Below are 56,208 nucleotides of genomic sequence, written 5' to 3'. Positions count from 1 at the left end.
CGGTGTCACGGAGACCGACGTCCTCCCCGATGCCACCGCAAGCGGACATCGTCGAGTCGAAGCAAACCCAGGATTCCTGGGTGATCTCGGTCGGTGCGGGCCACGTCCACATCCTCGGAGCCTTCTGCTGGCCGGTCATTCGGTTCCCGTCGACGTGCCGCGTCGCTCAGGTGCGGGCGGCGCGCACTGGTGGATGACACCGTGAGGCCATTGCGAGTCGTCCACCAGTGCGCTCCCGGTGCATGCACCTTCTGCTGGGCGAGGACCTCCACCCTGCGATCAATCGGGAATCAGGACGCCTCGTCCGCGGATGCGGCCGTTCTCCAGATCCGCGATGGCATCACCCACCGCGTCCAGGGGATAACTGCGCGTGTGGAGGGTGACCAATCCATCGCGCTGCAACGCCATGAGTTCGACGAGTTCGTTGTAGGTGCCCACGAGGTTGCCCACCACGTTCAGGCCGCGGGAGATGAGGTCGATGTACGGGATCCGCAGCTCTGCTCCGTAGCCGACCACGAGGTAGGTCCCTCCGTTGCGGACCATGGCTGGGGCGTACTGCTCGGTGCCCCCCTCCCCCACGAAGTCGATCACCACATCGGCGCCGCGGCCGTCGGTGATCTCCAGGACCTCCTTCAGCACCGCAGTGCCGTCGTCCACAACCTCCAGGCAGGTACGGGCACCCAGCCCCTTCGCCAGCTCCAACGCCTGGGGGTTGCGGTCGAGCACGATCACATGGGTCGCCGCCATGGCCGTCAGGCACTGGATGCCGATGTGTCCCAGCCCGCCTGCCCCGATGACGACGCAGTAGCTGCCGGGGTGGAGCAATGGGGTCGCCTTCTTGACCGCCGCGTACGCGGTGAGGCCGGCGTCGGCCAGGGCTGCGATGTCGGCAGGACGGGTCGTCGGATCGACCCGCACGCATGCCCGCGCGGAGGTCAGGACCATCTCGGCCATCCCGCCGTCGGTGTTCACCCCCGGGAACGAACTCGCGGAGCAGAACATGTCGTCCCCGGAGCGACATGCGTAGCACTGTCCGCAGGTCGGCGTCGGGTGCAGGATCACCGTGTCGCCCACCGCGACGTTGCTGACCGCCGAGCCGACCTCGGTAACCCAGCCGGCGTTCTCGTGCCCGAGGGTGTACGGGAGCTCAATGTTGGTGATCGGGGACCACTGGCCCTCGATGATGTGCAGGTCCGTGCGGCACAGGCCCGCCCCGCCGATGCGCACCACCACGTCGAGGGGGTGGCGCACACGTGGATCCGGCACTTCCTCCACGACTGGTGCTGTTCCGTATCGGTGGAGCCGCACTGCCTTCATGGTCCAGACCTGCTTTCTCGTCTCGCTGCGGAGTCGGGTGGTGTGAGGTATGTCCGGGGTCAGGTCAGCAGGCGCACGGCCTTGACCGGGCAGACCTCGATGGCGGCTTCCGCTGCCTGCTTCTCGGTCGCGCCTTGGAGATCCCGCGGGACGGACTGCGCGTAGCCCCAGTCGTCCAGGACGAACAAGCTCTCGGCCACTTCGGCACACGTGCCGTAGCCCTGACATTTCGTGGGGTCCACTCGGACTCTGGGCATGTCTGCTCCTGCCTAGACGGGGATGTGGAAGCGGGCCTCGCGCCGCCCGGAGGTCCGCAGGTCCTCGCAGCGGGGGCACGGTCGCCGTGCGTGTTCGTGCAGCTCTGCTGTGAAATCGGCGAGCAGACATCGGAGAAGCCGCGCGAGACCGTCGGGCACCCCGCACGCCCCGCGGCCAGGCAGGATCGTCGACCACCGGGCCAGGTCGTCCAGGGTGGCGTCGGTGAACGCGCCTCGCGTGATCGACTGCAGTGCCTTCGCGGCGCTGGAGGTGCCACGAACGCACGGTCCGCACTGCCGGGCGTTGCGCCTCGACAGGTAGAGGCCGATGTCCGCAGCGACGCCGATCGGGCAGTCCAGGTCACGGTCGACGAAGTAGAAGCTCGCGCATCCGATGGCCGTGTCGGAGCGGGGATCGGGCGCGAAGTCGAGCACGAAGTCCGACGTGCCCGGCACGAGCCCACCGAAGAAGCCGCCGATCACGGTGGCTGTGAAGGCGGATCGGTCGCCCCCGAAGTCCTCCGCCAGTTCCTGGAGGGACAGTCCCGCGGGCAGTTCGTAGAGCGTGGGCCGGCCCGTGATCGAGGCCACCGACGCCAGGAAGGATGCCTGCTGCGAGCTGTCCTCGGACGCAGACGTGAGGAGCGCGACCTGAGCGAGGGTGTCCACGTTGAGGACGGCGGTCGGGCGACCGTGCACTCCGTGCTCGAACGGCCGCGGCGGCTTGTCGGTCGGCAGGCCCAGACCTCCGGAGAGCCGGTCGACGACCGCCGACTCCTCGCCGGCGACGTACGCGTGCTCGCTCAGGTGGACGAACACGGGAACCCGCGGCTCTCGCTCCCGGAGTGCCTCCCGCATGCTCTCCGCAGCCAGTTCGTCGCAGGTGAAGACGAATGCACGCTCGGCGTCCAGGAAGTCCGCGCAAGCGGTCAGCCCGTCCAGCACCATGTGCGGCCGGTACCGCATCAGATATCTGTCCTTGAAGGAGAAGGGCTCCCCCTCCCCCCCGTTCGCCACCACGTACGGGCGGGTGTGCGACGCGGCCTTCACGACGGCTTCGAGTTTCGTCGCTGTCGGGAAGGCCGCGCCGCCTCGGCCGCGCAACCCGGCGTCCCGGAGAATGCGGAGCAGATCCCGCTCTCCGTTGCGCGCCATCCCGTGGGCATAGCCACCTCGTGCCCGATAGGCGTCGCAGTCCTCCTTCTTCCAGGGCGCGCTCAGGAGCATCGAGGAGGCCAGTCCGGGCCATGTCCTAGCGTCGAGTTCCACACTGTCCTCCGATGTCGAGCACGTCCGGTTTTCGAGAACTGCGACCATCGCCGCCGAGGTGTTAGCCGGCAGTCCGCAGGGCCGCCTCGTAGCGGAGGCCCAGCATCTTGTTGAAGTTGTTGACCATGCCCTCCTGGTAGCTGTATCGGCCGCGAGTGAAGAACCGAGACTCCAGGCCCTTCTGAACGGAGATGTTCGTTCCCATGTCCTGCTCAGTGATGGGCACGAATCCGACCTTGGACAGCTCCAGCCGTTCCATGAAGTTGCCCAACTTCGTGGTCTCCTCCGGAACCATGTAGTAGAGGCGCAGGTCGTGACTCCGCGCGCTGGTCGGGCGCACCTGGAAGGCCATGACCATGTCCGGCTGGCCGATGATCATCAGATTGGGCACCAGCGCGGCGAAGAAGGACGACCGCCGGTACTCCTCCGGAAGCCCGGCGATGACCGGCATGATGACCTTGAAGCTCGGGTTGAACGCGCCGTCGATGATGGTGTTGCGGGTCCACCCGGACACGACCGCGGCGTCCTCGTCGAACGGAATTTCCTCGATGCTCGAGCTCGGGGCGAAGTCGTGCAGGCCAGCGTGCAGACGAGAGGCGTGATAGCCGTCCAGGAAGTTCTCGACCAGGATCTTCCAGTTGAACGGCACACCGGGGAAGTCATCCGGCGCCACGCTCTTCAGGGTGCTGACCTGGTAGGTCTTGACGGCGTCCTCGATCTGCGCGAGTTGCGGCGCCAGCGGGCGGGCCTCCGGGTCGAGGTTGACGAAGACGAACCCGTGCCAGATCTCGGTCTTGAACCGAGGCAACCGGATGCCCTTCACAGCAAAGTCCTTCGTGCGACCCATCTCCGGCGCCGCGACGAGCTGTCCCTCGAGGTCGTACACCCACCAGTGGTACGGGCACTGGAAGGATTCGACGTGGCCGGTGATGTCCCCGAGCGGCGCGCCGAGGTCCTCCAGGTCCCGGCCCGCCGGCGCGGTGATGCAGGCGGCCCGGTGCCGGCAGACGGCGGACATCGCGTTGATCTCGCCGTCGCGGTTCCGGACGACGATGACCGGCTCGCCGGCGATGTCCGTGGTGATGAAGTCGCCGGGATTCGGCAGATCCTCCACTCGCGCCACGCAGTTCCACTCCCGGGCGAAGAGCGCATCCTGCTCGAAGGCGAAGAACTCCTCGCTCACGTATGTCTCGGCCGGCGGAGTGGTCGCGACCTCGACGTCCTGGGTGCTCGAACGGAAGTCCTTGATGAGCGTGCGAACCGATTCGCTGATGATCGTCACGGCGTGCTTCCTTCCAGTGGCGGGGTGGGCAGGGCGTCTCCGGCTGAGCCGGGAACCGGGGGGTGAGACGAATCGACCGGGCGAGGACGGCGAACGGCTGCGACACCTGGGTCGACCGCGACCGCCACTCCGTAGATCAACCCGCCCAGCGCGAGGCTCGAGATGAAGCTGAGATCGACTCCACCGGCCACCTGGGACCACGCGCCGACGTAGATGCTGTTGGCGGAGAAGAGCAGCCCGACCACGACTGCGATGGACCAGGCCACCATCGCGACGGGGTTCCAGCCTCCCGAGTACCAGTACCGGCCGCCTCGCCGCCTTTCGGTGAACACCTGGAGATCCTCGGGCGTGTACTCACCTCGGTTCCTGAAGTAGCCGATCAGCATGATCGCCACCCAGGGCGCGGTGATGATGCTCAGGAGGGAGATGAACGTCGACACCAGGGGGAGCGCATTCCAGACGAATGACCCGAGGTACACGAGTGCGAGACCGGCTGCACTGACGATCACCGTGGCCGGCACCCGGGAAAGGCGCGGGAACAGGGAGGAGGTGTCGAGTCCGGTTCCGTAGATGGCCATGGAGCCCTGCCCGACGGTGCCGAACAGGCCGATGACGAGCAGCGGCAGGACATACCACGTCGGCGAGATCCCCACCAGGCCGAGGGTGAAATCGGTGGACGGGTCGGTGAAGATGCTTGCGGCGTAGGCGCCGAAGATCAGCGCTATCCAGAGCCCGACGAAGATCCCGACGCCTCCCGCCGTGGCGATCCGCCGCCGGCTGAACCGCCGTTCCGAGATGTACCGGGAGTAGTCGTTCACGAAAGGTGCGTAGGAGAGCGGAGCTGCCAGGGCGGTCAGCATCGCGAGCACCCACGTGGGCCCGAACGAACCGAGGATGTAGGCCCCGCCCTGGTACGACGCGTCGAACTGCGGTCCCAGGACGACGAATCCCACAACGATGAGCACCGCCATGCTCGGCGCGACGACCTTGTGCACGCGAACGAGGTTCGCGTGGCCGTAGATCGCCATGACGATCGTGACCACGGCGGGCAGCAGGTAGCTGATGGCCAGGCCGACGTCCCCTCCGCCCCAGCCGAACAGTCGCTCAGCGGAAGCCGCGACTGCCTGGCCGCCCGTCCAGATCGTGAGGGCGTACGCGCCGATTGCGATGAACAGAGCGACCAGGGAGCCCACCAGCCGCCCGAGGACGCCGAAGACCGCGCCGCTGCTGACGGCCGTGTTCGTCCCCGTGCCCGGTCCCAGGAGCGACACGAGCCCGAGCAGCAAGGACCCGATCAGAAGGCCCACCGTGATGGCACTGACCGCACTCCACCAGCCGAGTCCGTACACGATCGGGAGCCACCCGAAGACGAACAATGCGAAACACAGTTGAGCCCCGGAGAGAACTGTGAACAAGTTCCTGGGGGTCGAGTGGCGTTCATTCTCAGGAATGTGGTCGATTCCCCGGGTCTCGATGCGCCCGACTTCGTCCACACCCTCGACTGCATTGACCATTGCCTGCGATCCTTTCAAAGGAATAGCACAGCCAGTCGCCTATCCTGCTGCGTCAGCGGTTGAGGTGGCCAGTTCCCTCGATAAAGAAGAGCGTGTCCAGAGGATCCGTGACGTTGTACGACGCCGCGGGGTCGAACGCACAGAATGCAGGAAACCAGACATTGAAGGTCCCGGTCGTGCCGTCCCAGCGCCCGGTGCCGCGTTCCACGGTGATCACGCCGGTGTCCCGACCGTCGACTTCACGCCATTCCATCGTGCCGAAGAGTTCGTCCTTGCCGTTCGAGTTTCGACCCTGACCGTCGCCGCCGGCATCGAGTTCCGTGAGGCGGAACTGCCCGTGCCCCCTGGGCACGTCGCCGGCCTCGGTGATGACGTCCATTCCGGCGAAGAAGGCCCGAAAGTAGGCCCGCTCGGTGTCGCTGTAGATCCGGAAGACCGAATCGGCCTCGTAGCAGAACGTCCGCTCCACCTCGTTCACAGGCACGTGCCGGCCCCACCGGGCACTTCCTCCGGCGTCGACTTTGAGCAACTCACCATTCCACATTTGAGCTCCTAGTCCGCGCCGAGGAAGCCCTGCCTTTGCAGGGTCCGGCGCTAGCGAGTGGGGGTTCGGCGGAACCCTCCACCCGCTGGAAACGAAAGTCAAGGGCCATGGCCGAAGTTGCATCGAGAATCGACGCATGCCCTCCCACTTGCGTCGTTCCTCGACGCTCATGACTCCGCACGCGTCGAAGTTTGAACCCTTCCGAGCGCGCCTCGGTACGTATTTTCACCGAGGGATCACCTGCATCTGCGGGTGCACTACGTATTTTTACGGCACCCTCGTGCACTACGCATTTCTGCGGACTCCGGGATACGCATTTATGCGCCGGGGTAACAGCCTACGTAATTCGACGGAGACTTGAGCGCCCGCCGCAGCTCCCTCGCCGGGCCCGGCAACCACGTGCCTGGGCAGTGCGGGTGACGACCCTGCGGGTGGCAACGCGTTCACCCGTCCGCCGGCGCCGGCGCGGCAACTGCGCTCGTCGTCCTGCCCGTAGGACCTGGCGTGTGGCACGTGGCCGCCTGCTTCCCACGCGCCCCGCGCATCGTCATCGGCACCAAGCCCTTCGGCCGCCGGTGCGAAGGCTGCGGTGACGCGGTCCCGGCCCCTGGTCGTGATCGACCGGCTCGTCCAGCGCGCCGGGGACGGCTCGGGAGCGAGGCAGCGATCGGCTCAGGCCCGTGGTATCGGCCACGGGCCTACGGGCCTACGGGCCTGAGGATGCAGGGGAGCAGTCCAACCGTCGCCCCGGCGACCTCCGGCCGTTGGCGGGCCTCAGGCCGTTGACATGGGGTGCTCGCCCACCGAGCGTTGTCTACGACCGCCCAGAAGGCACGCTGTCGCCACCGGGCCTGCCGAGGCGCACCAAGCCTTGCGCCTCTGCCAGGCCGGCGCAGCCCGCGCGGCTCGGCCGGCCCAGCTTGAGGAACAGCCGCTCCACATGCGTGGTGATCGTCCGCACGCTCACGGCAAGTTCCTCGGCGATCTCCGAGTTCGAGGCCCCTCTGGCCACCAGGCTCAGCACGTCGAGCTCACGGCTGGTCAGACCGTGGGGCAGCGACGACTGCCGTTCGGCGGTGACCAGGACACCCGTCGCCTCCCCCGTGAGGTCCGCTGCCATCCGGATCAAGGTGATGCGCCACCACTGATCCGCCTCCGACACGTACCCGGACGCCGCTATCCGCCCGTCCGCGATCAATCTTCCCGCTGAGCGCAGAAGGTCCGGGTGGGACTGGCACAGGCGAAACGCCGCATCACCCCGTAATCGCTCGATCTGCCCACCGCGGACCACCGCGGTGTCGAGCGTGGGACGCGTCAGGAACTCGTCGACCCAGGGGCGTGGCCCCCGGACGTCGGCCACCCGCGCCAGGAGTGACGCCAGGCGCACCAGGACCTCGTGTTCCTCATCGGTGAGGCCGTCCTCGTCCCGCGGCCGGAGGACCAGCTGCCCCGTGTACTTCGCGCCCGGCTCGAGGAACAACGGGACCGTCACGATTCCTCGGAATCCCTCTGGCTGCAGGACCTGAGCAGACGTGGGGCGAGCGCGGAGACCGGAGGCGGCGTACGCAGCGACGACGTCGTCGTAACCCACCTGTGCCAGCGGCTGGTGGAGCGCACCCGCCGGATCGAAAGACGACAGCATCGCGGTGTCGAATTGCACGATGCCCTTCAGGCTGGCCAGTACGTCACTGACATCTGCCTCACCGCAGAGGACCGCAGCCACAGTCTCGGCTACGAGCACAAGGGCGCAGATGTCTGCCATGTCACTCCCGCCTTCGATAGCGGCCATCTGGCCCGGGTCACATCCATGGGCATGGCAGCGCTCACTTTCCCGGGAGTGTGACAGGTTGCACAGAATTGTCGAGAGGTATCGGCGTCAGTTCGACCGCCATTCTCGGCGTGGCGCTCCGGTGCAGCTCGGACAGCCTGGGCGCAGAAGGCAGTGACCCGGAGGGCCATGGGCGGGCCTGGGCGCGGACGAGCGCCGCCCTTCACCTCACGGATCGGCCCGCGCCGAACCCGATCCGCCAGGATGCTCCTCGACGTCACCGCGTGAGCGGTCCCTGATGCGCCGAGATCGTCGATCTCGACAGGAAGGACCGCACGGCTACTCCGCGGGGGTCATCGCGGGCACCCGCTCCGACCAGGGCGCCGTCCGGGACGCCACGTGCTCGCGCAGCCCGCGTCGCCGATGCTCGCCGAGCTCGGCGCGCCGGCCGTCGCCGTGCAGCCGGGGCAGGCCGCGCACCTGCAGGCCGAAGGCCACCACGTGCACGAGCTTGCCGGCGATGCCGCGTCGGCGGAACGGCGGGCCGACATAGAGCTGGTGAGCCAGGCCGCTGCCCGGTCACCAGCGCACCGCGGCCACCTGCCGCCCCCACCGACGCCCTCGGCGCGCACCTGCGCCTCTTCTCGGCGAGCACGGGAGGACCGGCGGCGCCGGTGGTGAGCAGGAGGCCGACGCCGAGCAGCGAGCCCCCGGCGAGGGCTCGGCGGGGCAGGTGGACAACCCGAGAGGGACGACGCGGGGCGGACCTGGGGACTCCTGGGCGGTCTCCTGGCGACCGTCGTCAGGAGCCGGAGGGAGGGATCCGCTCACACCACCGGGCAGCTGGCGACGCGCCGAACCGGGACCCCCTCCGCCGGGGAGCAGCGGTGCTCGCCCGAGCCGGCGGGCATCCGCCGAAGCCGCACCGCAGGGCGGCCTCGGCGGATGCAGCGCGGCTCCGGCGGGACGGAGCCGGACCGGGTGTACCGCGATGGCGGGTCGAACGTCAGCCGACGCCGAGGTCGCGGGCGATGAGCATCCGCTGCACCTCGCTGGTCCCCTCGCCGATCTCCAGGATCTTGGCGTCGCGGTAGAACCGGCCGACCGGGAACTCGTTCATGAACCCGTAGCCGCCGTGCACCTGGGTCGCCCAGCGGGCGTTCTCCATCGCCACCTCGGAGGTGTACAGCTTGGCGATCGAGGCCTCGCGCTTGAACGGCTCGCCGCGCAGCATCTTCTCCGCGGCCCGGTAGTAGGCCAGCCGCGCGGTGGAGGCCCGCACCTCCATGTCGGCGATCATGAACTGGATGGCCTGGTTGCGGCCGATCGGCTGGCCGAACGCCTCGCGCTGCGCCGCGTACTTGACCGACTCGTCCACGCAGCCCTGCGCCAACCCGGTCGACAGCGCGGCGATCGCGATGCGACCCTCGTCCAGGATGGAGAGGAACTGGGCGTAGCCCCGGCCGCGCTCACCCACGAGGTTCTCCTCGGGCACCCGGCAGTCGGCGAACGACAGCTCGCGGGTGTCCGAGGCGTTCCAGCCCACCTTCGAGTACCGCTGGCCGACGGTGAACCCGGGCGTGCCCGACGGCACGAGGATCGCCGAGATCTCCTTGCCGCCGTCCGGCCGCGTCCCGGTCACCGCGGTGACGGTCACCAGCGCCGTCAGGTCGGTGCCCGAGTTGGTGATGAACGCCTTCGAGCCGTTGATCACCCACTGCCCGTCCTCGAGACGAGCGGTCGTGCGCGTGGCGCCGGCGTCCGAGCCGCCACCGGGCTCGGTCAGCCCGAAGGCGCCGAGCGCCTCACCGGAACACAGCCGCGGCAGCCACTCCTGCTTCTGCTCCTCGGTGCCGAACCGGTAGATCGGCATGGCACCGAGCGAGACGCCGGCCTCCAGCGTGATCGCCACGGAGCTGTCCACCCGGCCCAGTTCCTCCAGCGCCACGCACAGGTGGAAGTAGTCGCCGCCCGAGCCGCCGTACTCCTCGGGGAACGGCAGGCCGAACAGCCCGAGTTCGCCCATCTGCCGCACGATCGCGGTCGGGAACTCGTCGCGCTCGTAGAACTCCCCGATCTGCGGGGCGATCACGTCCTGCGCGAACTCGCGCACGACCTTGCGCAGTGCCTCGGTCTCCTCGTCGAGCCGGTAGTCCAGCACCTGGGTCACTTCCCCTCGTCCGTGGCCGGCGGGGTCACCACGGCCACCCGCTCGTCCAGCCGGACCTGTTGGCCGGCCGTCACGCCGAGCTCGGTGACCGTCCCCGCGAGGGGCGCGGTCAGCACGTGCTCCATCTTCATCGCCTCGACGACCAGCAGCGGGGCGCCCGCCTCCACCCGGTCGCCGACCGCCGCCTGCACCACCGTCACCGTCCCGGGCATCGGCGCGGTGACGACGCCGTCGCCACCGGCGCCCTCGACCGCCGAGTGCAGCCGCTCGTGCTCGCGGAAGGCGGTCACCCGGCCGTCGGTGGCCAGCCAGACGTCGCCGCCGGCGTGGACGACGGCGAACCGCGCGGTGACGCCGTCGAAGGTCACGGACAGCTCGTCGCCGTCCCGGTAGGCGCTCGCCGGCACCGGGTCGGCGTCCCCGACCTGCACCTGTGCACCGGCCGCCCGGCCGCGGACCCGCACCGTCACCGGCTCCCCGCCGGCGGCCTGCAGCCGGCGCACCGTCCAGGCCGGCTCGCCGAGCCGCCAGCCGTCAGGGACGTCCCAGCGGTCCACCACCGGGCCGGTCGGCTCAGCCTCCACCAGCAGGGCCAGGGCCGCCGCGGCGTACACCGACGGCGGCACCGGCTCGGCGGCGGTGAGCGCCTCGCCGCGCCGCTCGATGAGGCCGGTGTCCAGCCGCCCGCCGACGACGTCGGGGTCGGTGAGCAGCGCGCGCAGGAACGCGGTGTTGGTCGGCACCCCGAGGACGGCGGTGTGCCCGAGCGCGCCGACCAGTCGGGCCCGCGCGGTCTCCCGGTCCGGCCCCCAGGCGATCAGCTTGGCCAGCATCGGGTCGTAGTCGGTGCCGACGACCGAGCCCTCCGCCAGGGAGGTGTCCACCCGCACCCCGGCGCCGGAGGGCTCGCGCAGGCCGAGCACCGTCCCGGTCTGCGGGAGGAAGCCGCGGGCGGGGTCCTCGGCGTAGAGCCGGGCCTCGATCGCGTGCCCGTCCAGCACGACGTCGTCCTGCCCGAACGGCAGCGGCTCCCCCGCGGCGACCCGCACCTGCAGCTCGACCAGGTCCAGCCCGGTGACGCACTCGGTGACCGGGTGCTCCACCTGCAGCCGGGTGTTCATCTCCAGGAAGAAGAAGTCGGTCGGCTGCTCGGCGTCGACGATGAACTCCACCGTGCCCGCGCCGGTGTAGCCGACCGCGCGGGCGGCCTCGACCGCGGCGGCGCCCATGCGGCTCCGCATCCGGTCGTCCAGCAGCGGGGACGGCGCCTCCTCGATCACCTTCTGGTGCCGGCGCTGCAGGCTGCACTCCCGCTCGCCGAGGTGCACGACGGTGCCGTGCGCGTCGCCGAGCACCTGCACCTCGATGTGCCGGGCCGAGCCGATGTAGCGCTCGACCAGCAGGGTGTCGTCGCCGAAGGAGCCGCGGGCCTCGCGGCGGGCAGCGGCGATCGAGGCCGGCAGCTCGGCCTCCGACCGCACCACCCGCATGCCCTTGCCGCCACCGCCGGCGCTGGGCTTGAGCAGCACCGGGAAGCCGGCTTCCACGGCGGCGGCGGCCACCGCGGCGTCGTCCAGGCCCGGCTCGGTCCGCCCCGGGACGACGGGCACCCCGGCGGCCCTCACGGTCTGCTTGGCACGGATCTTGTCACCCATCGCCTCGATCGCGGCGACCGGCGGGCCGATGAAGACGATCCCGGCCTTCTCGCAGGCCCGGGCGAAGTCGACGTTCTCCGACAGGAAGCCGTAGCCGGGGTGGATCGCCTGCGCGCCGGTGCGCGCGGCCGCATCCAGCACCCGGTCGATGGACAGGTAGCTCTCGGCCGCCGGCGCCGGCCCGATCGGGACGGCGACGTCGGCCACCCGGGTGTGCAGCGCGCCGGCGTCCGCCTCGCTGTACACGGCGACCGAGCGGATGCCCATGGACCGGAGGGTGCGGATCACCCGGACGGCGATCTCGCCCCGGTTGGCCACGAGGACGGTGTCGAACATGCTCATCACATCCGGAAGACGCCGTAGCCGACGTCCTCGAGCGGCGCGTTGGCGCAGGCGGACAGGGCCAGTCCCAGCACGGTGCGGGTGTCGGCGGGGTCGATCACGCCGTCGTCCCACAGTCGGGCGGTGGCGTAGTAGGGGTGCCCCTGCACCTCGTACTGCTCCCGGATCGGCTGCTTGAAGGCCTCTTCCTCGTCGGCCGGCCAGTCCTCGCCGCGGGCCTCGAGCCCGTCGCGGCGCACCTGGGCGAGCACCGAGGCAGCCTGCTCGCCGCCCATGACCGAGATGCGGGCATTGGGCCAGGTGAACAGGAACCGGGGCGAGTAGGCCCGGCCGCACATCGAGTAGTTGCCGGCGCCGAAGGAGCCGCCGATGACGACGGTCAGCTTCGGCACCCGGGCGCAGGCGACCGCGGTGACCATCTTCGCGCCGTGCTTGGCGATGCCCCCGGCCTCGTAGTCGCGGCCGACCATGAACCCGGAGATGTTCTGCAGGAACAGCAGCGGGATCGACCGTCGGTCGCACAGCTCGATGAAGTGCGCGCCCTTGAGCGCGGACTCGGCGAACAGCACGCCGTTGTTCGCGATGATCCCGACCGGGTGGCCGTGCAGCCGGGCGAAGCCGGTGACCAGCGTCTGCCCGTACAGCGGCTTGAACTCGGCGAACCGGCTGCCGTCGACCAGCCGGGCGATGACCTCCCGGACGTCGTAGGGCGTGCGCGGGTCGGGCGGCACCACGTCGTAGATCGACTCCGGCGGGTGCAGCGGTTCCTCGCTCGGTTCGACGTCCCACGGGCGGGGGCTGCGCGGCCCCAGCGTGCCGACGATCTGGCGCACCAGCTGCAGGGCGTGCGCGTCGTCCTCGGCCAGGTGGTCGGTGACCCCGCTGATCCGGCTGTGCAGGTCGCCGCCGCCCAGCTCCTCGGCGGTGACCACCTCGCCGGTGGCCGCCTTCACCAGCGGCGGCCCGCCCAGGAAGATCGTGCCCTGCTCGCGGACGATGACCGCCTCGTCGCTCATCGCCGGCACGTACGCGCCGCCGGCGGTGCACGAGCCCATCACCGCGGCGATCTGCGGGATGCCGGCCTTCGACATCGTGGCCTGGTTGTAGAAGATCCGGCCGAAGTGCTCGCGGTCGGGGAACACCTCGTCCTGCATCGGCAGGAAAGCGCCGCCGGAGTCGACCAGGTAGACGCAGGGCAGCCGGTTGTGCAGGGCCACCTCCTGCGCCCGCAGGTGCTTCTTCACCGTCATCGGGTAGTAGGTGCCGCCCTTGACGGTCGCGTCGTTGGCGACGACGACGCACTCCCGGCCGCTGACCCGCCCGATGCCGGTGATGATCCCGGCCGCCGGGGCGTCGCCACCGTAGAGACCGTGCGCGGCCAGCGCGGAGAGCTCGAGGAACGGGCTGCCCGGGTCGAGCAGCGCGTCGACCCGCTCGCGCGGCAGCAGCTTGCCGCGCTCGACGTGCCGCTGCCGGGCCCGCTCACCCCCGCCCGCGGCCACTCGGCGCAACTGCTCGGCGAGGTCGGCGGCGAGTGCGGCATGGACGCCGGCGTTGCGCGCGGCGACGTCGGCGTCGGGGCTCGAGGTGCGGGCCAGCACGGGGGCATCCACGGCGAGGATGTTAACGGTGGTTCACGCGTGAGGTCAACGAGCGTTAACATGCTGGGCATGCCCGCCGCCGACACCGCCCTGCACGCCGACGCGGACCGCCCGTCCCGCCGCGAGCAGATCCTGCGGGCGGCGGCGCAGCTGTTCGCCGAGCGCGGCGCCCGGGCGGTGGGCGTGGACGACGTCGGCGCGGCCGTGGGGGTCACCGGCCCGGCGATCTACCGGCACTTCGCCAGCAAGGACGCCATGCTGGCCGAGATGCTGCTGCGGATCAGCGAGCGGCTGCTGGCCGGCGGCACCGAGCGGGTGGCCGACGCCGGAGAGGACCCGCTCGCCCAGCTGCGCACGCTGATCGCCTTCCAGGTCGACTTCGCCCTGGACAACCCGGCGCTCATCACCGTGCACGACCGCGACCTGGGTTCGCTGAGCGAGGACGACGCCGCGCAGGTGCGCCGGCTGCAGCGCCGCTACGTGGAGGTGTGGGTCGGCGTCCTGGGCCGGCTGCACCCCCGCGCCGACGCGGCGAGCAGCCGGGTGCGGGCGCACGCGGTGTTCGGGCTGATCAACTCGACCCCGCACAGCGCCGGCCGGCTGCCCCGGAGGCAGATGGCCGCGCTGCTCGCCGCGATGGCCGAGGCCGCCGCCACCTCCTGAGAAGGGACCCCCAGAAGGACCCCAGAAGGACCCCCAGAAGGACCCCGTTCCCCCCACCGCTCGCACGCTCGCGGCGGTGCCCTGAACGGGGCCGTCGAACCGCTCGCACGCTCGCGGCGAGCCTCCGGACGGGGCCTCAGCCGGCGGTGGGCTCGGGCATCGGCAGCACGAGGGCGGTCGCCGCGGCGACGTCGAGGTCGGCGGTGCTGCCGGTGTCGCCGGGACCCGACCAGGCGGTCTCCACGATCGTGACCGTGCTGCCGGACACGGCGCTGGCGTACTCGGCGCCCGAGAGCTGCTCCGGGCCGCCCTCGTAGCGCACTCCCTCGCGCAGCAGGTCCCCGACGTTCCCGCTGCCGTTGCGGTCGGTGAGCGCCCGCAGCGCCCGCGCCCCCGCGCTGTCGCCCATGTCCACGACCGCCACCGACACCACGGCGGGGCGGCCCGCGATCTCGGTGGAGTACAGCGCCCGGGCCAGCCCCGCGCAGTCGCTGTCGGCGAAGAAGTCGGCCACCGTCCCGTAGGCGTTGCCGACGCAGGTGTCGTCCACCCGCACCTCCTGCGCGACGAAGGCCAGCCCGTCGACGACCTCCCGCTGCCCCGGTTCGGGGCCGGTCCCCTCCGGCGCCGCCTCGTCACTGGCCTCCGAGGGGGTGGCCGCGGCGGTGGCCCGCTCGTCGCCGTCGCCGCCGGAGAACGCCAGCGCCGCGCCGATGCCCAGGACGACGACCAGCAGCAGCGCCCCGGCGACCAGCAGCGCGGTGCGCCGGCGCGAGGCCGGCCGCCGGCGCGGGCCCACCAGCGGAACGTCCTCGGCGGGCGGCGGCGCGGGATCACCGGACGGCGCCGGGGTCGATCGGGTGAAGAGGCCGCCGATGCCGTCGGTCTCCTCGGCGGGGACGCCCACGGTGGGCCCGACCAGCGTGTCCCGCGGCGGGGACGGCGGCACGGACGACGGGCCGTGGGCGGCGACCTCGGCCAGCCGGGCGTCGGCGGGCGCGACCTCGGCCGCCGCGCGGGCGTCGGCCTCCGCCTCGGCCCGGATCACCGCGGCCGCGACCGCCGCAGCGGCCGCCGGGTCCACCAGCGGCCGGCCGGCAGGATGGGCCACCGGGGCCGCGGGTACGGACTCGGGGGCTGGCCGCGGCGTCGCGTTCATGGCCGCGGGCGCGAGCAGCTCCGGCGTGCGCAGCACGTACGGCGAGTACGGGAAACCCTCGCCGTTGAGCTCCTGGACGGTGGGGCCGCGGCCGGTCAGGCCGAGCGCCTCGAGGGCGGCGCGCACGTCGGCGGTGGTCCAGAGCCGGGGGTTGTCGACCCCGGTGTACCGGGCGGCCCGGGCGATGCCCAGCAGCAGGGAACGCGGGTCCAGCAGCGCGACCTGGTCGCCCTCCCCGAGGTCCCCGTCGGCCGGGACCAGGCCGGTGATCTCACCGACGAGCACGGTGAGCCGGGCGATCCGGCCGGGCTCGAGGCCGGCGCGGCGCAGCCGGACGGCGGCGTCCATCCCGGCCCGCATGAGCCCGTCCAGCGGCGTGGATCCCCCGCCGGACAGCTGCAGCACGTCGCCGGGGCCCTCGCCCGGGCCGATCGTCCAGGAGCCCTCAGGCAGCGCGGTGACCACACCGCGCTGCCGCACCACCTCCACGACCCGGACCACGGCCAGGCCCTCGGGCACGAAGAGCACGGCGTCGGAGAGCCGGCGCTCCATCGGGCCGTCGACAACCGGGATCGAGGCGACCACCGCCCCGCGGACCGCCCCGCCGGTGTCCCAGCGGGCCAGTTCCGCGAAGAGGGCACGCTCCCCCGCCGTCTGCAGCGGCATGGGAGTGAGGGCCAGCACGTCGTCCTCCGGAGCGGGTGTGGGGAGCGGTGGGCGGGGCGTCGACCGCGCGGCACCGGGCCGAGGGCGGGCCGGTCCCGCTCTCAGCAGAGAGGTAGCCCCGACGTTACGTCATGTGACGAGGCGGGGGGCCGTCTCAGGAGAGCGACGCACCTCCGGCGGCTGCCGGCACGGGGGTCACCTGCTCGGCCGCGCCCCCGGGCTCGAGCGGCCGGCGCCAGGCGGCCAGCCACCGGCTGCGCGCCGCGAGGTCGACCGCCGTCCAGAGGACGGTGAAGGCGGCCCCCGCCAGCAGCAGCGCACCCCAGCTCCGGTCCCACGGGGGCAGGAAGCCGAGGCTGCCCTGGACGGCGCCGGCGGCGTAGAACACGGCGGTGACCAGGGGCGCGGCCACCCAGCCGGGGAGCCGGAAGGTGACCGCGAGGTCGATCGCCAGCGCCCCGACGACCAGCACGAGCGGGAGCACCGACGGCGGGAAGTCCATGGCCACCAGGCCCAGCCACATCACGCCCCGGTAGCCGAGGTAGACGGCGGCGATGCTCGTCGCGGTCCAGCGCAGGCCGACCAGCTTGCGGGCGACGACGAGGGCCAGCAGGCCGGCGCAGAGCATCCAGGTCGGGTGCACCCAGGAGGGCACGGGGAGCATGAACATCGTCGGCGTCTGCCCCTGCGCGGCGGCGAAGTCCAGCAGCTGGGGCTCGGCCGTGGTCCGGCCGGCGTCGTAGGCCTCCAGGGAGAGGACGCCGTACTCCTGGTGCTGGTTGGGGAACACGACGTTCTCGACGAAGAACAGCCACAGGCCCAGCGAGACGAGGTCGCGGGCCCGGCCCGGGCCGGCGTACAGCCACCAGCCGCGGATCGCGCCGGCGAGCATGATCGCCGTCCCGATGTAGAGCAGCGCGTGGCTGGGGCTCCAGCTGGTGATGTCCAGGCCGTTGATCCGGTGGTTGACGATGTCGATCGGGATGGCGACGAGGAAGGCCGCGATCCCCCACTGCATGAGCCGCAGCGCCCGGCGGTCGACGGCGTAGCCGCTGTAGCTGTGGAAGACGACCAGCGCGACGACCACCGCGGTGCCGAGGGAGTTGAGCAGGTGCGGCGGGGCCAGGTCGTCGCGGAGCCACTTGAAGTGCCAGGAGACGTCCCACGACGAACCGAGCATCTTCAGCAGGAACGCGCCGAGCCAGGCGGTGTAGATCCAGCGGAGCTCCTGCTGGCCGGTCGGTCGGCCCGGGCGCCCCGGCGTCATGTAGGCCAGCCAGAGCCAGCGCAGCGTGGCCAGCGGGTGCCGCAGCGCGGCGGGGGGCGACCCCGGAGCCGGCGGGACCGCTCGGTCGGTCGCAGCGGGTGCGGCAGTGGGCACGGCAGAAACTCCAGGTCTCGGGGTCGTCCGGGGAAGCCTAACGGCGGAATGGCCCCCGTCCCGGCCGTCGACTGGCACCGGTGTGCCGCCTGGGGTATGGGCGGCCACGCGGGCGGCCGGGGCGGAGGGGACGTAGGGTCGTCGGACGTGGCGGACAGCGCAGGGCACCTGGTCTGGATCGACTGCGAGATGACCGGGCTGGACCTGACCAAGGACAAGCTCATCGAGGTCGCGGTGCTCATCACCGACTCCGATCTCAACGTGCTCGATCCGGGGCTGGACCTGGTGATCGGGGCCGATGACGCCGACCTGGAGGGGATGGTCGACGTCGTCACCGAGATGCACGCGCGCTCCGGGCTGACCGAGGCCGTCCGCGCCTCGACGCTGACCGTGGCCGAGGCCGAGCAGCGGCTGCTGGCCTACATCAAGCGGTTCGTGCCCGAGCGGCGGACGGCGCCGCTGTGCGGCAACTCCATCGGCACCGACCGCGGTTTCCTCGCCCGCGACATGCCGGCGCTCGACGACCACCTGCACTACCGGATGATCGATGTCTCCTCGATCAAGGAGCTGGCCCGCCGCTGGTACCCCCGCGTGTATTTCACCCAGCCGGCCAAGGGCCTGGCCCACCGCGCGCTGGCCGACATCATCGAGTCGGTGCGAGAGCTGGCCTACTACCGGAAGACGCTGTTCGTCGAGCCCCCCGGCCCCTCCTCCAGCGAGGCGCAGGCCGCGGCGACCGAGGTGACCGAGGAGTTCGCCGCGATCTTCGCCGCGGAGGACGCCGACGAGATCACGCCCACACCCCCGGCCACGTCAGAGGGCTGAACGCCTCCGGTATCGTGGTGCCGGTTCCCCGGTCGACCCGCGTGCGGCGGCCGACCGGGAGACGTGGTGGGTGTAGCTCAGCTGGTAGAGCACCAGGTTGTGATCCTGGGTGTCGCGGGTTCGAGCCCCGTCACTCACCCCACGCAGGAAGGCCCTGGTCAGGAGACTGACCAGGGCCTTCCTGCTTCTCGGTAGGCACTGGGGGTGCTCTCCCTGTCATGCCCCCAGGGGGCGAACTGGGGGCATGACGGAGCCCCGGATCGTGGGAGTGACCTTCGACGACTGCGGGCCCGCTTCCTGGCCAGACCCGTCACGTCGACGGGCTGCCGTTCCACCACGAGCCGGGACGGGATTCGATGGGTCCCCATCAGTGTCTTCCCATCCTGCTCACGCAGTTGCCGGGGCGAGGGCCGCCCGGCGGCGCCGCCCATTGCCGAGACACCGCGTTCGACGCGGGCCCGCGGGCCCGCGGGGCTAGCGTCGGCGAGGTGACCGAGGACTTCCACGCCCCAGGCGTCCGTGTGCTCATCACCGGCGGCACCAGCGGCCTGGGCGCCGCGATGGCCGCGGCCCTGCTCGAGGCGGGCGCCGCGGTCGCGATCACCGGTCGTGACCCCGACCGGGCCGAGGCCGTCGCCCGCGAGCTCGGCCCGGACTGCACCGGGGTGGCGATGGACGTGCGGGACGAGGACGCCGTCGAGCATGGGGTGGACCGGGTCGTCGACGCGCTCGGTGGGGTGGACGTCCTGGTGAACAACGCAGGCCTCGGCATGCGGACGGTCAACCCGCGCTTCCTCACCGACCCGCAGCCGTTCTGGGCGGTACCCCCCGACGGCTTCCGGGACATGGTGGACACGAACCTGACCGGCTACTTCCTGGTGGCGCGCAACGTCGTCCCGCGTTTCCTGGCCGCCGGCAGCGGGCGCGTGGTCAACATCTCGATGAACCACTCGACGATGAACCGCAAGGGCTTCGTCCCCTACGGACCGGCACGCGCCGGCGCCGAGGCGCTGTCGCGGATCATGGCTGCCGACCTCGACGGCACCGGCGTCACGGTCAACCTCCTGCTGCCCGGCGGGGCGACGGCGACCGGCATGATCCCCGACGACTTCCCGCCCGAGCACCGCGGTCGGCTGCTGGACCCGGCCATCATGGGACCGCCGATCCGCTTCCTCGCCTCCCCTGCGGCCGCCGACGTGCACGACGAACGCATCGTCGCGACCGAGTTCGAGAACTGGCTGGCCGCCCACACCGCTTGAGGCTGCGCCTGGCGTTGCGACGTCCCTCCAGCAGCTCCTCAGGCCGGGGACGACGACCGGCGGGCGAGCTCAACGCGCACGAGCGGCGGCCACCTCGGTGCCCAGCAGCTCGATCGAGCGCGGCACCTCGCGGTCCGGGGCGGCGCCCAACGACGACTGCCCGAGGATCCGCTGGTGCCGGGACACCAGAGGTCGTCCCTGCGACCTCCCGGCGTGGACATCCGGGGAGAGGACGCATGCCCGTGCGTCGCATCTGCACATGCCAACCCCTTCAGCGCCGTCTCCCCCGCCGCCCACCGGACTGGGGGGCAGATCGGGGGGGAACCGGGACGACGAGGACCGCTCCGGACGACTCAGAAACGCTCAGGGTTGTCCGACGAGGCCGGTAGCCGGCGCATCCGCCGGGCGCCAGGCCCGGGACCGGCCTCACTCGCGGGTTCGAGCCCCGTCACTCACCCCACGGGCAGAGGCCCTGGTCAGGTTTCCTGACCAGGGCCTTCGTCCGTTCCGGCACCGTCCAGCGGCGCCGGCGTGGTCTGGCCACAAGCCCGGCAGACCCGGCGCTGACGACCGGGGCCTGCCCGAACCGAGGGTTCCCGGTGCGGCGTCAGATCTGCAGGCGCACGCGGTACCCGTTGCCGTAGCGGGCCGGTTTGACTGCTTCCACTGCGCTCACGGGTGCCGGCCGCAGCGCTGCTCGCAGACGGGTGACCGACGCGCCGTGCGTCGCGGTGCGCGAACACCGCGCCCAGCTCGACGCGCTCACCGCCCGGCTGCTCGCGGCCGAGACCCTCGACGAGGACGAGGCCTACGCCGCCGCAGGCATCGACCGGAACACCGCCGCCGGCGCGCGAGCCCGGGGCGAAGCGCCGGAAGCCGACCCGGCCCCCGGGTTGCCCCCGCCCCGCGCGACACCCGGCCTGACGGCGACGGGCGGCCGCAAGTAGGCGCAGCGATGTGCATCCGGGGCGCATCACCGCATCACGAGATCCGCGGGCGCCCCACGCTGACGCGACGACGTGGCTCCGCGCCGACGACGAGACGCCGAGCGGCCGTTGCCAGGAAACGCACAGCCGGGGCACCGGTTACCCCGAGGTCGACGCGGCACCGTGATCGTCAGACCCCGGAGGCATCCCGGCGGAGGCGGAGGTGGGACGGTGCGCGCCGCAGATCCCGTCCAGGCACGCCGAATCGGTGTTCGCCGCGTCCGGCGGGCCACCGCCGCCGTCGCGGTGGCGGCCGTGGCCGGCACCGGCCTGCTCACCTGGTCACTGGCCGACCAGGCCGCCGCCCAGTCGCCCGCCGTCGGGACCGTCACGGAGCACGACGACGGCGGTCGCCTGGGCCGGTTCGGGACCGATGACGTCAGGCCGCCGGGCCAGCTACCGGGATCCGGTGGATCCGGCCCGGTGCACGCGTCGAGCGGTGGATCGTGATCGCCGCCGCCGACTGGACGGCGTGGACCTGCGCGGTACGGGTAGCGGTCACCGACAGCACCGCGCTGGACGCGGCGCGTGCGGAGGTCACGGCGGTGATGGCGGAGGTCGACCGCGCCGCCAGTCGGTTCCGAGCCGATTCGGAGCTGGCCGCGGTGGAAGCGTCCGACGGATCCTTCACGCGTATCGGCCCGCTGCTCACCGATCTGCTCGCCGCGGCGCTGCGCGCGGCCCGGCTGACCGACGGGGACGTCGATCCGACCGTCGGGGGATCCCTGTGCGGGCTCGGCTACGACCGGGACCTCGCCGAGGTGTCCCTGGACGGCGGACTCGCCGTCCGACCGGCCCCCGGCTGGCGCACGATCGAGCTCGACGTGTCGCGTCACCGCGTCCGCGTGCCCGCCGGGACCCACCTCGACCTGGGCGCCACCGCGAAGGCGCAGGCGGCCGACCTGGCCGCACGCGCCGCCGCCCGAACCACCGGCGCCGGCTGCCTGGTCGCCATCGGCGGGGACGTGTCGGTCGCGGGCCCAGCTCCGGCCGGGGGCTGGCGGATCCGCGTCGAGGACGTCACGGGCGACCCGTCCGGGCCGCCCGTCGGCCCCTGGACGGTGGTCACCGTCCGGGAAGGCGGCCTGGCCACCTCCTCCGTGCACGCCCGGCGCTGGAAGCGCGGCGGCATGCAGCTGCATCACGTGGTCGACCCGCGCACCGGGCTGCCCCCCGTGTCGACGTGGCGGACGGTGTCGGTGGCGGCCGCCAGTTGCACCGACGCCAACATCGCGTCCACGGCCGCGCTGGTCCGGCAGGCGTCCGCCGTGCCGTGGCTGCGCGCACGTGGCCTGCCGGCGCGCCTGGTGCGCGCCGACGGCGCGCTGCTGACCCTGGGCGGCTGGCCGGCGGAGGAGCGTGCGGCGTGACCGGGGCGGCGCTCTGGTACCTCAACCGGGCCACCGGCATGGTGGCGCTGGTGCTGATGACGCTGACGATCGTGCTGGGCACGACCGTCCGCAGGCATGGCCGGCTGCCCGGGCTGCCCCGGTTCGGCGTCGTCCACATGCACCGCAACGTCGCGTTGCTCTCGGCGCTGCTCGTGGCCGGGCACGTGGTGACGGCGGTCGTCGACTCCTACGTCGACATCGGTGCGACCGCCGCGGTGCTGCCGTTCACGGCGGGCTACCGGCCGCTCGCCGTCGGGCTGGGTGCGCTGGCGGTCGACCTGGCTCTGCTCGTCCTCGTCACCAGCCTGCTGCGGGACCGGTTGCCACGGCGGCTGTGGGCGCCGGTGCACCTGACGTCCTACGCGCTCTGGCCGCTGGCCGCCGTGCACGGCCTCACCGCCGCCAGCGACCTGGGTGGCGGGTGGCTGCTCCTGCTGGTGCTGGCCTGTGCGGCCGCGACGGCCTGGGCGTCCCTGGCTGCGCTGGCCACCCGTCGAGCCGCACGACCGCCGTCGGAACGGGCCCGGGACGCGATGGCCGAGTCGGTCGCGGCCTTCGCCGCCGGCCGGCCGGCCGGCCGGTACCGGAACGGGTGACCGCAGGTGACCGCCGCATCCGCGACCGTCGCGCTGCTGAGCGCGCCGGGCCCGACCCTGGCCGATCACCTGGCCACCCACGGCCCCCTGCCGCCGGGCGACGCGATCGCCGTCGCCGAGGAGGCGGGCCTGACCGGACGGGGCGGCGGCGGATTCCCCACGGCGGTGAAGCTCCGTTCGGTCGCGGGCGGCCGGCGGGCACCGGTGGTCGTCGCCAACGGCTCGGAGGGCGAGCCGGCCTCGGCCAAGGACGCCGTGCTGCTCTCTCGCGCGCCGCACCTGGTGCTCGACGGGATCGCACTCGTCGCCGGCACCCTCGGCGCGGCCTCGGCCGTGCTGGCGGCCGACGCCGCCCGGCTGCCCGAGCTGGCCCCGCACGTGGCCGAACGGCGCGACCGGTTGCCCGTTCGGCTGCACCCGGTCGCCGCCGGCTACCTCGCGGGCGAGGAGTCCGCCCTCGTCGCCGCACTGAACGGACGCGCGCCTGTGCCGACCAGCAAGTTCCCCCCGGTCCGCGAGCGCGGGGTGGACGGCCGGCCGACGCTGGTGATCAACGTCGAGACCCTCGCCCGGCTCGCACTCCTCGCACGAGGCGACTCGTCCGCCGGCGACCGGGCTCTGCTCACCCGGCGCCTCGAACGTGCCGGCAGGCTGTGGGTGGACGTCGTCGACGCGCCGCTGAGCACGCCGCTGGCCGAGTGGCTGCCGCTGGACGCCGATGTGCAGGCGGTGCTGATCGGCGGCTACGCCGGCACCTGGGTCCCGGCCCGGACCGCCGCGCGGCTGTCCCTGGACCACTCGGGTCTGGCCGCTGCCGGCGCCCGCCTGGGCGCGGGGGTGCTGGCCGCACTCCCTGCCGACCGGTGCGGGCTGCGCGAGACCGCCCGCGTCGTCCACTTCCTGGCCGGGGAATCGGCTGGCCAGTGCGGCCCGTGCCTCAACGGGCTGCCGCGTATCGCCGCGGCGATGGACCTGCTCGCCCGCCCCGCTCCTCCCCCACCCGACCTGCTCCCCGCCGTCCGCCGGTGGTGCGGGCTGCTGCCCGGCCGAGGCGCGTGCTCCCACCCCGACGGCACCGTCCGCCTGGTCGCCGGCGCGCTCGGGGTGTTCGGCCCCGAGCTGGACCGGCACCGCGCAGGCACCTGCACCGCCCGGGTGCACCGCGCCTTCCTGCCGGTGCCCCGGAGGCCTCGGTGAGCCGGCTGCGCGTCGACCCGATCCGCTGCACCGGGCACGGAATGTGCGCCGAGCTGCTGCCCGAGGCCGTCGCCCTGGACGAGTGGGGCTACCCGCTGCCGGCCCCCGGTGAGCTGCCGGACGATCTGCTGCCCGCCGCCCGCCGCGCGGCTGCCGCGTGCCCGACCCGGGCCCTGCTCCTGCGTCGCCGCGGATGACCTGCACGACCCAAAAGGAGTACGCGATGGCTGTGCTGACACCTCTCCGCGAGGCCCCACCGGCGGCCGACGGGGCCGGGGGCGAGCCTCCGGACGACCGCGGGATGGTCGTCTGCTTCCGGGTCGAGGACGACGGCGGGCTGAGCCTGATCTGGACCGCGCCGCTGCCCGCAGGCGCAGACCCGGTGGCCGCCGGGGCCGCCTCTCCTCTCCGCCCGAGCTGACCGGGGCCCGGCATTGTCGATCCACGGTCAGTGCCGCGGGAGGCGTTCGAGGCCATGGTCGTCGACGCCGAGCAGGATCACCACCTGCCCGAAGCCCGACCAGTAGGTGCCGGTATCCAACCGTCACCAGCCCGGTGACGCACACCGCCGACGTCGCGTGGAACAGCGCGGTGAGGACGTCGGTACGGCCGGGACCGGCGGTCGCGACCGGCAGAGAGCAGGCCGGTGCCGACCCCGATCGCCGCGGCGAAGGCGCCGGCGATGATCCGGCCGGGGTGGCGGAAGCCGCTGGCGGTCCGCTCCGGCGTGCGTTGGACGCATTCCCCGCGGGACCAACGGCTGCCGGGCCAGGGACGAGGTCCCGTGGTTCCGCCGCCCCGCGGGGGGCGAAGGTCGTTCGATGATCGGTTCGTCGCCGGCCACGAAGGGAGGGGCCGTGTCCGCGCTCGCGTCGCCGCCACGTCGATCAGGCGGACGGCACCGGGTGGCCGGGCTGCGGCGGTGGACCGAGCCTGCGCTGCTGGTCGTGACGGTGACGTTGCTGGCGGCCGGGGGCGTGGCCTGGGCGGTGGGGGCTGGCCGGTGGGACGACGTCCTGTGGGCGGCCGCAACGGTCATCGCGGTGGTGCCGTCCGCCGGGTGGGTGGTGGCTTCGCTGCTGCGGCGAAGGGCCGGGGTCGACCTCATCGCGTTGCTCGCGTTGCTCGGCACGCTGTTGGTCGGCGAGTACCTGGCCGGCGCACTGATCGCAGTGATGCTGGCGACCGGGCGGGCGCTGGACGCGGCCGCGCAGCGGCGGGCGACCCGTGACCTGCGGGCGCTGCTGGAGCGGGCACCGCGCACGGCGCGCCGCCGGGCCGGGAACGTCGTCTCCGAGGTGGGGGTCGACGAGGTCGACGTCGGGGACCTCGTGCTCGTGGGTCCGGGCGAGGTGCTGCCGGTCGACGGAACGGTCGCGGTCGGCCCGGCAGTGCTGGACGAGTCGGCGCTGACCGGGGAGCCGGAGCTGGTCGAGCGGGCCACCGGAGACGCGGTGCGCAGCGGCACCCTGAACGCCGGCGGCGCGTTCGAGGTCCGCTGCACCGTGCCGGCGGCGCAGAGCACCTACGCCGGGATCGTCGCGCTGGTCCGGCAGGCCGGGGCGGAGAACGCCCCGGTCATCCGGCTGGCCGACCGGTTCGCCGCCTGGTTCCTCCCTCTCTCGCTGGCCGTGGCCGGGCTGGCTTGGCTGGTCAGCGGCTCACCCACACGGGCGGTGGCGGTGCTGGTGGTGGCGACCCCGTGCCCGCTGCTGCTGGCCGCCCCGGTCGCGATCGTCTCCGGGCTGTCGCGGGTGTCTCGTCTCGGCGTCGTGGTCCGCAGCGGGGGCGCGCTGGAGAACCTCGGCTCCGCCCGGACGATGGTGCTGGACAAGACCGGCACGCTGACCGCCGGCCGGCCGGCGGTGACCGAGGTGCTGACCGCGCCGGGGTGGCCGGCGCCGGACGTCCTGCGGCTGGCCGCCGCGGCCGACCAACTCTCCCCGCACGTGCTCGCCGAGGCCGTGGTGGCCGAGGCGCGGGCGCGCGGCCTTCCCCTGCCGCTGCCGCGGAACGTGCGCGAGGAGCCCGGGCGCGGCGTGGAGGCCACCGTTGACGGCCGCCACGTCCGGGTCGGCAAGCGCGACCCGGCACCCGACGACAGCTGGGCCCGGACGGCGGTCAGCCGCGCCGGGCTCGACGGCTGCGCGCTGGTGTGGGTCGAGATCGACGACACCCCGGTCGGTGCGATCCTGCTGAAGGATCCGGTGCGGGCCGACGCCGGCCGGACGCTGCGCCGGCTGCGCTCCGCCGGGATCCACCGGCTCGTGATGCTCACCGGCGACCGGCCCGAGCCGGCACGAGAGGTCGGCGCGGTACTCGGCCTGGACGAGGTGTGCGCCCAGCAGACGCCGGCGAGCAAGGTCGCCGCGGTCCGTGCCGAGCAGGAGCAAGGGGTCACCGTGATGGTCGGCGACGGCCTGAACGACGCGCCGGCGCTGGCCGCGGCCACGGTCGGTGTCGCGATGGGCGCCCGAGGATCGACGGCGTCGTCCGAGGCCGCCGACGTGGTCCTGACCACCGACCGGCTCGACCGGATCGCCGACGCGATGGAGATCGCCCGCTACGCCCGGCGGATCGCCGTGCAGAGCGCGGTCGCTGGGATGGGCCTGTCGCTGGCGGCGATGGCGCTGGCCGCCGTCGGCCTGCTGCCGCCCACGTTCGGGGCGCTGCTGCAGGAGGCCATCGACGTCGCGGTGATCCTCAACGCCCTCCGCGCCTTGCGCGGCGGCCAGGTCGGCGGGCGGCCCGTGCAGCCGAGCACCCAGACGCTGTTGCGCCGCTTCGGCGCCGAGCACGACCATCTGCGCCAGGCGCTGCCGCTGGTGCGGACGGCCGCCGACGCGCTGGCCGCCGGCCCCACGCCGCGGGCCGTGGCGGCGCTCCACCGTGCCCGGACGGCGCTGGTCGAACGGCTGGTGCCACACGAGGAGGCCGAGGAGGCCGAGCTCTACCCAGCGCTGACCCGGACCCTGGGCAGCGGCGAGGCGGTGGCGCCCATGAGCCGCGCGCACGCCGAGATCGGCCGGCTCACCCGCCGGTTGCAGGCCCATCTCGACGCCGTCGACGCCGGCGCCGAGCTGGACCTGGAGCGCCAGCAGGACCTGCTGGCCTGCCTGTACGGACTGCACGCCCTGCTGCAGTTGCACTACCTGCAGGAAGAGGAGAGCTACTTCGCGCTCGCGGCCGAGTGACTCCACCTGTTCCTCGCCCGCTGCCTGCTCCACCAGAACACCCGCTCTCCCGGCGGTGCGGTGTGCCCGGGCGTCGTCGTGGACGCCGTCGCCCCCTACGTGGCCAACGGCACCGGCATCGTCCAGAAGCCCCGGTAGAGCTCAGTTGGAGCCGCTTGAGCTTCGGGAGCCGCTCGTGGTGCCGGAGTCCGTCCCGCTGCCGGAGGTGCCTACCGTGCCTGTGCCGGAGTGGGCCTCCAGCGGCCCGGACCGGAGCGGAGGGGTCACGGGCGTGCCCTGGTTCTCGACGACGCGGACCTCGACGACGTACTCCTCGGGGTTGGCGAAGACGTCCCGGAACCCGTCGTCCCGCACGACCTCGCAGCCCGAGCCGGAACCGTCGATCCACTGGTCCCCGATCCCCAGGTCGACGACCTCCGCGCCGGCACGGTCGAGGATCGTGCTCTCGATGCCGTCCCCGTCCTGAGGGGCGTCGTTGTCCCAGATGAAGCAGATCACCGGCAGGGCGTTGCGGTCCTCCAGTTCCAGCCACGCCTCCCCGCCGTTCTGCCAGTCCGCCCGCAGGTGCACGCCGTCGTCGTCCAGGGCGGCCAGGGTCCTCGTGACGGTGGCCACCAGCCCGAGCGCTGCCAGGATGGTGACGACCGTGGTTCGCCTGCTCCAGGTCTTCATCGTGTCGTCTCCGCTCGGCTCGGTCAGGTGACGATGACGTGGGCGGTGGCGGTGCCGGCGAGCGCGCCGGTGAGCCAGTGCCGGAACTCGTAGGTCACGGTGTGCGTGCCCGCGGCGGTCGGGGTCAGGATCAGGTCGTAGCGCTCGGCCGTGGTGGTCTCGAGCCGGTTCCCCGGGAGTGGCGTGGGCGCCGGGAGGGGTTCGCCGTCGGACATGTGCACGACCGGGGCCAGCGCCGCCGGGAAGCGGACGACGTTGACGAAGTAGGCGCCGGTCAGGTGGCGCAGCAGCACCCGCTGACCGACGCGTGCCCGCACCGTCGTCTTCGGGTTGTTCCGTGACCGCCGTGCGTCGACGCCGTTGATCGTGAAGTAGCGGGGCCGGAACCGGTTGAGGCGCGTGCGGTCGGCGATGGCGTTCTTCTCCCCGGAGGCGTGGTTGTAGTCCCGCCAGGTCGGGTCGATGTCGTAGGCGGCCCACAGGGCCTCGACGTCGTACTGCGGGCCGCCCACGTAGAGCGTGCCGGGGCCGGACGGCGGGTCGAGGATCAGGTAGCCGAACATGCCCATCTGCACGTGCAGCGGGGCGTTGCGGTGGCAGTGGTAGAAGAACGTGCCCGCCCGCGACGCGCGCCACTGGTAGGTGTACCGGCTGCCGACGGTGAAGGACGAGTCGGGGACGCCGTCGTTGAAGGTCGACGGTTCGATGCCGTGGTGGTGGATCGTGTGCACGTTGATCGCCGTCTCGATCGTCGTGTGGATCACCTGGCCCTGCCGGGCGCGGATCGGCGTCGAGGGGAAGGGCTTGTCGTCGTCCGGGTCCTTGAAGGCCCAGTACTCGACGTCCCCGCCGTCGGAGAACTCGAGCTTGTCGTTGAACACCTTCCGCACGAAGGTGGCGTCCGGCCGCACCTTCCCCGGCGTCTCGGGGCTCTCCTCCGGGCGGTTGTGCCCGAAGTGCACGGCCTGGGTGAGGTCCGCGGGGCGGTTCTGGTCGATCGGGACGAGTCCTCCGGACATCGGCGATCACTTCCCTCTAGTCGAACACCGATTCCGAGACCATGCCGCCGGCGTAGTGACCGCCGCTGGCGGTCTCGGCCATCTCGATGTGGTCGTGCACCACGTACTTCTGCGCGCGCTCGACGACGGGCATCGAGTCCGGCGGCGTCTCCATCGGGAAGAGCACGTCGACCACGGTGCCGGGCGGGATCCGCACGGTGTCCTTGAAGGCGCCCACGAGCCACGGTGCGTCGGGGTGGCTGAGGACCCAGAAGTGGTTGCCGTGGAAGTGCACCGAGCGGGGCGCTCGTCCGGTGTCGATCATGCGGACCAGCGTGGCGTCCCCCGGCCGGCCCAGACCCCCGGCCCGGCCCTCCAGGAAGGTGGCCGGGTCCTCGACGGCCAACATCCCGCTGACCCCGTTGATGAGGAAGTACTCCGGCTCAGGATCGCTGGGAAGGGCGACCCGGCCGCCCGCGAGGTCCCTCGCGGTCGCTGGGTTCAGCTCGGCGAACAGCCAGGTGCGCTCCTGCACGATCTCGGTCGGGATCGCGGCGGCCTGGGTGCCGAACAGAGGCTGACGGCGCGCCCGGGCCAGGGCCCCGGGGAAGTTGGCCTCGATGGAGCCGGCGGCCCCCCGCGCCCGGACGACGAGGGCGCCGGCGGCTCCCAGGGCACGCCCCGTGTCGGCGCTGCCGTCGATCGTGCCGATGTACACGAACGTGCCCGGCCGGTCGGGTGCGGTGAACGAGATGGTGCGGCTCGCCCCCGGCGGGACCGGGGTCCCCGGGACGCCGGGGATCCCGGGGACGGTGAGCCCGATCTGCCGGCCCGTGCCGTTCGTGAGTGTCAGGTTCACGGTGTCGCCGGTCTCGACCTCGAGTCGGCCGCCGGGGATCTCGACCCGGTCGGGAGCGCTGCCGAAACCGAGGACCGGCACCACCAGGCCGTCGATCATGACCCGCTCGCCGTTCAGCGCGAACAGTTGCGCGTTGACCACGTCAGCGGCGGCCCGCTCGGCCGAGGCCAGCAGGCCACTGCCGACGAGGACCAGCGTCGCGGCGGTCCCGAGGCCGTACTTGAGCGCCGTGCGGCGGGAGGCCAGGGTCTCGGTGGCGTCCATGAGGCCTCCGGGGCTGGGAGGAATCGGTGCGGGCCGGAGGGGCGAACCCACTGGGAAAAGGATCCGATCCGAGTCGTTCCGGCACCAGGCCGAACGAGGGGGGTGCCGTGTCCCCCATTCGGGGGACGTGCCGGGGTGGTCGCACAGCTCCGACGAGTTGCACCCAGCCCGCGATCGTCTCGGCCGACGGCTCCGGACAGGGCGGGGCGGGGCGGCGGCTTTTCCCGCCCGGGGCCGGGAGCACCCGCTCCACCGTGGATCGACTGAGCCGGCTGGGGCGGCTGGGATGGGTGTGGGGCCTGTGCAGAACACGCAGGGTCCGGTGCTGGTCCGGAACAGGACCGGCTCGGACCCTGGCTCCATGACTCTCGCCTACTCCTACGGGACCGCTCACGCCGTCGTGATGGTCGGCTCGGTGGGCAGCACCGAGGGGCTCAAGCCACGGCAGATCGGGCCGGCGCACGCCACCATCGGCCGGGTCAACGGCCGCAGCCGCAAGGCCCTGTGCGGTGCCTACGTCGCGGTGGACGAGGAGACCGTCTGGCCGCCGGAGGGGTACGAGAGCTCCCAGCTGTGCGCCGAGTGCGCCACGCTGGCGTCCCTGTAGCACGCACCGCGCCTCACCCCGGCCCGTCCGGGCGGGTCACCGCCTGACCGAGGCCGAGGAGGTTCCCCTCGCTGCCCCGGAACCACGCCGCGCGCTCGCCGACCCCGCCGTCGGGGGGCTGGTTGCCCGCGCCGGCTCAGCCGCCGGCCACCGACGGCAGCACCTGCACCTCCGCGCCGTCGCGGACCGCCGTCCCGAGGCCGCCGGAGAAGCGCACGTCGTCGCCGTCGACGTAGACGTTCACGAACCGGCGCACCTGCCCGGTCTCGTCGCGGATCCGGCCGCCCAGCAGCGGGTGCTCGGCGGCCAGCACGTCGAGGAGGTCGGCGAGCGTCCCGCCGGCCGGCTGCAGCTCGAGGTGCTTCTCCCCACCGGCCAGGGCGGCCAGCACGCCCGGCAGCACCACCTGGACGGTCACGGCACGCTGACCGCGCGGACGGCGAGGACGTCGGGCAGGTGGTCGGCGACCAGGGTGAAGGTGTCGCCCTCGTCGGCGCTGGCGTAGACGCAGCCGTCCCGGGTGCCCACGTAGATGCCGGTCGGGTCGCCCTCGTCGGCGCAGAGCGCGTCGCGCACGACCGCCGTCCACGCCGCGTCGGGCAGTCCCTCCCCCAGTTCGGTCCAGGTCGCGCCGCCGTCCCGGGTGCGCTGCACGCGCAGCCGCCCCTCCGGTGGGACCCGCTGCATGTCGGCAACCAGCGGCACCACCCACGCGGTGCCCGGCGTGCGCGGGGAGGCGACGACCGGGAAGCCGAAGTCGGCCGGCAGGCCCTGGGCGATCGACGTCCAGGAGAGCCCGCCGTCGTCGGTGCGGTAGACGCCGAAGTGATTCTGCGCGTACATCCGGTCCGGACCGGCGGCATCGACGGCGACCTTGTGCACGCACTGGCCGTACTCCGGCGGCGGCTCGGGCAGGAAGGCCGCGCCGATCCCCCGGTTGCGTGGCGCCCACTTCTCGCCGCGGTCGTCGCTGACGTAGACCCCGCCGGTGCTCATCGCGATCGTCACCCGGTCCGAGGCCGGGTCGGGCAGCACCGTGTGCACCGCCCCGCCGCCGCCGCCGGGCTCCCAGGTCGGCCGGTGCGGGTGGTCCCACAGGCCGCGGACCAGCTCGAAGCTGCAGCCGCCGTCCGTGCTGCGCCACAGGGAGTGCGGCTCGCAGCCGGCCCAGACGACGTCGGGACGGTCGGCGGTGTCGGGCCGCAGCTGCCAGACGCGGGCCAGCGCGGCGCCGGTGTCCTCGGGGAAGCGGATGGCCCCGGTCTCGGTCTCCTGCCAGCTGCCCCCGAGGTCGTCGGACCGCATCACGGTCGGCCCCCAGTGGCCGTACTGGATGCCGGCCAGGACCCGGGGCTGCGGCCGGCGGGTGTCGATCGAGACCGCCGCGACCTCCTGGGCCAGCAGGTGCGGCTCCCCCAGCGTCCAGGTGCGGCGGTCGTCGTCGCTGCGGGCCAGCCACAGGCCCTTGCGCGTACCGATGGCGAGCAGATCGGTCATGGATACCCCTCCGGGTCGACGGCGGGGGCGTGCGCCCCTCGGGGGTCAGACCCCCCGAGGGGCGAGAACTCAGCGGCGGGTGGCACCGCCGTCGGGCCGCTCGGGGGTCGCGGCCGGGATCGTGCCGGGCGCGCCCGCCCCCCGGGCGCGGCCGTCGGCGTGCTGTGCGTGCTCCTCGGCCAGGCCGGGAGCCAGCTTCTCCGCCTTCGCCCGCAGCTGCTCGGCGGCGCTGGCGTGCTCGCGCGCCTGCGCGGCCCGCTGCTGGGCTTCCTGCTCGGCCAGCCGCGCGCGCTCCTCGACCTCCGCCCGCTCCCGGCGGGCGCGTGCGGCCTGCTCCTCCGCGGCCGCACGCTCCATCTCGGCCCGGGCACCCCGCAGCTGCGCCTCCTGCAGGTGTTCACGGGCCTGCTCGCGCTTGCGCGCGCTGTTGATCCGGTTGCGCTTGGCCAGCGCCAGGCCCAGCAGCGCGAGCAGCACCACCGCGACCACGACGACGAGCACGATCACCCAGGTCTCCACCGTTCTCCCTTTCGGCTCGGGAACCGGGTGCTCGATGCCCTGGCCGGGGCGCGGCAAAACGCCGGACCGACGGAGCTCAGCTCACTTCAGCGCGCTGCCGGCCTGCCACTCCTCCCAGGGGATCGTCCAGTCGTAGATGTCCGACCGGAGCGTGCCCGCGCCGGAGCCGCGGATCTCCACGATGTCGCCGGGCTGGGAGAAGTCGAAGAACCAGCGGGCGTTCTCGGTCGACATGTTGATGCAGCCGTGCGAGACGTTCTCCCGCCCCTGCTGGGCCACCGACCAGGGCGCGGCGTGCACGAACTCGCCGCTGTCGGAGATCCGGACGGCGTACTCGACCGGCGTCCGGTAGCCGTCGGGGCTGTCGACCGGCACGCCGTAGGTGCTCGAGTCCATGATCCGGTCGCGGTTCATCTCGGTGACCACGTGCGCGCCGTTGTAGCTGGGGTTGTCCGGGCTGCCGGCGCTGATCGGGAAGTTCTGCACCATCTGGTCGCCGTCGTAGACCTCCATCCGGTGGGTGCCGGCATCGGCGACGGACACGTGCCGCGCACCGATGCGGAAGGAGACGGTGCGGTCCTTCTCCCCCCAGACGCCCTCGCCGAAGTCGATGCCGTAGAGGTCGGCCTCGAGCGTGACGTCGGTCTGCGCCGGCCAGTACCCCGACGGGCGGAAGTGCACCTCCCTGTCGCTGAACCAGCTCCACACGCCGTCGGTGGGGGTGGAGCTGACGACCCGCAGGTGGCTCTCGACGGCGGCCTTGTCGGCGACCGGGTCCTCGAAGTAGACGCGGATCGGCATGCCCACGCCCACGGTCTGGCCGTCGAGCGGGCCGATGGACGGCGTGCTGAGCGTGGCGGGGGTGACCGTGGTGAACGTGCTCGCGGCCTCGGTCGGCTCCTCGTCCTCGTTCTCCGCGGTCGCGGTGAGGGTGTAGCTGGTTCCGTAGGCCAGCGGGGTGTCCGGCGTCCAGACGGCGACGGCCGGGTCCTCGGCGGAGTCGGCGACCGAGCCGGCCACCGGGGTGCCGTCCCCCGCGACGACGGTGACGTCGGTCAGCTCGCCGTCGGTGACCGAGATCTCCAGGGGGACGGCGGGTGACAGGTCGGTGGAACCGTCGCCCGGCAGCACCTCGACCGCGGCCGGCGTCGCCTCGGCGGTCGGCTCGGCAACGGTCGCATCCGCCCCGGCGTCGCCGGAGCACCCGGCCAGCAGGAGCAGCGCCCCCGCCGTGACCAGCGCAGCGGTCCCTCGCATCGCGTTCCCTTCGCGTCGTGGAGTGGCCGCCCCCGCGCCAGTCACCCGCCCGGCCCACCAGTGTCCATGCCGGAACCGGAACAGCACCGGACGCTGAGTGACGGGGGTCCCCGGCGGCGGGTCGGACGGCGCTGGTATCGTTTCCCCTCGTTGCCGGCCGAGCCGGACGACACGCGCCATTAGCTCAATTGGCAGAGCAGCTGACTCTTAATCAGCGGGTTCGGGGTTCGAGTCCCTGATGGCGCACCAGCACCACAAGGCCCTCTGCGGCGTCGTCCCGAGGCCGTTGATCCGGCCGCGTCGAGGGCCACTCCCGGTGGCCGAGCGGCCCTTCAGGGCGTCCGCTCAGAGCATCATGCGCGCTGGCCGGGAGCCCTCTGCGACTCGGTGTGCCGACAAGCCGGTCAGAAGCCTTCGCCCCTGTGCCGCCCCGGGCGTGCGGTGGAGGGTGGCCGTGTCCCGGAAGCGCCGACCGTTCCGGTGTTCGCTGGTAGTTCGCTCGGCCGTACCGCCGGTCCGTGGCTTCCCCGGTTTCGAGCAGGGGGCAGGGCACCATGACCACCGTCGAGCAGCAGGCCGGCAGTGCTGTCCGGCCGTTCCGGATGGAGTTCCCGGACGAGGAGCTCATCGAGTTGCGCCGCCGCCTCGCCGCCACGCGCTGGCCGAGCAAGGAGCTGGTGACCGACCGCTCGCAGGGCGTGCAGCTGGCGACTATGCAGGAACTCGCCCGCTACTGGGCGACCGACTACGACCTGCACCGGGTCGAGGCGCGGCTGAACGCGCTGCCGCAGTTCACCACCGAGATCGACGGGGTGGACATCCACTTCCTCCACCTGCGCTCGCCGCACGAGAACGCGCTGCCGCTGATCGTGACGCACGGCTGGCCCGGCTCGGTCGTCGAACTCCTCGACGCCGTCGGCCCGCTGACCGACCCGCCCGCGCACGGCGGGGCCGCCGAGGACGCGTTCGACCTGGTGCTGCCGTCATTGCCCGGCTACGGCTTCTCCGGCGAGCCGGCCGAGGTCGGCTGGGACGTGGCTCGGGTCGGGCGCGCGTGGGCGGAGCTGATGAGCCGCCTCGGCTACACCGGCTACGTCGCCCAGGGTGGCGACGTGGGCGCCGGCGTCACCGACGCGATGGGCCGCCAGGCTCCCGAGGGGCTGCTCGGCATCCACACCAACCTGCTCGTGACGGCGCTGGGCGGCCCGCAGCCGGCGGACACCGAGGCCGAACGCGCGGCCGCCGACGCCATCGCCACGTTCCGGGCGGATGGCTACGGCTACTTCCTCGAGCAGGCCACCCGGCCGCAGACCATCGGCTACGCCCTGCTGGACTCACCCGTCGCCCTGGCCGCCTGGATGCTCGACCACGACACGGACAGCTACTACAAGATCTCCCGCGCCTTCGTCGACGGGCAGCCCGCGGGCAACCTCACCCGGGACCACATCCTGGACAACGTCACGCTGTACTGGCTGACCGGCACCGGGGCCTCGTCAGCCCGGTCGTACTGGGACAGCTACGGAGTCGCCGCTACCGCGGCCGGCCAGGCTCCTGCGGAGGTCTCGCTTCCGACCGGCTTCACCACGTTCCCCGGTGAGATCTGGCGGACCCCGCGCAGCTGGGCCGAGAAGGCCTACCCCAACCTCACCTACTTCCACGAGGCCGACCGGGGCGGCCACTTCGCCGCCTGGGAAGAGCCCGAGCGGTTCGCCACCGAGGTTCGGGCGGCGTTCCGCCCGCTGCGCAGCCCCGGTCCCCGAGCCGCGTAACTGATCCCCTGCGGCGTCCTGGGCCGGCAGCCTCCCCGGCGCTCTCGCGAAATTCCGACGACCGGCCGGGGAATCACTGCCTCGTCGGGACCTGCGGGCGCGGCTCGCTCATCTCGGCGGCCGGGCCGCGGCGGAGACGGCGCCAGATCCAGCTCGACGGCACCCGCTGGCCGGTCACCAGGTACTCGAGGACGCCGTCCACCAGGAGGGTGGTCTCCAGCGCACGGCGGGCGGCGGGCCGGCCGGCGAGCAGCAGCTCGTCGCCCGGCTGCAGCACGAAGTCGTCAGGGGGCGCCAGCACGGCCTCGTTCCCGCGCACGACCAGCAGGACGATGGCGTGCAGTGGCTCGTCGCGGTCCTCCGGGTTGCGCAGGAGCGTCCCGACCCGCGCCTCGCCGCGGGCGAGCCAGTCCTGCAGCGCCGGGGCCTCCTCCGGGGTCAGGCGGACCTTCCACAGCGCCTGCAGCCGCGTGCCGCACAGGGCGGTGAGGCGGTCGATCAGGTTCGCCGCCCACTCGTCGCCCATGGCCGGCATCTCGCGAAGGAACCGCCACAGCAGGGGCGTCGAGAGCTGGGCGTAGACCTCGTGCGCGACCACCTCGGTCGGCACGAGCAAAGCATCGATCTCCATCGCCCCGAACAGCGGCCCGCTGGTCGGCCGGTTCTGCCGGGCGGCGACGAACAGCGACGGGTTCAGCCGGCGGGCGGCGGCGACCAGCGAGAGGTTGGTCGTGTCGTTGTCGGTGCCGGCGACGAACCCCACTGCCCGCTCGGGGTGAGCCCGGGCGAGCACCGCCGGGTCGGAGCCGTCCCCGACCACGACGTCGTCGGCGTCGGGGTCCTGCGGGTGGGGGTCGATGACGGTGACGTCGATGCCCTCGGCGCGCAGGTCCGCGGTCAGCTCCCGGCCCAGCCGGCCGTACCCGCAGACCACCCAGCGGCCGCTGCGCGGCGGCGAGCCGCGGGGCGGGAGGGGCGCACCCGGCCCGCTCTCCAGCCAGGTCAGCAGCTGGTACGCGGCCGGGGCCCGCAGCGCCAGGCGCAGGTGGTCGCCGAACCGGTCGAAGGGGTTGACCACGCTCGGGTTGCCGAACGCCTGCATCCGCTCGGCCATCACCGATGAGGTCGCCCGCGCGATGACCGGCACGTCCGGGCGCAGCAGCGCGGCGGCCATGACGACGGTGAGGTTGGCCTCGTCGTCATCGGTGAGCGCCACCACCGCCTCGCAGCACGGGTGCTCGAGGCCCGCGACGCCGAGGTAGCCGGGGTCCCGCACGTCGGCGACCAGACCGGGGACGTCGGCGTGGTAGGACTCGAGGTCCAGGCCCTCGATCCGGTCCGGGGACACGTCGAGCACGACGAACCGCCGGCCCAGGGCGTCGATCGAGTGCCCCAGCAGCTCACCGGCGCGCCCGTAGCCCGCGACCAGCACGAAGGGCTCGCGCAGCCGGGCCACCTCCCGGGTGAAGCGCTGCACGGCCAGCGCCTGGCGGAAGGCCCGGTCCCGCAGCCGGGCGAGCAGCGACCCGATGGCGTAGGCCCACCCGATCACCGTCAGGTAGATCGAGATCGTCACCCACATCCGCTGGTTGTAGGTGAAGGGGAACGGGATCTCCCCGTAGCCGATCGTCGTCGCGGTGTAGCTCATGACGTAGAAGGCGTCGAAGAAGCCCATCCGCCACGGCCGGCCCTGGGCGTCCTGCCCGGGGATCAGGGTCAGGCCGAGGACGCTCACGGCGAAGATGACGATCAGCACGATCAGCGGCGCCCGCATCCGCCGCAGGATCAGGAAGATCGTGGCCGACGCGCGGGCCGCCGAGGAGGCGGCCACCCGCAGCGAGGACCGGCGACCCCGGCGCTCCTCGCTCTCCCGTCCCCGTTCGGCGTGCGCGGGCCTGCCCACGACGGCCTCCGATCACCCGCGGTGGAAGGACACCGTCTCCACCACGAGGAGGACGACGGAGACGATGTTGGCCAGCAGCGCGCCGCCCGAGAGGGATACGACGCTCGCCGTCCAGGCCGGGGTCATCCCGGCGCTCGAGACGTACTCGGCGTAGCCGAAGAAGAGGGCCGCGCCGATGAGCTGGAGGTCGGCGACCAGGCTGGTGGCCAGGTGCACCGCTCCGATCTGCGTGCGGTCGCCGAACTTCAGCACCGTGGCGATGAGGTTGACCACGACCGCCGCGAACAGCTCGAACGGGTTGTGCAGCGTGGGGTCGTCGATGTCGCCGATGAAGAAGCCGAAGTTCAGGGTGGCGGCGAGCAGGACGAAGAAGCCGAAGACGACCTTCTCGAGGTTCACCGCCCCTCCCGCCTGCGCGCGGTCGTCGCCGGGAACCCGCACGACGCGCCCCGTACGGGCCGGACCGTAGCCCCTCGCCCTGCTGCGCGCAGCCCGGATCGGCGACCCCGCGCCGGCGGTCAGCGGGTCAGGGCCAGGCAGATCCAGCAGAGGGGCCAGCCCTCGTCGTCGTCCTCGGGCCACCGCCAGTCGGCGGGGTCGAGCAGCCGCACCGGGGCGAGGCAGAGCGCCCGCCCGTGGAGGAGCCCCTCGTCGCCGACCGCGTGCAACCACACCGTCGGCGACTCCGCCCACCCGGCGCACCACGGGCGCGGTGCCGCCGCGTCCGCGCCGACCGTCCAGTGCGGGGTGCGCGTCAATGGACGTCGAGCCGCACGCCGTCGGCGGCGAGCCGGTCGGCGAGCCCGGCGAGCAGTTCCCAGGCCTCGGGATCGACGGTCGCCGGCGGGCGGAGCTCCACGGTGAGCCGACGGTGGCCGCGGCTCCGGAGTCCCTCCACGGACCGGCACAGCATGTCCGCGCCGATCCGGTCGAGATGCCCGCGGACGCGCACCGCGGCCCGCGCCTCGTCGATCGATGCGGTGAACAGCGGCGCCCTCGGGCGGATCCCGGTGTCGACCGCGTCGATCGTCCGCCCCCGTTCCCGATCCATGCCTCGACCGTGGCGGCTCGGTCGGCGCCGGCCCAGGGCCCTAGGTCCCTGGGCCGGCCGGGGTCGTCTGCGGCCGCGTGAGCAGGGGCATCGTCACCATGTCGACGATCTCGGAGACGACGGCAGCGTCGAGCGGCCCGCCGGTGACCAGCCAGCGCAGCCCGACCACGGCGGGTCCGGCCTCCGCCGCCAGGGACGCCCGGGCCGCGGCCGAGATCTCGCCCCGGGCCGCCGCCCGGTCCAGCGCCGTGGCCCAGGCGGCGTTCCACCAGGCGAGCGGCCCCCGCTGGTAGGCCTCGGCGAGCACCGGGTCCTCGAGCACGGCGCCGAGCAGGCCGCGCACGGCCCGCCCGGCCGGGCCGGTCAGCAGGTCGACCGTCGCCGTCAGCACGGCCACCAGGTCGTCCCGCAGGCAGCCGGTGTCCGGCACGGTGGACGCCTCGTCGCGGACGGCGGCCATGACGCCGAGCAGCAGATCGGTCTTGCTCGACCAGCGGCGGTAGATGGTGGCCTTGCCCACCCCCGCGACCAGGGCGACGGCATCCATCGTCAGGCCGGCGTAGCCGTCCCGGCCAAGGACCTCGAGCACCGCGCCGGCGATGGCCTTGTCCCGCTCGGGATCGAGCCGCCGCTCCCCATAGCGCGTACGAACGGGTGCGGCCGTCGATCGAAGGAGTGCATCACCGACAGTCACCGCATGAACGTAACGCGTACTGATTCCGCGGATCCAACGCGCTTCGTCGATGGGTAGCAACACGGACAGCGATGGAACCGTCGCGTTCCGTTCAGACTCACTTACGTTGCGTCACAAGCCGGTCTGCGCCTGCACGCCTGCGACGACGAAGGGATGGCATGGAACAGCGCTTCGACTGGCACTCGCCGAGCTCCCGGTTGGTCCTGTCGGCGGCCCTCGACGCGCTGGCCGACGTGGGCTATGCCCACCTCACGGTCGCCGAGCTCCGCTCCCGCACCGGCGTCGCCGGGCTCTGCATCGAGGAGGCCGACCTCGAGGAGATCGTCGCCACCGCGCTCGAGCGGGTGCAGGTCTTCGACCTCCCCACCCCGACCGGGGACCTGCGCGCCGACCTCGCCGGCCTGCTGCGCCCGTGGCTGGCCACCCGGCGGCGCGACGAGCAGGTCATCGCCGCCGTGCTCAGCGCGGCCGAGTGGAGCCCCCGGCTCAAGCACGCCGTGTGGCAGGTCTTCGACCGGCCACTCGCCCAGGCCGTCGGCGCGATCCTGGCCGGTGCGGTGCCCGGCGGCCAGGTACCGGCGGCCCGGGTGCACACCCTCAACTGGCTCCTGCGAGGGCTGGCGCTCGACCGCATGCGGGCGGCCACCCCCCGGTGCCCCGTGGACCTCGACGACCTGGTCGACCACCTGCTGGCCGGTCTCGATCCCGCCCCGGCCGCGGGCCCGGGCCCCACGGCCTGACGCGGCGAGGCCGGTCGCGGAATCCTCCGCGACCGGCCTCGTGCTTCCCCCTCGACCGGCGCCGCCCTTCCCCCGTGGCGGCCCCGGCCGTCGTGCCCCGGCGCCGCCGTTCCCCCGCGGCGGCACCGGTCGTCCCCGCCGGCGGCTCCGTTCCCCCGTGCAGCGGAGACACCGGCAGTTCTCAGGCCCGGACGGGCCGGTTCATCGCGGCGCGCCGTTCCGCTGCGTCGCGAAGAAGGTGAAGTCCAGCGCGCTGGTAGCACCCCGGACCAGGTCTGCTTCGGTCGTGCCGGGCAGGGACGCGGTCAGCAGCAGGTGGTCGACCTGGCCGGGCGCGAGGCCGGCGGCCCCGACGAGCGCCTCGTCGAGCACGATCGGCCCGTCGTAGAAGGGCGTCGTCGTCCCCGCGCAGTGCCACCCGGCCTCGCGCAGGTCCCATTCCTCCGAGCAGGACTCCACGGTCAGCTGCAGCCCGTTCCCCGTGTCGCTGTCGAGCACGCTGCTCTGCGTCGCCACCGACGTGAGCCGCATCTGCGACAGCGGCACGGTGCCGCTGTTGACCAGGTCGATCGCCGAGCTCTCCGAATCGCCGGCGAGGAAGGTGCCGTTGTCGAACAGCGACAGCGTCGCGGCGTCGGCCGCCTTGCTGAGCTCGATCGACAGCACGCCCGATGCCATCTCGGTGATCACCGGTGTGGTGCTATCGGTGAAGGTCCCGAAGGTGCCGAGGCCGGCGACAGCAGCGGCGACCCCGAGGACGCCGATCGAGGCAGCGATCCGGGCCCGGGCACCGGGTCGGGTGGGCTGGGCGGTCACGACGGTTCTCCTCGGTTCGACTCCCCGCCGGGCATTCCCGGCGGCAGGTCGAACTCTGGTGGGCCTCCCGCAGGTCTCCCGCCACGAATCCGCAAGAGATCCGCACGATGTGACGGAAGGACGCCAGGTCCCCCGCGGTTGTCCGGACGTGCGCAGGGACGTCGAGGTCGTGGTGATCGGGGCCGGGCAGGCCGGGCTGAGCGCGGCCCACCACCTGGCGCGGCTGGGGTTCGCCCCGGGCTCCGGGTTCGTCGTCCTCGACGCCGACGCCCGGCCTGGCGGCGCCTGGCAGCACCGGTGGCCGTCCCTGACACTGGCCCGCACCCACCACGTGCACGACCTCCCCGGCCTCCCCTTCCCGCCCGCCGGGGACGACGTGCCCGTCGCCGACGCGGTGCCGGCCTACTTCGCCGCCTACGAGCGCCGTTTCGCCCTGCCGGTGCACCGGCCGGTGCGGGTCACCGCGGTGCGCCGGGCCGGCGACGGCGGGTTCTTCGTCGAGGCATCGGCCGGCGACTGGACCGCCCGCGCCGTCGTCAACGCCACCGGTACCTGGACCCGGCCCTTCGTGCCCCGCTACCCCGGGCAGGAGCTGTTCGCCGGCCGCCAGCTGCACCCGGTCGACTACCGCGGTGCCGCGGAGTTCGCCGGGCAGTCGGTCGTCGTCGTGGGCGGCGGGGCGTCCGCGGTCCAGCTGCTCGGCGAGATCGCGGAGGTCGCCACGACCACCTGGGTCACCCGCCGCCCGCCGGTCTGGCGGGAGGAGCCCTTCGACCCGGAGGCCGGGCGCGCGGCCGTCGCCCTGGTCGCCGACGCCGTTCGCGAGGGCCGCTCCCCCGGCAGCGTCGTCGGCGTCACCGGCCTGGTGGTCACGCCCTGGGTGCGGGCGGCCCGCGACCGCGGCGTCCTCGACCGGCTGCCGATGTTCGACCGGCTGACCCGCGACGGGGTGGCGTGGGACGACGGCCGGTTCGTCCGGGCCGACGCCGTCCTCTGGGCCACCGGGTTCCGGGCGGCGCTCGGGCACCTGGCGCCGTTGCAGCTGCGCGGCCCCGGCGGGGGCATCCGCATGGACGGCACCGCCGTGGTCGGGGAGCCCCGGGTGCACCTGGTCGGCTACGGGCCCTCGGCCAGCACGGTGGGCGCCAGCCGGGCCGGCCGCGCCGCCGCCGTCGAGCTGCGCCGTCTGCTGCACCCCGACGCGGACCTGTCCCGCACCGCCTGAGAAAGGTCCCCGCCTGGGGCAAGGACCCGCCCGCCGGAGGGGCGGAGATGGCCGTGCCTGCCCCTCCGGACGGGGCCGCGGGAGCACCGGGCACAGTGGTCGCCGTGACCTCACCCGATCCGCACACCGAGGGCCGTCGCGCCGCCACCGAGCTGCTCCGCCTGATCGCCGACGGCGGGTCCGCGAAGGTCGACGAGCTGCTCGCCGGCATCCCCACGATCCGCGAGCTGGTCTTCGTGGGGGCCGGACTGAGCTCCATCGCCCGCACCGAGGGCCGGCAGCTGCCGCCCGCCCAGCGCGCCCAGGCCAGCACCCGCCAGCTGAACCTCGGCCGGCTGCGCGACTCCCACCGCAGCGACCCCGAGGGCCTGCGGCGCTGGCTGCGGCAGGCCGCCGAGGAGATCCTGCTCATCCGCTCGCAGCTGGCCGTGGCCGAGCGGTTCGCCGACTGAGCGCGGATCAGCCGGCCCGGCGGGTGGCCGCCGTCGCCAGCGGCAGCACGCCGACCAGCAGCCCGGCCACCGCGACCAGGCTCCAGGACAGGCCGATGCCGGCGGCCAGCAGGCCCAGCGCGAGCGCCCCGAGCGCCATGCCCGCGTCGAAGGAGGCGTTCCACATCGCGCTGGCGGCCGCCGCCCCGCGCTCGCCGGCGCGGCGGAAGGCCAGCAGCAGGGTGAGGTTCTGCACCGCGCCGTAGCCGGCACCGAACACCGCCGCCCCGGCCAGCACCCACCCGGCACCCCACGGCAGGCCGGCGGCGAGCACCGCCAGCCCCACCGCCGTCCCGAGCAGGGACACCGGCAGGAGCAGCCGGCTGCCGAACCGGTCCGCGAGCAGGCCGGCCCGCCAGCGGCTGAGCGCACCGGTGAGGCCGAGGACGATCAGCGCCACGGTGGCCAGCGACCCGTCGGGGCGCTCGATGGGCAGGAAGGTCATCAGCCCGCCGCCGGCGAGGGTGACCGCCAGCAGCACGACCGACGGCGCCAGGGCGGCCCGCGCGCCGCGGCGACCCGCCCCGGGCACCGGTGCGCCGGCCGGGGCGTCGGATGCCGCCCGCCCCAGCCCGCGCAGCAGCAGCAGGCCGAGCACCGGGCTGGCCGCGAGCCACGCCAGCCAGGTCGCGTGGCCGGCCAGCACCAGCGCGACCCCCGCGGGGACGGCGATCAGGTTGGGCACCGCGATCGCCAGCCCGTAGAGGCCGATCGACTCCCCCTTCCGGCCCGCCGGCGCCACCCGCGCCGCGAGCAGCGAGCCCAGCACCGTGAGGACACCGAACCCCGCGCCCCGCACCACCGCGATGGCCAGGAGCCAGGCCGGCCCGTCGCTCACCGCGTACAGCGGGGCCGGTGCGCCCAGCGCGACCAGCCCGACGGCGAGCACCCGGGCCGTGCCGAACCGGGCGGTCAGCGCCGGGACGATCGACTGCACCGCGATGGTCACCGCGAGGAACACCGCGGTCACCAGCCCCGCGGTGTCCTCCGACGCCCCGCCGGCGACCGCGTAGGTGGGCAGGGAGGCGAGCGTCAGGCAGTAGCTGCCGAAGCCGAGGGCGGTGACGCCGACCAGCGCCCGCATCGCCGGCAGCCGCCACAGCGACGTCCGGGCCTCTGTCGACCGGTCTGCCACACCGCACCTCTCCCCCGGACCCCGTAGCCCGGCCGACCAGCATGCCGGGCCCCGGCCCGCCCCGCCGGGCGGGTATGCAGGTCCCGTGCGCCTGCTCACCGTCGGGCACGGCCCCGAGACGCGCGACCGGCTCGGCCCGCGCCTGGTCGCGGCCGGCGTCGAGGCGATCGTCGACGTCCGCCGCTTCCCGGGCAGCCGCAGCAACCCCGACGTCGGGCGGGAGTCGCTCGGGGAGTGGCTGCCGGAGCTGGGCATCGGCTACCGGTGGGACGAGCGCCTGGGTGGTCGCCGGCGGCTCCCCCGCGGCGAGCCGGTGGCCGACGGCTGGTGGTCGGTGGACCAGTTCGCCGCCTACGCCGCGCACACCCGGACGCCGCAGTTCGCCGCCGCCCTCGACGAGCTGCTGGCCGAGGCGGCCGCCGCCACCGTGGCGGTCATGTGCAGCGAGAGCGTGTGGTGGCGCTGCCACCGGCGGCTGATCGCCGAGGTCGCCGTCCTCGCCCGCGGCGTGCCGGTCGGCCACCTGATGCCCGACGGCCGGCTGGCCCCGCACCGCCCGTCCGACGGTGCCCGCCTGATCGACGGCGAGGTGCACTGGCCCGCCTGCTGACGGCCCGCCTGCAGGGTCCCGCCGCGGCCCCGTCCCGGGTCCCGCCCCGAGCCTGCGCGGGGTGGGGGGCAGGGGGTCTTACGCCATGTGCGGGTAGCGGTGGTCGGTGGGCGGCACGAAGGTCTCCTTGATCACCCGCGTGCTGGTCCAGCGCAGCAGGTTCTGCGCCGACCCGGCCTTGTCGTTGGTGCCCGAGGCGCGCCCGCCACCGAACGGCTGGTTGCCCACGACCGCGCCGGTGGGCTTGTCGTTGACGTAGAAGTTGCCGGCGGCGTGCCGCAGGACGCGCTGGGCGTGCGCGATCGCCGCCCGGTCCTGGGCGACGATCGAGCCGGTCAGCGCGTAGGGCGCGGCCGACTCCATCTGGGTCAGCACCGCGTCGTAGTCGGCGTCGTCGTACACGTGCAGCGCCAGGACCGGCCCGAAGTACTCGGTGGAGAACATCTCGTGGCCCGGGTCGCTGCCCTCGACGATGGTGGGGCGCACGAAGAAGCCCTCCCGGTCGTCCGCGGTCCCGCCGGCCAGGACGGTGAGGGCGTCGTCGGCCTTCGCCGCCTCCAGGACGCCGGCGAGCTTGGCGAACGCCCGCCGGTCGATGACGGCGCCCAGGAAGTTGCGGAAGTCGGTGACGTCGCCCATCGGCAGGGCCTCGGTGGCCCCGATCAGGTCCTCGCGCAGCCGCGCCCAGACGCTGCGCGGCACGTAGGCCCGGGACGCCGCGGAGCACTTCTGCCCCTGGTACTCGAAGGCACCGCGGATGAGGGCGGTGCGCAGCACGTCGACGTCGGCCGACGGGTGCGCGACGACGAAGTCCTTGCCGCCGGTCTCCCCCACGACCCGCGGGTAGGACCGGTAGCCGGCGATGTTGTGCCCGACGGTCCGCCACAGGTGCTGGAAGGTCGCGGTCGACCCGGTGAAGTGGATCCCGGCGAGGTCCCGGTCGGCCAGGACGACGTCGGAGACCGCGCGGCCGTCGCCGGTCACCATCGTGATCACCCCGGGCGGCAGGCCGGCCGCCGCGAGCAGCTGCACCAGGAAGTGCGCGGCGAACTGCTGGGTCGGCGCCGGCTTCCAGACGACGGTGTTGCCCATCAGCGCCGGGGCGGTGGGCAGGTTCCCGGCGATCGCGGTGAAGTTGAACGGTGTGACCGCGTAGACGAACCCCTCGAGCGGGCGGTGGTCGGTCCGGTTCCACACCCCGGGGGCCGACTCCGGCTGCTCGGCCAGGAGCGCCCGCGCGAAGTGCACGTTGTACCGCCAGAAGTCGATCAGCTCGCAGGCGCTGTCGATCTCGGCCTGGTAGGCGGTCTTGCTCTGCCCGAGCATCGTCGCGGCGTTCAGCGTCTGCCGCCACGGCCCGGCCAGCAGCTCCGCGGCCCGGAGGAACACCGCGGCCCGGTCGTCGAAGGACAGCGCCTGCCACCCGGGGGCCGCCTCCCGGGCGCAACGCACCGCCTCCTCGGCGTCGGCGTGCGTGGCGTGCGCCGACGTTCCCAGGACGGCGCTGTGCCGGTGCGGCTGGACGACGTCGAAGCGCTCCCCGCTGCCGAGGCGGTGCTTCTCCCCCAGGCTCATGGTCAGCTCGACCGGCTCGGCGGCCAGCGCGGCGAGCCGGTCCTGCAGGGCCGCCCGCTCCGGCGACCCGGGGGCGTAGCCGAGCACGGGCTCGTTGCGCGGGGGCGGGACCCGGGTGGCGCCGTCCATGACGACCTCCTGTTCGGGACGTGCCGGTTCAGGACGTACCGGCGAGGGAGCGGAGGAAGAAGCGCAGGTTCGCCGGCCGCTCGGCCAGCCGGCGCATGAAGTAGCCGTACCAGTCGACCCCGTAGGGCACGTACGCCCGGACCGCGCAGCCGGCCGCGGCCAGCCGGCGCTGCTCGGCCGGCCGGATGCCGTAGAGCATCTGGATCTCCCAGCTGGCCGGCGCCCGGCCGGTCTCCCGCGCGAGCCGCTGCGCGATGTCGATCAGCCGCGGGTCGTGGGTGCCGACCATGGGGTAGCCGGGCCCGGTCATGAGCACGCCGAGGCAGCGGGCGTAGGCGGCATCCACCTCGCGGCGGCCCTGCCAGGCCACCGCCGGCGGCTCGTCGTAGGCGCCCTTGACCAGGCGCACCCGCGACCCGGGGACGGCGAGGGCCCGCGCGTCGGCCTGGCTCCGGCGCAGCGCCGACTGCAGGACCGCCCCGGTGTCGGGGTGGTGGCGGCGCAGCTCGGCCAGGACGGCGAGGGTGGAGCCGACGGTGCGCGACTGCTCCATGTCGAGGGTGACCGTGGTGCCGATCGCGGTCGCCGCCTCGACGACCGGGCGGACCAGCTCCAGCGCCAGCTCGGTGCCGCCGGGCAGGTCCTGGCCGAACGCCGACAGCTTGACCGACACCTCTGCCGCGCGGCCCAGCCGCAGCGCCGCGAGGGCGTCGAGCAGCGCCAGGACGGCGTCCCGGGAGCGTTTGGCCTCCGCGCGGTCGGTGACCCCCTCGCCCAGGTGGTCCAGGGTCACCGCGATGCCCTCGCCGGTGAGCCGGCGGACGACGGCGAGAGCGTCGTCGATCGACTCGCCGGCGACGAACCGGTCGACCACCCGGCGCGTGGCCGGGACGCCGGTGACCAGCCGGCGCAGCGCCGGGCGGCGGGCGGCGGCCAGCAGCAGTGCCTTCTGCGAGAGCATGCGCCACCTCCGGCCGCCGACGCTGTTCCCTGCACGCTAGGCAGCGCGGGGCGGGCGGGCCAGGGCGGCGGACGCGGTGCCCCGGCAGCGGGCTCCGGGCGCTGGCCGAGTGGGGCGCGCCGGTCAGTTCTCCGGCGGGGCGGCGAAGCGGGCGCTGAGCCCGTCCCCCTGGTCCCCGCCCTGCCCGGGCAGCGGGGCCTCGTCCTCGGCTGCCTGCGCCATGGCTTCGGCCTCGGCCTCCTCGTCGTCACTGCCCGGGCCGTTGCGCTTCAGCTCGGCGAGCAGGCGCATCTCGTCGGGGGTCAGGTCCCCGCGGGCGAGGTGCTCCCCGGGCTCACCGGCGTCGGCGCCGGTGTACATCGCGGTATCGGGGTGTTCATCGTCGGGGCCGGTCATGACGCTCCTCCAGAGATGCGCCGGTCAGCGGGGGAAGTTCGGCTCCAGCCGCGGCACGATCTGCATCTCCGGCACGAAGCTCGACGGGGGTAGCGTCACCAGCGTCCGGACCATCTCCGCGACGGCGGACGGCGGCATCATCAGGTGCGCCGGGATTCCCCACTGCTCCATCATCGGCGTGTCCATCGCGGCCGGGATGACCGCCTGCACGCGGCACGGGAACGGCCGCTCGGTGCCGTCCGGCTGCTGGACGGCCTTCTCCCGCAGTTCCCGCTGGATGCACCGGGTGGCGTTGAGGAAGCCGGCCTTGGAGCCGTTGTAGGCGATCGCCCCGCTGCCGGAGGTGATCGCCGACAGCGACACGACGTGCACGACGTCGGCAGTGCGCCCCTCGGGCAGGTGCTGGACCCGCTTCATGAACTCGCTGGTCAGGAAGATCGGGCCCTCGCAGTTGACCGCCTGCACGCGCTGGTAGTCGGCCAGGTCGATGTCGGTGATGTAGCCGGGGCGGTCGATGCCGGCCACGTTGACGAGGATGTCGAAGGCATCGCCGTGGGCGTCGAACAGCTGCTGGACGACCCGCCGCCGGCCGGCGTCGTCGGTGACGTCGAGCGGGACGACGTCGGCCGAGCCGCCGGCGTCGGCCACCAGCTTGGCCGTCGCCTCGCTGCCGGCCGCGTCGATGTCGGCGACGGCCACGTGCGCGCCGGCCTGCGCCAGCGCCAGGCAGGTGGCCCGCCCCAGGCCGCTGGCGCCCCCGGTGACGAGGGCGACCCGCCCCTGCAACGACCCGCTGTCGACCATCCGCTCCTCCATCCGGAGATCCCCTCCGTCGCCGCTCAGCCTCGTCGAAGACCGGGCGCGCCGCAGGTCGGGCGGCCTCAGGAGACGGCGGCGCGACCGGCCACCGCGTCGCCGCGCAGCAGGCCCGGCCGGGCCCAGACGTCGGCCAGGGTGACCGTCTTCAGCCCGCGGTCGGCGATCAGGGCCAGCAGCTCGTCGTACACGGTGGTGACCGTCCGGTGGTTGGCGTGCCCGACGACGATGGCCTGCGCAGTGAACCACTCGCGGGCCGCGGCGAGGAGCTGGTCGCCGGTGATCACCCGGTGGTCGGAGAGGGTGCCGTTCCACATGACCACCGTGGGGTGCCCCTGCTCGGCGCAGATCCGGTCGGTGCGCTCGTTGCGGGCCCCGAAGGGTGGCCGGAAGAAGGGGCTGTCCCGGACGCCGAAGGTGCTGGCCAGGAAGTCGCGGTTGCGGCCGATCTCCTCCGCCAGCTCGTCGTCGCCCAGCATCGTGATGTCGGGGTGGGACCAGGTGTGGTTGCCCATCGCGACCTGCCCGGAGTCGATCAGCGGCTGCAGCAGGTCGCCGTTCTCCTCCCAGGAGCGGTAGCGGCCGTTGGGGAAGAAGGTGAGCCGGACCCCGGTGTCGGCGGCCAGGGTGCAGAACGCTTCCACCACCTCGGAGCTGGTGCCGTCGTCGACGGTCAGCGCGAGCGAGGTGCCCTCGCCCGGCAGCCGGTCGACCACGCCGACGGGTGGTTCGAGCGCCGGGGTCACCGGCTCGGTGGCCGACGCGGGGACGGCGGTGGGAAGGGGGGCCTGCTCCGCGACGACCAGGCCGGCGGTGCCGCGGCTCACGGCCGCCCCCGCCAGGCCCGCCGCGAGGAAGAGCAGGAACCGGCGGCGCTCCATGCGGCGGAAAGCTAGGGGGCGTGTCGGCGCGTCCCCCGGCAGCGACACCAAGCCCCCCGAGCGGCTGACACGTCGTGTGCCTTCCCGGCTACGGGGCGTGGTCCGGGGCTGGTCAGGCGGCGGGTGCCAGCCCCGCGGACTCGATGAGCCGGGCCTGCTCGCGGCACCACGGCGACCAGGCGTCGTCGCCCTCCGCCTCCTGCCGGCGCCGGAAGGACGCCCAGTCCAGCAGCTCCCACTCCCCGACCTCGCTCGGCTCGGGGGCCGGCGTGCCGGTGAAGCGCCCCAGGTAGACCGGGCAGACCTCGTTCTCCACCACGCCGCGGAACTGGGCCCGGTAGCGGTAGCCGGGCAGCGCCGGCCGGAGGTCGCGCACCTGCAGGCCGAGCTCGAAGGCGGCGCGCCGAGCGATCGCGGCGGCGTCGTCCTCGCCCGGGCCGGGATGGCCGCAGACGGTGTTGGTCCACATGCCGGGGAAGGTCTGCTTGCCCGCGGCGCGGCGGGTGACCAGCAGCCGGCCGGCGTCGTCGAAGAGGTAGGCCGAGAAGGCCCGGTGCAGCGGCGTCTCGCCGTGGTGCACCAGCGGCTTGGGCATCGTGCCGATCGCCGTCCCGTCCTCGTCGACCAGGACGATGAGCTCCTCCGAGGTGGCCGTCACTCCCCCATCGTCCCGGATCCCGTTCCTCCGCTCCGGACCGGCGTGCGACCGACTGGCGACCGACTGGCGTGGCCCCGTTCCCGCAGGCAGGGTCACGGGGTGGACAGCTTCCGGCGCGACGGCATGGTGTTCGACGTCCGGGACGGCGGGCCGCCCGAGGGCGAGCCCGTGGTGCTGCTGCACGGCTTCCCGCAGGATTCGACCGCGTGGACGGCGGTGGAGTCCCGGCTGCACACCGCGGGGATGCGCACCCTCGCTCCCGACCAGCGCGGCTACTCCCCCGGCGCCCGGCCGACCGGGCGGTCCTCCTACCGGCTGCGCGAGCTCACCGGCGACGTGCTGGCGCTGCTGGACGAGGCCGGGCTGGACCGCGCCCACGTCGTCGGGCACGACTGGGGCGGGATCGTGGCGTGGGCGCTGGCCGCCCGGCACCCGGATCGGGTGCGCACGCTGACCGTGCTGTCGGTGCCGCACCCGGCGGCGATGGCGCAATCGATGGTGACCAGCGACCAGGCGCTGCGCTCGTACTACATGGCGCTGTTCCAGGCGCCGTTCCTGCCCGAGCGGCTGCTGCTGGCGGCGGGCGGCGAGCCGCTGCGCCGCGCCCTGCGGCGCGGGGGGCTGCCGAGCGTCGCCTGCGACCGGTACGTGGCCCGGATGCGGGAGCCGGGCGCGCTGACGGCGGCGCTGGCCTGGTACCGCGCCCTGCCGTGGGACGCCCGCGACCGGGTCGGGACGGTGCAGGTGCCGACGCTGCACCTGTGGAGCACCGGCGACACCTTCCTCGGCCGGGCCGCGACCGAGTCGACACGTCGATTCGTCGCCGGGCCCTACCGGCTGGAGGTGCTCGAGGGCGTGAGCCACTGGATCCCCGAGCTCGCCCCCGAGCGGACCGCCGAGCTGGTCACCGAGCACGTCCGCAGCTGACCGGAGTGCATTCGTGCGGGTCACGGGCACGAATCCACTCCGCTCACGCCGGATCTCCCGCATGACCGGCCGGTCGCCCGGGCACTCCCCCGGTGCCAACCCCACGACGAGCACGGGAGCCCTCCATGCCGACCTCCAACCGCTGGCGCGCCACCCTCGCCGGCGTCGCCCTCGCCGCCTTCCCCCTCACCACCGCCGCCTGCGGTGAGGACGTCGTGGACGACGGCGTGCAGCAGGAGGTGGAGCAGGGGGTCGAGGACGCCGAGCAGAACGTCGAGGACGGTGTCGACGAGCTCGAGCAGGAGGTCGACGGCGAGCACGGGGACGGCTGAGCGCGCCCGGCGCACCGTGGCCTGCGGCCACCCCGACGCGATGGGGCTGCGCCGACCGTCCGGGAGGTGACGGACGCGCTCCCCGCGCGGTGATCGCGGGGTGAACCGGCGGCCCCGCGGGTAGCGGCCCGGAATGGCTGAACCGTCGCGGACCCAGCTCCAGGGCCGGACCATCGCCGTCACCGGCGCCAGCGGCAACCTGGGGACGGCGCTGCTGCGCCGGCTCACCGCACCGGACACCGGGGTGGCCGAGGTGCGCGGGCTGTCCCGGCGGCAGCCGCCGGACCTCCCGCCCTACGACCGGGTGCGCTGGCACCGGGCCGACCTCGGCGAGGCCGACAGCGAGCGGGTGCTGCCCGGCTTCCTGGAGGGCGCCGACGCCGTCGTCCACCTGGCCTGGGCACTGCAGCCGGGACGGCAGCGGGAGCGCCTGCACCGGGTGAACGTGGGGGGCACCCGGCGGGTGGCCCGGGCGGCGGCCGCCGCGGGGGTGACGCAGTTCGTGCACCTGTCGTCCCTGGGTGCCTACGCCCCCGGTGCCGCGGACCAGAAGGTGACCGAGGACTGGCCGCCGACCGGCGTCCCGACCTCCCAGTACAGCCAGGACAAGGTGCAGGCCGAGCGGGTCGTGCGCGAGGTCTTCGACGGCTCACCCGGCTCGACGCTGACCGTCGTCCGCCCGACCCTGGTGCTGCAGCCGGAGGCGAGCAGCGAGATCGGCCGCTACTTCCTCGGGCCGCTGCTGTTCGCCGCCGCCCGCCTGCTGCCGGGGGCGGTGGTCCGGGCGCTGCCGCTGCCGCTGCCGTCGGTCCACGTGCAGTTCGTGCACGCCGACAACGTCGCCGCCGCGCTCGAACGGATGCTGGACCGCCGGGCCCCGGGGCCGTTCAACCTGGCCGCCGAGCCGCTCCTGGACGCCGACGCGCTCGCCCGGGTGCTCGGCACCGTGCGGGTGCCGGTCCCGGCCGTGGTGCTGCGCACCGTGCTGGCCGCCGCCTTCACCGCCCGCCTGGTGCCCACCGAGCCGGGCTGGCTGGACCTCGGCCTGCAGGCGCCGGCGCTGGACACCTCCCGCGCCCGCAGGGTGCTGGACTGGGCGCCGGCCCACCGCGGCGACGAGGTGCTCGCCGAGTTCGTGGCCGCCCTCGGCCGCGGCGAGGGCGCACCGGGACCGCTGCTGCGCCCGGCCGGCGGGCCCGCGCGGGACCCGGGCGGCGAGCCGGCCACCCCCCCGGGGCCGGGGACGACCTAGCCGCGGGGCCGACGGGTGCGCCGCCCGGCTCGACCGTCGCCGCGTGGGTGCCGCCTGCGGCAGGCTCCGGCGCACCGGGCGGGGGCGGAACGACCAACAGCACTCCGCGATCGCGCGAGCACTTTCTGTTGTGGGCGCCGCCGTCCGGAACTACGGTCGGAACCCCCCCGCCCGACTCCCTCGGGGTGGTCAGCACCAACCGCCGGAGCAGCCGTGCCGCACCTGCAAGTCGCACTGGTCCCCGCCCCCGACCAAGTCGTCGTCCGGCTCACCGGCGACGCCGATCTCTCCACCGTCGCCCGCCTCAACCTCGCCCTGGAGCAGGCCGCGGGCCTGAGCTCCGGCCCCGTGGTCGTCGACGTGGCGGGAGCCCGGTTCTGGGACTGCTCGGGGCTGCACGCCCTCACCCTCTTCACCGCCACGCTCGCGCCGGCCGGCCGCCGCTGCCGGGTGGTCGGCGCACCCGCGGCCACCCGCCGGCTCGTGCGGACCGCGGGGCTGGCCGACCGGCTCGAGCTCGACGGCCCGCTGGGCGGCGAGGACCCGGTCCACCCGGTGCCCCCGGCGCGGCCGCCCGCCGCGGAGGCCGTCGTGGCGGCCGGCGCCGGCGCCCGGCGCTCGCCGGTCGCCACGCACCCGGTGCGACCCACCGAGGAGCGGCCGGTGCGGCGCTGCCTCCGGCTCCCCGACCTGCGCCGCTGGCGCTGAGCGGTGCCGACGGAGTCCATGCCCGCGGCCTGACGCCGGGAGGGCTCGCCTCGCGGCAGCTGGGCCCCAGCGAGCACGCTTGCCGACATGACCGGCAGCGCAGGAACGTCAGCAGGCCCGAGGGGCGAGATCGTCGTGCTGCGTCACGGGCAGACGGAGTGGAGCCGCAGCGGGCAGCACACCAGCGTGACCGACCTGCCGCTGCTCCCCGAGGGGGAGGAACAGGCCCGGATGCTGCGCGCGTCCCTCGGCAGTCGGCGGTTCGTCGAGGTGTGGGTCAGCCCCCGGCAACGGGCCCTTCGGACCGCCGAGCTGGCCGGCCTGACCCCCACGGCCATCGACGAGGACCTGGTGGAGATCGACTACGGCGGCTACGAGGGCCGCACCACCGCCGAGATCAGCGCCGACCTGGGCCGTGCGTGGTCGGTCTGGCGCGACGGCACGATTCCCGGCGAGACGCCGGGCGAGACCCTGGCGGCCGTGGCCGAGCGGGTGGACCGCGTGCTCGACCGGGCCCGCAAACGACTGACCGACGGCGATGTCCTCATCGTCGCCCACGGGCACGTGCTGCGGGTGCTCACCGCCCGCTGGCTGGGCCTCGCCCCGGAGGCCGGCGCGCTGTTCGCGCTGTCGGCGGGCAGCTACGGCGTGCTGGGATACGAGCACACGCGTCAGGCGCTCATCGGCTGGGGCCTGCACTGAGCCCGTCGGGCGCACTCCCCGGGATCATCGTGCGGCCGGCCGGCCGAGCAGCCAGCCCTGAGCGAGGTCGGCGCCCAGCGCGGTGACCTCGTCGGCCGCCTGCTCGCTCTCGACCCCCTCGGCCACGACCAGCGCGCCGAGCCGGTGGGCCAGCTCGACCACCGAGCGCACCATCGTGCGGGCCCCCTCGTCGGGCAGCCCCTGCACCAGCGCCTTGCCCAGCTTCACCACGTCGGGCCGGACGGCGGCCAGCAGGGAGCGGCTCGACCAGCCGGCCGCGACGTCGTCGAGCGCCACCCGCCAGCCGAGCGACCGGTAGTACTCGAGGACCGAGAGCAGGTGCCCGCGGTCGGTCACGGCGGAGACCTCACCGATCTCGATGACCAGCCGCGAGGGATCGATGCCGGCGTCCTCCAGGGCCCGCTCGGTGCTGGCCAGGCCCACCTGCGGGCGGGAGATCGAGGCCGGGTGGGAGTTGACGAACAGGTCGGCGTCGCCGAGCCAGGAGGCCGCCCCCGCGATCGCCGACTCCCGCCCGATCCGGTCCAGCCGGGGCAGCCAGCCGGCCGACTCGGCGACGAAGAAGAGATCGCTGCCGCCGACCTCCCGCCCGTCGACCAGCCCGCGCAGCAGTGCCTCGTGGGCGACGACGGCCCGGTCGGTCAGGCGGACGATGGGTTGGTAGGCCGACCACAGCTCGGCCTCGGCGAGGACGCCGATCTCCGCGGTCACGCCCCGCCGGGCCAGCTCCACGGAGAGGGTGGGCGCGGTGAGCAGCCGAGCGGCCAGCGCGGCCCACGCCTCCGGCGGGTCGGTGGCCACGCGGACCCCGTCGGCCTCCGCGGTGGTCAGCTCCCGCGCCAGGCGGTGGAACAGCCGCTCGATGCCGCGGCCGCCGTCCTCGTCGGTGAGATCGAGCAGGTCCGGCGCGGCGGACACGGCCAGGCCGAGCGCCCGCGCGGTCCGGGCCACCTCCGCGAGCAGGCGGCCGTCGGAGGTCGCCATCAGGACGCGGGTGGCGCGGGCGGGGACGTGCCAGTACTCCCGGCGCCGGGCCGGTCCGAGGGTGCTCACCACGCCCAGCAGGATGACCGAGGCACCCGTCTCCCGCCGACAGGCGCGCGCGGGGACCTGGAGCTGCGGAACCCGATCGGACATATACACGTTCGAGGGGTGTCGGGCGTCGTCAACTTGAATGTCTAAGGTCACCCCATGGTCGCCATGCACGCCGCTGAACCACCGCGCTCCGCCCGCGGCGGCCGCCCTCGCGATCCCAGCCGGGACGACGTGATCCGGGCCGCGATCCTGCGCCTGCTCGCCGAGGTGGGCTACGGGGCGCTGACCATGGACGCCGTCGCCGCCGAGGCGGGGGTCGGCAAGGCGACGATCTACCGGCGCTGGCGCACCAAGCAGGACCTGGTGGTCGACACCATCTCCGACCTCAACCGGGCCATCGCCGTGCCCGCGGACACCGGCTTCCTCGAGGGTGACCTCCGCGCGATGATGCACCTGGTCGCCGAGGTCACCGGGGGCCCCGCCGGAGCGGCGATCCGCTCGCTGCTGCCGGCCATGCAGTACCAGCCGGCACTGGTCGAGGCGTTCCAGAGCGGGCCGCTGGCCGTGTGGCGCTCGGCCTACGCAGCGATGTGGCGCCGGGCCGAGGAGCGCGGCGAGGTGCGTTCCGGCCTGGCCGGGTCGGTGGTCGCCGAGGCCACCAGCGCCCTGATCGTGCAGCGCTGGCTGCTCACCGGGGAGCCGGTGGACCGCCAGTACGTCGACCACGTGCTGGACGTCGTCGTCATGCCCCTGATCCGCAACGCGCGCCCCGCGGAGGCCTGACTCACCAGCCGAGCGCGCCCGGCTGGCCCTGGACGGGGCCGACGGCGGCCGGGGGGTAGTCCCAGACCGGCTCCTGGCCCGGGCCCACCGGGTCGGGTCGGGGGTGGCGCACGGTCGGCGTCAGTCCTTGCGGTGCCGGACCTTCTGGACGACGACCAGCGTGACCAGCAGGCCCAGCGCCCCGACGGTGGCCATGCCGGCCTGCGACTGCAGGAAGCGCTGGAAGGCCTCCTGCCCCTGCGTCTTCAGCCGGTTCGGGCTGGTCCGGGCCACCAGCTCGTCGAGCGTGGCCGCCAGCGACTCACGCGCGGCGTCGATCTCCAGCTGGATCTGTCGAGGGTCGCGAGGCACGGCGACAGCCTGCCAGACCGCGCCCTCTGCGGCGCGACCTGCGTCGATCGGGGCCACCCGCACGAGCGACTCCTAGACTCGGGGACCGCGCGGGAGTGGTGTAACGGCAGCCACGCCAGACTTAGGATCTGGTGCCTTCGGGCGTGGGGGTTCGACTCCCCCCTCCCGCACATTGCAGCCCTCTGGCCAGGGGGCTGCCCCGACTTCGGTCGACTCGTCGGATCGAGGTTGGCCGCGGCTGCGGTGCGGTGCAGACGCGGCCGTCCAGCCCGTCGTGCAGGCGCTCCGTCCTGACATCGGACGCCCCGCTCGGCCACTGAACCGGGGCGGACCCCGACCCCTCCGAGGGCGAGCAGCCGCGGGCTGCCGGTGTGCCGCGCCCGGCTGAACTGGTCAGCGCGCACGTGCGCGCGGCATGCTGGACGAGGAACGCCACGCCCTCCACTCCGAGTCCGGAGAGTGGACCTACCACTGGCAAGCACGTCAGGAGGAAAAGGCGATGAGCCTTTCCGTGCCGTCCACGTCTGGCACCGCTACC

Annotated in this window: 58 protein-coding genes and 3 tRNA genes (1 of these 61 running past the window's edge); 26 read left to right on the top strand and 35 right to left on the bottom strand. The window is 73.8% G+C overall.

The annotated features are described in order from the left end of the window. Nucleotides 1-279: 279 nt before the first annotated feature. The 11 genes from BMZ50_RS10095 to BMZ50_RS10050 form a co-directional block, all read right to left on the bottom strand. Nucleotides 280-1,233 carry an NAD(P)-dependent alcohol dehydrogenase gene (locus BMZ50_RS10095; protein WP_245753526.1) on the bottom strand — a complete coding sequence of 318 codons (954 nt, stop codon included), beginning with the start codon at nt 1,231-1,233 and terminating at the stop codon, nt 280-282. Nucleotides 1,234-1,376: 143 nt separating this feature from the next. Further along, the gene (locus BMZ50_RS10090) at nt 1,377-1,574 is read right to left on the bottom strand and encodes a ferredoxin (RefSeq protein WP_091323830.1); all 198 of its coding nucleotides are present in this window, start codon (nt 1,572-1,574) and stop codon (nt 1,377-1,379) included. Between the two features lie 12 nt (nt 1,575-1,586). Continuing rightward, nucleotides 1,587-2,891 (bottom strand): NADH-ubiquinone oxidoreductase-F iron-sulfur binding region domain-containing protein, encoded by a 1,305-nt coding sequence (locus BMZ50_RS10085; RefSeq protein ID WP_091323828.1) that lies wholly within the window; start codon nt 2,889-2,891, stop codon nt 1,587-1,589. A gap of 13 nt (nt 2,892-2,904) precedes the next feature. Beyond that, a complete protein-coding gene (locus tag BMZ50_RS10080) occupies nt 2,905-4,125 on the bottom strand; it encodes an aromatic ring-hydroxylating oxygenase subunit alpha (RefSeq protein ID WP_143087144.1) in 1,221 nt (406 codons plus the stop codon). Beyond that, nucleotides 4,122-5,639, bottom strand: coding sequence for a purine-cytosine permease family protein (locus BMZ50_RS10075; RefSeq protein WP_091324181.1), 1,518 nt, complete (start codon nt 5,637-5,639; stop codon nt 4,122-4,124). Before BMZ50_RS10075 ends, BMZ50_RS10080 begins: the two co-directional genes overlap by 4 nt. Before the next feature lie 52 nt (nt 5,640-5,691). Then, on the bottom strand, nt 5,692-6,183 hold the full coding sequence (locus BMZ50_RS10070; protein WP_143087143.1) for a hypothetical protein: 492 nt from the start codon (nt 6,181-6,183) through the stop codon (nt 5,692-5,694). Nucleotides 6,184-6,997: 814 nt separating this feature from the next. Further along, entirely contained in the window at nt 6,998-7,972 is a 975-nt protein-coding gene (locus BMZ50_RS24745) for a helix-turn-helix transcriptional regulator (protein WP_091323823.1), read from the bottom strand. 318 nt (nt 7,973-8,290) lie between these two features. Continuing rightward, nucleotides 8,291-8,452: a hypothetical protein gene (locus tag BMZ50_RS24160; protein ID WP_177212737.1), complete on the bottom strand. Its 162-nt coding sequence runs from the start codon at nt 8,450-8,452 to the stop codon at nt 8,291-8,293. Nucleotides 8,453-8,957: 505 nt separating this feature from the next. Then, entirely contained in the window at nt 8,958-10,121 is a 1,164-nt protein-coding gene (locus BMZ50_RS10060; RefSeq protein WP_245753524.1) for an acyl-CoA dehydrogenase family protein, read from the bottom strand. Beyond that, on the bottom strand, nt 10,118-12,112 hold the full coding sequence (locus BMZ50_RS10055; protein WP_091324178.1) for an acetyl-CoA carboxylase biotin carboxylase subunit: 1,995 nt from the start codon (nt 12,110-12,112) through the stop codon (nt 10,118-10,120). Before BMZ50_RS10055 ends, BMZ50_RS10060 begins: the two co-directional genes overlap by 4 nt. A 5-nt stretch (nt 12,113-12,117) precedes the next feature. After that, nucleotides 12,118-13,731 (bottom strand): carboxyl transferase domain-containing protein, encoded by a 1,614-nt coding sequence (locus BMZ50_RS10050; RefSeq protein WP_091323821.1) that lies wholly within the window; start codon nt 13,729-13,731, stop codon nt 12,118-12,120. 57 nt (nt 13,732-13,788) lie between these two features. Between BMZ50_RS10050 and BMZ50_RS10045 the strand changes: the two genes are divergently transcribed. Then, nucleotides 13,789-14,382 (top strand): SACE_7040 family transcriptional regulator, encoded by a 594-nt coding sequence (locus BMZ50_RS10045; RefSeq protein WP_091324176.1) that lies wholly within the window; start codon nt 13,789-13,791, stop codon nt 14,380-14,382. A gap of 136 nt (nt 14,383-14,518) precedes the next feature. On the opposite strand, the gene BMZ50_RS10040 is transcribed toward BMZ50_RS10045, so the two are convergent. Further along, entirely contained in the window at nt 14,519-16,225 is a 1,707-nt protein-coding gene (locus BMZ50_RS10040; RefSeq protein WP_091323819.1) for a hypothetical protein, read from the bottom strand. 136 nt (nt 16,226-16,361) lie between these two features. Then, nucleotides 16,362-17,588 carry a hypothetical protein gene (locus BMZ50_RS10035; protein ID WP_245753522.1) on the bottom strand — a complete coding sequence of 409 codons (1,227 nt, stop codon included), beginning with the start codon at nt 17,586-17,588 and terminating at the stop codon, nt 16,362-16,364. A gap of 147 nt (nt 17,589-17,735) precedes the next feature. Between BMZ50_RS10035 and orn the strand changes: the two genes are divergently transcribed. The 10 genes from orn to BMZ50_RS09980 all read left to right on the top strand — a co-directional run bounded on the left by orn (nt 17,736) and on the right by BMZ50_RS09980 (nt 27,036). Continuing rightward, nucleotides 17,736-18,413, top strand: coding sequence for an oligoribonuclease (gene orn, locus BMZ50_RS10030; RefSeq protein ID WP_218146191.1), 678 nt, complete (start codon nt 17,736-17,738; stop codon nt 18,411-18,413). Between the two features lie 66 nt (nt 18,414-18,479). Further along, nucleotides 18,480-18,555: transfer RNA gene (locus tag BMZ50_RS10025), tRNA-His, on the top strand. A 346-nt stretch (nt 18,556-18,901) separates the two neighbouring features. After that, nucleotides 18,902-19,672 carry an SDR family NAD(P)-dependent oxidoreductase gene (locus BMZ50_RS10020; protein ID WP_218146190.1) on the top strand — a complete coding sequence of 257 codons (771 nt, stop codon included), beginning with the start codon at nt 18,902-18,904 and terminating at the stop codon, nt 19,670-19,672. Nucleotides 19,673-20,379: 707 nt separating this feature from the next. Beyond that, nucleotides 20,380-20,619, top strand: coding sequence for a hypothetical protein (locus BMZ50_RS10015; RefSeq protein ID WP_091323816.1), 240 nt, complete (start codon nt 20,380-20,382; stop codon nt 20,617-20,619). A 485-nt stretch (nt 20,620-21,104) separates the two neighbouring features. Further along, nucleotides 21,105-22,028, top strand: coding sequence for an FAD:protein FMN transferase (locus BMZ50_RS10005; protein ID WP_218146189.1), 924 nt, complete (start codon nt 21,105-21,107; stop codon nt 22,026-22,028). Then, nucleotides 22,025-22,645, top strand: a complete 621-nt coding sequence (locus BMZ50_RS10000) for a ferric reductase-like transmembrane domain-containing protein (protein WP_091323811.1) — start codon at nt 22,025-22,027, stop codon at nt 22,643-22,645. Before BMZ50_RS10005 ends, BMZ50_RS10000 begins: the two co-directional genes overlap by 4 nt. Nucleotides 22,646-22,651: 6 nt before the next feature. After that, on the top strand, nt 22,652-23,842 hold the full coding sequence (locus BMZ50_RS09995) for an NADH-ubiquinone oxidoreductase-F iron-sulfur binding region domain-containing protein (protein ID WP_091323809.1): 1,191 nt from the start codon (nt 22,652-22,654) through the stop codon (nt 23,840-23,842). Continuing rightward, on the top strand, nt 23,839-24,039 hold the full coding sequence (locus BMZ50_RS09990; RefSeq protein ID WP_218146188.1) for a ferredoxin: 201 nt from the start codon (nt 23,839-23,841) through the stop codon (nt 24,037-24,039). Before BMZ50_RS09995 ends, BMZ50_RS09990 begins: the two co-directional genes overlap by 4 nt. A 26-nt stretch (nt 24,040-24,065) precedes the next feature. Further along, a complete protein-coding gene (locus BMZ50_RS09985) occupies nt 24,066-24,263 on the top strand; it encodes a hypothetical protein (RefSeq protein ID WP_091323807.1) in 198 nt (65 codons plus the stop codon). A 436-nt stretch (nt 24,264-24,699) separates the two neighbouring features. Continuing rightward, a complete protein-coding gene (locus BMZ50_RS09980) occupies nt 24,700-27,036 on the top strand; it encodes a heavy metal translocating P-type ATPase (RefSeq protein ID WP_218146187.1) in 2,337 nt (778 codons plus the stop codon). Between the two features lie 141 nt (nt 27,037-27,177). Here the strand turns inward: BMZ50_RS09980 and BMZ50_RS09975 are convergent, their stop codons facing one another. The 3 genes from BMZ50_RS09975 to BMZ50_RS09965 are packed head-to-tail and all read right to left on the bottom strand — an operon-like array spanning nt 27,178 to nt 29,829. After that, complete coding sequence (locus BMZ50_RS09975) at nt 27,178-27,708, bottom strand: hypothetical protein (RefSeq protein WP_091323805.1); 531 nt, start codon at nt 27,706-27,708, stop codon at nt 27,178-27,180. Nucleotides 27,709-27,731: 23 nt separating this feature from the next. Next, nucleotides 27,732-28,727: a multicopper oxidase domain-containing protein gene (locus BMZ50_RS09970; protein ID WP_091323803.1), complete on the bottom strand. Its 996-nt coding sequence runs from the start codon at nt 28,725-28,727 to the stop codon at nt 27,732-27,734. Between the two features lie 16 nt (nt 28,728-28,743). Next, entirely contained in the window at nt 28,744-29,829 is a 1,086-nt protein-coding gene (locus BMZ50_RS09965) for a multicopper oxidase domain-containing protein (protein ID WP_177212736.1), read from the bottom strand. 361 nt (nt 29,830-30,190) lie between these two features. Between BMZ50_RS09965 and BMZ50_RS09960 the strand changes: the two genes are divergently transcribed. After that, on the top strand, nt 30,191-30,436 hold the full coding sequence (locus tag BMZ50_RS09960; protein WP_091323800.1) for a hypothetical protein: 246 nt from the start codon (nt 30,191-30,193) through the stop codon (nt 30,434-30,436). 136 nt (nt 30,437-30,572) lie between these two features. Here BMZ50_RS09960 and BMZ50_RS09955 read toward each other — a convergent pair whose 3' ends face one another. The 4 genes from BMZ50_RS09955 to BMZ50_RS09940 all read right to left on the bottom strand — a co-directional run bounded on the left by BMZ50_RS09955 (nt 30,573) and on the right by BMZ50_RS09940 (nt 33,709). Further along, nucleotides 30,573-30,854 (bottom strand): ubiquitin-like small modifier protein 1, encoded by a 282-nt coding sequence (locus BMZ50_RS09955; RefSeq protein ID WP_091323798.1) that lies wholly within the window; start codon nt 30,852-30,854, stop codon nt 30,573-30,575. Then, a complete protein-coding gene (locus BMZ50_RS09950; protein ID WP_091323796.1) occupies nt 30,851-31,933 on the bottom strand; it encodes a WD40/YVTN/BNR-like repeat-containing protein in 1,083 nt (360 codons plus the stop codon). Before BMZ50_RS09950 ends, BMZ50_RS09955 begins: the two co-directional genes overlap by 4 nt. A gap of 69 nt (nt 31,934-32,002) precedes the next feature. Beyond that, nucleotides 32,003-32,452 carry a hypothetical protein gene (locus tag BMZ50_RS09945; protein ID WP_143087142.1) on the bottom strand — a complete coding sequence of 150 codons (450 nt, stop codon included), beginning with the start codon at nt 32,450-32,452 and terminating at the stop codon, nt 32,003-32,005. An 81-nt stretch (nt 32,453-32,533) separates the two neighbouring features. Continuing rightward, nucleotides 32,534-33,709 carry a L,D-transpeptidase gene (locus BMZ50_RS09940; RefSeq protein WP_091323795.1) on the bottom strand — a complete coding sequence of 392 codons (1,176 nt, stop codon included), beginning with the start codon at nt 33,707-33,709 and terminating at the stop codon, nt 32,534-32,536. Between the two features lie 173 nt (nt 33,710-33,882). Between BMZ50_RS09940 and BMZ50_RS09935 the strand changes: the two genes are divergently transcribed. Further along, nucleotides 33,883-33,958 (top strand) — tRNA-Lys (locus BMZ50_RS09935). Nucleotides 33,959-34,263: 305 nt separating this feature from the next. Further along, nucleotides 34,264-35,478: an epoxide hydrolase family protein gene (locus tag BMZ50_RS09930; RefSeq protein ID WP_091323793.1), complete on the top strand. Its 1,215-nt coding sequence runs from the start codon at nt 34,264-34,266 to the stop codon at nt 35,476-35,478. A gap of 73 nt (nt 35,479-35,551) precedes the next feature. Here the strand turns inward: BMZ50_RS09930 and BMZ50_RS09925 are convergent, their stop codons facing one another. From BMZ50_RS09925 to BMZ50_RS09905, 5 genes are all read right to left on the bottom strand, one after another. Then, a complete protein-coding gene (locus BMZ50_RS09925) occupies nt 35,552-37,381 on the bottom strand; it encodes a potassium channel family protein (RefSeq protein WP_218146186.1) in 1,830 nt (609 codons plus the stop codon). Nucleotides 37,382-37,393: 12 nt separating this feature from the next. Further along, a complete protein-coding gene (locus tag BMZ50_RS09920) occupies nt 37,394-37,780 on the bottom strand; it encodes a DUF6394 family protein (RefSeq protein ID WP_091323791.1) in 387 nt (128 codons plus the stop codon). Between the two features lie 119 nt (nt 37,781-37,899). Beyond that, on the bottom strand, nt 37,900-38,055 hold the full coding sequence (locus BMZ50_RS09915; protein WP_245753520.1) for a hypothetical protein: 156 nt from the start codon (nt 38,053-38,055) through the stop codon (nt 37,900-37,902). A gap of 80 nt (nt 38,056-38,135) precedes the next feature. Next, entirely contained in the window at nt 38,136-38,432 is a 297-nt protein-coding gene (locus BMZ50_RS09910; RefSeq protein WP_091323787.1) for a hypothetical protein, read from the bottom strand. A 40-nt stretch (nt 38,433-38,472) separates the two neighbouring features. Continuing rightward, nucleotides 38,473-39,126: a TetR/AcrR family transcriptional regulator gene (locus BMZ50_RS09905; RefSeq protein WP_143087141.1), complete on the bottom strand. Its 654-nt coding sequence runs from the start codon at nt 39,124-39,126 to the stop codon at nt 38,473-38,475. Between the two features lie 158 nt (nt 39,127-39,284). Between BMZ50_RS09905 and BMZ50_RS09900 the strand changes: the two genes are divergently transcribed. Next, nucleotides 39,285-39,866 (top strand): TetR/AcrR family transcriptional regulator, encoded by a 582-nt coding sequence (locus tag BMZ50_RS09900; RefSeq protein ID WP_091323782.1) that lies wholly within the window; start codon nt 39,285-39,287, stop codon nt 39,864-39,866. A 201-nt stretch (nt 39,867-40,067) separates the two neighbouring features. Here BMZ50_RS09900 and BMZ50_RS09895 read toward each other — a convergent pair whose 3' ends face one another. Then, nucleotides 40,068-40,682: a hypothetical protein gene (locus BMZ50_RS09895; RefSeq protein WP_091323780.1), complete on the bottom strand. Its 615-nt coding sequence runs from the start codon at nt 40,680-40,682 to the stop codon at nt 40,068-40,070. A 148-nt stretch (nt 40,683-40,830) separates the two neighbouring features. Here BMZ50_RS09895 and BMZ50_RS09890 point away from each other — a divergent pair, with 148 nt between their 5' ends. Together BMZ50_RS09890 and BMZ50_RS09885 are read left to right on the top strand one after the other, a co-directional pair. Continuing rightward, a complete protein-coding gene (locus BMZ50_RS09890; protein WP_091323778.1) occupies nt 40,831-41,907 on the top strand; it encodes an NAD(P)-binding domain-containing protein in 1,077 nt (358 codons plus the stop codon). 104 nt (nt 41,908-42,011) lie between these two features. Further along, nucleotides 42,012-42,359, top strand: a complete 348-nt coding sequence (locus tag BMZ50_RS09885; protein WP_091324169.1) for a hypothetical protein — start codon at nt 42,012-42,014, stop codon at nt 42,357-42,359. A 7-nt stretch (nt 42,360-42,366) separates the two neighbouring features. Here the strand turns inward: BMZ50_RS09885 and BMZ50_RS09880 are convergent, their stop codons facing one another. Then, complete coding sequence (locus BMZ50_RS09880; RefSeq protein WP_091323775.1) at nt 42,367-43,533, bottom strand: MFS transporter; 1,167 nt, start codon at nt 43,531-43,533, stop codon at nt 42,367-42,369. An 85-nt stretch (nt 43,534-43,618) separates the two neighbouring features. Between BMZ50_RS09880 and BMZ50_RS09875 the strand changes: the two genes are divergently transcribed. Then, on the top strand, nt 43,619-44,143 hold the full coding sequence (locus BMZ50_RS09875) for a DUF488 domain-containing protein (RefSeq protein WP_091323772.1): 525 nt from the start codon (nt 43,619-43,621) through the stop codon (nt 44,141-44,143). A 78-nt stretch (nt 44,144-44,221) separates the two neighbouring features. Here the strand turns inward: BMZ50_RS09875 and pruA are convergent, their stop codons facing one another. The 6 genes from pruA to idi form a co-directional block, all read right to left on the bottom strand. Continuing rightward, on the bottom strand, nt 44,222-45,847 hold the full coding sequence (pruA, locus tag BMZ50_RS09870) for an L-glutamate gamma-semialdehyde dehydrogenase (protein WP_091323769.1): 1,626 nt from the start codon (nt 45,845-45,847) through the stop codon (nt 44,222-44,224). A 28-nt stretch (nt 45,848-45,875) separates the two neighbouring features. Further along, nucleotides 45,876-46,808, bottom strand: coding sequence for a proline dehydrogenase family protein (locus BMZ50_RS09865; RefSeq protein WP_091323767.1), 933 nt, complete (start codon nt 46,806-46,808; stop codon nt 45,876-45,878). A 123-nt stretch (nt 46,809-46,931) separates the two neighbouring features. After that, entirely contained in the window at nt 46,932-47,204 is a 273-nt protein-coding gene (locus tag BMZ50_RS09860) for a hypothetical protein (protein WP_091323765.1), read from the bottom strand. 24 nt (nt 47,205-47,228) lie between these two features. After that, a complete protein-coding gene (locus BMZ50_RS09855; RefSeq protein WP_245753518.1) occupies nt 47,229-48,020 on the bottom strand; it encodes an SDR family NAD(P)-dependent oxidoreductase in 792 nt (263 codons plus the stop codon). Nucleotides 48,021-48,085: 65 nt separating this feature from the next. Continuing rightward, nucleotides 48,086-48,901, bottom strand: a complete 816-nt coding sequence (locus BMZ50_RS09850; RefSeq protein ID WP_091323762.1) for a polysaccharide deacetylase family protein — start codon at nt 48,899-48,901, stop codon at nt 48,086-48,088. Nucleotides 48,902-49,013: 112 nt separating this feature from the next. Further along, entirely contained in the window at nt 49,014-49,559 is a 546-nt protein-coding gene (idi, locus tag BMZ50_RS09845; protein ID WP_091323760.1) for an isopentenyl-diphosphate Delta-isomerase, read from the bottom strand. A 99-nt stretch (nt 49,560-49,658) separates the two neighbouring features. On the opposite strand from idi, the gene BMZ50_RS09840 reads away from it, so the two are divergent. From BMZ50_RS09840 to BMZ50_RS09820, 5 genes are all read left to right on the top strand, one after another. After that, nucleotides 49,659-50,486 carry an alpha/beta fold hydrolase gene (locus BMZ50_RS09840; RefSeq protein WP_218146185.1) on the top strand — a complete coding sequence of 276 codons (828 nt, stop codon included), beginning with the start codon at nt 49,659-49,661 and terminating at the stop codon, nt 50,484-50,486. A gap of 125 nt (nt 50,487-50,611) precedes the next feature. Further along, nucleotides 50,612-50,818 carry a hypothetical protein gene (locus BMZ50_RS09835; protein WP_091323758.1) on the top strand — a complete coding sequence of 69 codons (207 nt, stop codon included), beginning with the start codon at nt 50,612-50,614 and terminating at the stop codon, nt 50,816-50,818. Nucleotides 50,819-50,951: 133 nt separating this feature from the next. Continuing rightward, complete coding sequence (locus BMZ50_RS09830) at nt 50,952-52,070, top strand: NAD-dependent epimerase/dehydratase family protein (RefSeq protein ID WP_091323756.1); 1,119 nt, start codon at nt 50,952-50,954, stop codon at nt 52,068-52,070. A gap of 213 nt (nt 52,071-52,283) precedes the next feature. Then, on the top strand, nt 52,284-52,778 hold the full coding sequence (locus BMZ50_RS09825; protein WP_177212735.1) for an STAS domain-containing protein: 495 nt from the start codon (nt 52,284-52,286) through the stop codon (nt 52,776-52,778). Nucleotides 52,779-52,865: 87 nt separating this feature from the next. Continuing rightward, the gene (locus tag BMZ50_RS09820; protein ID WP_091323752.1) at nt 52,866-53,480 is read left to right on the top strand and encodes a histidine phosphatase family protein; all 615 of its coding nucleotides are present in this window, start codon (nt 52,866-52,868) and stop codon (nt 53,478-53,480) included. 24 nt (nt 53,481-53,504) lie between these two features. Here the strand turns inward: BMZ50_RS09820 and BMZ50_RS09815 are convergent, their stop codons facing one another. Next, complete coding sequence (locus tag BMZ50_RS09815; protein ID WP_091324164.1) at nt 53,505-54,557, bottom strand: EAL domain-containing protein; 1,053 nt, start codon at nt 54,555-54,557, stop codon at nt 53,505-53,507. 135 nt (nt 54,558-54,692) lie between these two features. Between BMZ50_RS09815 and BMZ50_RS09810 the strand changes: the two genes are divergently transcribed. After that, a complete protein-coding gene (locus BMZ50_RS09810) occupies nt 54,693-55,319 on the top strand; it encodes a TetR/AcrR family transcriptional regulator (RefSeq protein WP_091323750.1) in 627 nt (208 codons plus the stop codon). Nucleotides 55,320-55,439: 120 nt separating this feature from the next. Here BMZ50_RS09810 and BMZ50_RS09805 read toward each other — a convergent pair whose 3' ends face one another. Continuing rightward, a complete protein-coding gene (locus tag BMZ50_RS09805; protein ID WP_091324161.1) occupies nt 55,440-55,670 on the bottom strand; it encodes a DUF3618 domain-containing protein in 231 nt (76 codons plus the stop codon). Between the two features lie 89 nt (nt 55,671-55,759). On the opposite strand from BMZ50_RS09805, the gene BMZ50_RS09800 reads away from it, so the two are divergent. Together BMZ50_RS09800 and BMZ50_RS09795 are read left to right on the top strand one after the other, a co-directional pair. Beyond that, nucleotides 55,760-55,840 (top strand) — tRNA-Leu (locus BMZ50_RS09800). Nucleotides 55,841-56,085: 245 nt separating this feature from the next. After that, nucleotides 56,086-56,208, top strand: partial view of an Hsp20/alpha crystallin family protein gene (locus tag BMZ50_RS09795; protein WP_245753517.1) — the beginning only. The gene runs 411 nt beyond the window's last position; 123 of the gene's 534 nt are visible here — the first part of the coding sequence; the start codon lies at nt 56,086-56,088; its stop codon lies beyond the right edge, outside the window.

This window comes from Geodermatophilus ruber, from assembly GCF_900114385.1.
Taxonomy (GTDB): Bacteria; Actinomycetota; Actinomycetes; order Mycobacteriales; family Geodermatophilaceae; genus Geodermatophilus; species Geodermatophilus ruber.
Note: the sequence above shows the minus strand (reverse complement) of the source record. Positions and strands in the feature narration are given on the sequence as shown.

Bases quoted from the DNA above. Each gene is read 5' to 3' on its own strand.
- BMZ50_RS10090 (WP_091323830.1), bottom strand. From the start codon at position 1,574: ATGCCCAGAGTCCGAGTGGACCCCACGAAATGTCAGGGCTACGGCACG.
- BMZ50_RS10085 (WP_091323828.1), bottom strand. From the start codon at position 2,891: ATGGTCGCAGTTCTCGAAAACCGGACGTGCTCGACATCGGAGGACAGT.
- BMZ50_RS10075 (WP_091324181.1), bottom strand. From the start codon at position 5,639: ATGGTCAATGCAGTCGAGGGTGTGGACGAAGTCGGGCGCATCGAGACC.
- BMZ50_RS10070 (WP_143087143.1), bottom strand. From the start codon at position 6,183: ATGTGGAATGGTGAGTTGCTCAAAGTCGACGCCGGAGGAAGTGCCCGG.
- BMZ50_RS24745 (WP_091323823.1), bottom strand. From the start codon at position 7,972: ATGGCCGCTATCGAAGGCGGGAGTGACATGGCAGACATCTGCGCCCTT.
- BMZ50_RS10055 (WP_091324178.1), bottom strand. From the start codon at position 12,112: ATGTTCGACACCGTCCTCGTGGCCAACCGGGGCGAGATCGCCGTCCGG.
- BMZ50_RS10045 (WP_091324176.1), top strand. From the start codon at position 13,789: ATGCCCGCCGCCGACACCGCCCTGCACGCCGACGCGGACCGCCCGTCC.
- BMZ50_RS09985 (WP_091323807.1), top strand. From the start codon at position 24,066: ATGGCTGTGCTGACACCTCTCCGCGAGGCCCCACCGGCGGCCGACGGG.
- BMZ50_RS09975 (WP_091323805.1), bottom strand. From the start codon at position 27,708: ATGAAGACCTGGAGCAGGCGAACCACGGTCGTCACCATCCTGGCAGCG.
- BMZ50_RS09970 (WP_091323803.1), bottom strand. From the start codon at position 28,727: ATGTCCGGAGGACTCGTCCCGATCGACCAGAACCGCCCCGCGGACCTC.
- BMZ50_RS09965 (WP_177212736.1), bottom strand. From the start codon at position 29,829: ATGGACGCCACCGAGACCCTGGCCTCCCGCCGCACGGCGCTCAAGTAC.
- BMZ50_RS09960 (WP_091323800.1), top strand. From the start codon at position 30,191: ATGACTCTCGCCTACTCCTACGGGACCGCTCACGCCGTCGTGATGGTC.
- BMZ50_RS09950 (WP_091323796.1), bottom strand. From the start codon at position 31,933: ATGACCGATCTGCTCGCCATCGGTACGCGCAAGGGCCTGTGGCTGGCC.
- BMZ50_RS09940 (WP_091323795.1), bottom strand. From the start codon at position 33,709: ATGCGAGGGACCGCTGCGCTGGTCACGGCGGGGGCGCTGCTCCTGCTG.
- BMZ50_RS09930 (WP_091323793.1), top strand. From the start codon at position 34,264: ATGACCACCGTCGAGCAGCAGGCCGGCAGTGCTGTCCGGCCGTTCCGG.
- BMZ50_RS09910 (WP_091323787.1), bottom strand. From the start codon at position 38,432: ATGGATCGGGAACGGGGGCGGACGATCGACGCGGTCGACACCGGGATC.
- BMZ50_RS09900 (WP_091323782.1), top strand. From the start codon at position 39,285: ATGGAACAGCGCTTCGACTGGCACTCGCCGAGCTCCCGGTTGGTCCTG.
- pruA (WP_091323769.1), bottom strand. From the start codon at position 45,847: ATGGACGGCGCCACCCGGGTCCCGCCCCCGCGCAACGAGCCCGTGCTC.
- BMZ50_RS09865 (WP_091323767.1), bottom strand. From the start codon at position 46,808: ATGCTCTCGCAGAAGGCACTGCTGCTGGCCGCCGCCCGCCGCCCGGCG.
- BMZ50_RS09860 (WP_091323765.1), bottom strand. From the start codon at position 47,204: ATGACCGGCCCCGACGATGAACACCCCGATACCGCGATGTACACCGGC.
- BMZ50_RS09855 (WP_245753518.1), bottom strand. From the start codon at position 48,020: ATGGAGGAGCGGATGGTCGACAGCGGGTCGTTGCAGGGGCGGGTCGCC.
- BMZ50_RS09850 (WP_091323762.1), bottom strand. From the start codon at position 48,901: ATGGAGCGCCGCCGGTTCCTGCTCTTCCTCGCGGCGGGCCTGGCGGGG.
- BMZ50_RS09835 (WP_091323758.1), top strand. From the start codon at position 50,612: ATGCCGACCTCCAACCGCTGGCGCGCCACCCTCGCCGGCGTCGCCCTC.
- BMZ50_RS09830 (WP_091323756.1), top strand. From the start codon at position 50,952: ATGGCTGAACCGTCGCGGACCCAGCTCCAGGGCCGGACCATCGCCGTC.
- BMZ50_RS09820 (WP_091323752.1), top strand. From the start codon at position 52,866: ATGACCGGCAGCGCAGGAACGTCAGCAGGCCCGAGGGGCGAGATCGTC.
- BMZ50_RS09810 (WP_091323750.1), top strand. From the start codon at position 54,693: ATGGTCGCCATGCACGCCGCTGAACCACCGCGCTCCGCCCGCGGCGGC.